The sequence below is a fragment of the Gordonia sp. GN26 genome, from assembly GCF_054823965.1.
In genome coordinates, this window is the sequence record NZ_JSYC01000007.1 from 1 (window position 1) to 57671 (window position 57671).

General features: G+C 68.9%; 56 protein-coding genes (1 of these 56 running past the window's edge). 27 read left to right on the plus strand and 29 right to left on the minus strand.

What is annotated here, in order from left to right:
* The 5 genes from OK17_RS01460 to OK17_RS01480 form a co-directional block, all read right to left on the minus strand.
* Positions 1-798: AMP-binding protein (locus OK17_RS01460; RefSeq protein WP_461416461.1), on the minus strand; the 798-nt coding region annotated here is incomplete at its 3' end.
* Positions 795-1904, minus strand: a complete 1110-nt coding sequence (locus OK17_RS01465; RefSeq protein ID WP_461416462.1) for a CaiB/BaiF CoA transferase family protein — start codon at positions 1902-1904, stop codon at positions 795-797. The genes OK17_RS01460 and OK17_RS01465, both read right to left, overlap by 4 nt.
* On the minus strand, positions 1901-2539 hold the full coding sequence (locus OK17_RS01470; protein WP_461416463.1) for a TetR family transcriptional regulator: 639 nt from the start codon (positions 2537-2539) through the stop codon (positions 1901-1903). The genes OK17_RS01465 and OK17_RS01470 overlap by 4 nt, the downstream gene beginning before the upstream one ends.
* Positions 2520-4127, minus strand: coding sequence for a class I adenylate-forming enzyme family protein (locus tag OK17_RS01475; protein WP_461416603.1), 1608 nt, complete (start codon positions 4125-4127; stop codon positions 2520-2522). The genes OK17_RS01470 and OK17_RS01475 overlap by 20 nt, the downstream gene beginning before the upstream one ends.
* A gap of 11 nt (positions 4128-4138) precedes the next feature.
* The gene (locus tag OK17_RS01480) at positions 4139-4777 is read right to left on the minus strand and encodes a nitroreductase family protein (RefSeq protein WP_461416464.1); all 639 of its coding nucleotides are present in this window, start codon (positions 4775-4777) and stop codon (positions 4139-4141) included.
* A 136-nt stretch (positions 4778-4913) separates the two neighbouring features.
* Here OK17_RS01480 and OK17_RS01485 point away from each other — a divergent pair, with 136 nt between their 5' ends.
* From OK17_RS01485 to OK17_RS01495, 3 genes are read left to right on the plus strand one after another with little or no spacing between them, the layout of a single operon-like run.
* Positions 4914-6875, plus strand: a complete 1962-nt coding sequence (locus OK17_RS01485; protein WP_461416465.1) for a flavin-containing monooxygenase — start codon at positions 4914-4916, stop codon at positions 6873-6875.
* A gap of 37 nt (positions 6876-6912) precedes the next feature.
* A complete protein-coding gene (locus OK17_RS01490; RefSeq protein ID WP_461416466.1) occupies positions 6913-7755 on the plus strand; it encodes a sulfurtransferase in 843 nt (280 codons plus the stop codon).
* The gene (locus OK17_RS01495) at positions 7752-8336 is read left to right on the plus strand and encodes a GNAT family N-acetyltransferase (RefSeq protein WP_232719408.1); all 585 of its coding nucleotides are present in this window, start codon (positions 7752-7754) and stop codon (positions 8334-8336) included. Before OK17_RS01490 ends, OK17_RS01495 begins: the two co-directional genes overlap by 4 nt.
* A 124-nt stretch (positions 8337-8460) precedes the next feature.
* Here OK17_RS01495 and zapE read toward each other — a convergent pair whose 3' ends face one another.
* Positions 8461-9474: a cell division protein ZapE gene (gene zapE, locus OK17_RS01500; protein WP_461416467.1), complete on the minus strand. Its 1014-nt coding sequence runs from the start codon at positions 9472-9474 to the stop codon at positions 8461-8463.
* A 35-nt stretch (positions 9475-9509) separates the two neighbouring features.
* Between zapE and OK17_RS01505 the strand changes: the two genes are divergently transcribed.
* From OK17_RS01505 to msrB, 4 genes are all read left to right on the plus strand, one after another.
* Positions 9510-10328, plus strand: a complete 819-nt coding sequence (locus OK17_RS01505) for a pyrimidine reductase family protein (RefSeq protein ID WP_461416468.1) — start codon at positions 9510-9512, stop codon at positions 10326-10328.
* 59 nt (positions 10329-10387) lie between these two features.
* On the plus strand, positions 10388-11956 hold the full coding sequence (locus OK17_RS01510; RefSeq protein WP_461416469.1) for an alpha/beta hydrolase: 1569 nt from the start codon (positions 10388-10390) through the stop codon (positions 11954-11956).
* A 71-nt stretch (positions 11957-12027) separates the two neighbouring features.
* Positions 12028-13296 carry a glycosyltransferase family 87 protein gene (locus OK17_RS01515; RefSeq protein ID WP_461416470.1) on the plus strand — a complete coding sequence of 423 codons (1269 nt, stop codon included), beginning with the start codon at positions 12028-12030 and terminating at the stop codon, positions 13294-13296.
* 40 nt (positions 13297-13336) lie between these two features.
* Entirely contained in the window at positions 13337-13762 is a 426-nt protein-coding gene (gene msrB, locus OK17_RS01520; protein ID WP_182372123.1) for a peptide-methionine (R)-S-oxide reductase MsrB, read from the plus strand.
* A 37-nt stretch (positions 13763-13799) separates the two neighbouring features.
* Here msrB and OK17_RS01525 read toward each other — a convergent pair whose 3' ends face one another.
* From OK17_RS01525 to hemE, 5 genes are all read right to left on the minus strand, one after another.
* Positions 13800-14270: a hypothetical protein gene (locus OK17_RS01525; protein WP_461416471.1), complete on the minus strand. Its 471-nt coding sequence runs from the start codon at positions 14268-14270 to the stop codon at positions 13800-13802.
* 216 nt (positions 14271-14486) lie between these two features.
* A complete protein-coding gene (locus OK17_RS01530) occupies positions 14487-14798 on the minus strand; it encodes a hypothetical protein (RefSeq protein WP_461416472.1) in 312 nt (103 codons plus the stop codon).
* A 175-nt stretch (positions 14799-14973) separates the two neighbouring features.
* Entirely contained in the window at positions 14974-15669 is a 696-nt protein-coding gene (gene hemQ, locus OK17_RS01535; protein ID WP_461416473.1) for a hydrogen peroxide-dependent heme synthase, read from the minus strand.
* A gap of 38 nt (positions 15670-15707) precedes the next feature.
* Positions 15708-17105: an FAD-dependent oxidoreductase gene (locus OK17_RS01540; protein ID WP_461416474.1), complete on the minus strand. Its 1398-nt coding sequence runs from the start codon at positions 17103-17105 to the stop codon at positions 15708-15710.
* Entirely contained in the window at positions 17105-18166 is a 1062-nt protein-coding gene (hemE, locus tag OK17_RS01545; protein ID WP_461416475.1) for a uroporphyrinogen decarboxylase, read from the minus strand. The genes OK17_RS01540 and hemE overlap by 1 nt, the downstream gene beginning before the upstream one ends.
* A gap of 143 nt (positions 18167-18309) precedes the next feature.
* On the opposite strand from hemE, the gene OK17_RS01550 reads away from it, so the two are divergent.
* From OK17_RS01550 to OK17_RS01560, 3 genes are all read left to right on the plus strand, one after another.
* Positions 18310-18945, plus strand: a complete 636-nt coding sequence (locus OK17_RS01550) for a DUF3000 domain-containing protein (RefSeq protein ID WP_232719418.1) — start codon at positions 18310-18312, stop codon at positions 18943-18945.
* A gap of 5 nt (positions 18946-18950) precedes the next feature.
* A complete protein-coding gene (locus OK17_RS01555; protein WP_461416476.1) occupies positions 18951-20240 on the plus strand; it encodes an HRDC domain-containing protein in 1290 nt (429 codons plus the stop codon).
* 79 nt (positions 20241-20319) lie between these two features.
* Positions 20320-20748, plus strand: coding sequence for a type II toxin-antitoxin system Rv0910 family toxin (locus OK17_RS01560; protein ID WP_461416477.1), 429 nt, complete (start codon positions 20320-20322; stop codon positions 20746-20748).
* Positions 20749-20793: 45 nt separating this feature from the next.
* Here OK17_RS01560 and dxs read toward each other — a convergent pair whose 3' ends face one another.
* From dxs to OK17_RS01575, 3 genes are all read right to left on the minus strand, one after another.
* On the minus strand, positions 20794-22752 hold the full coding sequence (dxs, locus tag OK17_RS01565; RefSeq protein WP_461416478.1) for a 1-deoxy-D-xylulose-5-phosphate synthase: 1959 nt from the start codon (positions 22750-22752) through the stop codon (positions 20794-20796).
* Positions 22753-22896: 144 nt separating this feature from the next.
* Positions 22897-24189 (minus strand): class I SAM-dependent RNA methyltransferase, encoded by a 1293-nt coding sequence (locus tag OK17_RS01570; RefSeq protein ID WP_461416479.1) that lies wholly within the window; start codon positions 24187-24189, stop codon positions 22897-22899.
* The gene (locus OK17_RS01575; RefSeq protein ID WP_232719423.1) at positions 24186-26201 is read right to left on the minus strand and encodes an APC family permease; all 2016 of its coding nucleotides are present in this window, start codon (positions 26199-26201) and stop codon (positions 24186-24188) included. The genes OK17_RS01570 and OK17_RS01575 overlap by 4 nt, the downstream gene beginning before the upstream one ends.
* A 78-nt stretch (positions 26202-26279) precedes the next feature.
* Between OK17_RS01575 and OK17_RS01580 the strand changes: the two genes are divergently transcribed.
* Entirely contained in the window at positions 26280-26945 is a 666-nt protein-coding gene (locus OK17_RS01580) for a potassium channel family protein (RefSeq protein ID WP_461416480.1), read from the plus strand.
* Positions 26946-26994: 49 nt separating this feature from the next.
* Positions 26995-27657, plus strand: a complete 663-nt coding sequence (locus OK17_RS01585; protein ID WP_232719425.1) for a potassium channel family protein — start codon at positions 26995-26997, stop codon at positions 27655-27657.
* A gap of 3 nt (positions 27658-27660) precedes the next feature.
* On the opposite strand, the gene OK17_RS01590 is transcribed toward OK17_RS01585, so the two are convergent.
* On the minus strand, positions 27661-28341 hold the full coding sequence (locus tag OK17_RS01590; protein WP_461416481.1) for a DUF3159 domain-containing protein: 681 nt from the start codon (positions 28339-28341) through the stop codon (positions 27661-27663).
* Complete coding sequence (locus OK17_RS01595) at positions 28338-28715, minus strand: OB-fold nucleic acid binding domain-containing protein (protein ID WP_461416482.1); 378 nt, start codon at positions 28713-28715, stop codon at positions 28338-28340. Before OK17_RS01595 ends, OK17_RS01590 begins: the two co-directional genes overlap by 4 nt.
* Positions 28716-28914: 199 nt before the next feature.
* Here OK17_RS01595 and OK17_RS01600 point away from each other — a divergent pair, with 199 nt between their 5' ends.
* Complete coding sequence (locus OK17_RS01600) at positions 28915-29640, plus strand: alpha/beta hydrolase (protein WP_461416483.1); 726 nt, start codon at positions 28915-28917, stop codon at positions 29638-29640.
* 15 nt (positions 29641-29655) lie between these two features.
* Here OK17_RS01600 and OK17_RS01605 read toward each other — a convergent pair whose 3' ends face one another.
* Together OK17_RS01605 and dut are read right to left on the minus strand one after the other, a co-directional pair.
* Positions 29656-30507: a DUF3710 domain-containing protein gene (locus OK17_RS01605; protein WP_461416484.1), complete on the minus strand. Its 852-nt coding sequence runs from the start codon at positions 30505-30507 to the stop codon at positions 29656-29658.
* Positions 30508-30583: 76 nt separating this feature from the next.
* Entirely contained in the window at positions 30584-31054 is a 471-nt protein-coding gene (gene dut / locus OK17_RS01610; RefSeq protein ID WP_461416485.1) for a dUTP diphosphatase, read from the minus strand.
* A 23-nt stretch (positions 31055-31077) separates the two neighbouring features.
* Between dut and OK17_RS01615 the strand changes: the two genes are divergently transcribed.
* Positions 31078-31632: a DUF3093 domain-containing protein gene (locus tag OK17_RS01615; protein WP_232719431.1), complete on the plus strand. Its 555-nt coding sequence runs from the start codon at positions 31078-31080 to the stop codon at positions 31630-31632.
* A 135-nt stretch (positions 31633-31767) separates the two neighbouring features.
* Here the strand turns inward: OK17_RS01615 and OK17_RS01620 are convergent, their stop codons facing one another.
* Entirely contained in the window at positions 31768-32067 is a 300-nt protein-coding gene (locus tag OK17_RS01620; protein WP_006866420.1) for a DUF4193 domain-containing protein, read from the minus strand.
* A gap of 450 nt (positions 32068-32517) precedes the next feature.
* Between OK17_RS01620 and cei the strand changes: the two genes are divergently transcribed.
* On the plus strand, positions 32518-33210 hold the full coding sequence (gene cei / locus OK17_RS01625) for an envelope integrity protein Cei (RefSeq protein WP_461416486.1): 693 nt from the start codon (positions 32518-32520) through the stop codon (positions 33208-33210).
* 7 nt (positions 33211-33217) lie between these two features.
* Here the strand turns inward: cei and OK17_RS01630 are convergent, their stop codons facing one another.
* Positions 33218-34093 carry an inositol monophosphatase family protein gene (locus OK17_RS01630; protein WP_461416487.1) on the minus strand — a complete coding sequence of 292 codons (876 nt, stop codon included), beginning with the start codon at positions 34091-34093 and terminating at the stop codon, positions 33218-33220.
* 130 nt (positions 34094-34223) lie between these two features.
* On the opposite strand from OK17_RS01630, the gene ppgK reads away from it, so the two are divergent.
* On the plus strand, positions 34224-35012 hold the full coding sequence (ppgK, locus tag OK17_RS01635) for a polyphosphate--glucose phosphotransferase (RefSeq protein ID WP_461416488.1): 789 nt from the start codon (positions 34224-34226) through the stop codon (positions 35010-35012).
* A gap of 118 nt (positions 35013-35130) precedes the next feature.
* Entirely contained in the window at positions 35131-36612 is a 1482-nt protein-coding gene (locus OK17_RS01640) for an RNA polymerase sigma factor (protein WP_308196040.1), read from the plus strand.
* Between the two features lie 31 nt (positions 36613-36643).
* On the opposite strand, the gene OK17_RS01645 is transcribed toward OK17_RS01640, so the two are convergent.
* Complete coding sequence (locus OK17_RS01645; RefSeq protein ID WP_461416489.1) at positions 36644-37006, minus strand: DUF952 domain-containing protein; 363 nt, start codon at positions 37004-37006, stop codon at positions 36644-36646.
* Between the two features lie 321 nt (positions 37007-37327).
* Between OK17_RS01645 and OK17_RS01650 the strand changes: the two genes are divergently transcribed.
* Positions 37328-37537: a DUF7455 domain-containing protein gene (locus OK17_RS01650; RefSeq protein ID WP_005197291.1), complete on the plus strand. Its 210-nt coding sequence runs from the start codon at positions 37328-37330 to the stop codon at positions 37535-37537.
* A gap of 86 nt (positions 37538-37623) precedes the next feature.
* Here the strand turns inward: OK17_RS01650 and OK17_RS01655 are convergent, their stop codons facing one another.
* A complete protein-coding gene (locus OK17_RS01655) occupies positions 37624-39378 on the minus strand; it encodes a DEAD/DEAH box helicase (RefSeq protein WP_232719437.1) in 1755 nt (584 codons plus the stop codon).
* Between the two features lie 268 nt (positions 39379-39646).
* On the opposite strand from OK17_RS01655, the gene OK17_RS01660 reads away from it, so the two are divergent.
* A complete protein-coding gene (locus OK17_RS01660) occupies positions 39647-40930 on the plus strand; it encodes a YihY/virulence factor BrkB family protein (protein ID WP_232719438.1) in 1284 nt (427 codons plus the stop codon).
* A 21-nt stretch (positions 40931-40951) separates the two neighbouring features.
* On the opposite strand, the gene OK17_RS01665 is transcribed toward OK17_RS01660, so the two are convergent.
* A complete protein-coding gene (locus OK17_RS01665; protein WP_232719439.1) occupies positions 40952-41224 on the minus strand; it encodes a DUF3039 domain-containing protein in 273 nt (90 codons plus the stop codon).
* A gap of 111 nt (positions 41225-41335) precedes the next feature.
* Between OK17_RS01665 and OK17_RS01670 the strand changes: the two genes are divergently transcribed.
* Together OK17_RS01670 and OK17_RS01675 are read left to right on the plus strand one after the other, a co-directional pair.
* Positions 41336-41773: a DUF3099 domain-containing protein gene (locus tag OK17_RS01670; RefSeq protein ID WP_232719440.1), complete on the plus strand. Its 438-nt coding sequence runs from the start codon at positions 41336-41338 to the stop codon at positions 41771-41773.
* Between the two features lie 286 nt (positions 41774-42059).
* A complete protein-coding gene (locus OK17_RS01675; protein WP_174310882.1) occupies positions 42060-42998 on the plus strand; it encodes a sigma-70 family RNA polymerase sigma factor in 939 nt (312 codons plus the stop codon).
* 29 nt (positions 42999-43027) lie between these two features.
* On the opposite strand, the gene OK17_RS01680 is transcribed toward OK17_RS01675, so the two are convergent.
* Positions 43028-45865 (minus strand): bifunctional acetate--CoA ligase family protein/GNAT family N-acetyltransferase, encoded by a 2838-nt coding sequence (locus tag OK17_RS01680; RefSeq protein ID WP_461416490.1) that lies wholly within the window; start codon positions 45863-45865, stop codon positions 43028-43030.
* On the minus strand, positions 45858-47114 hold the full coding sequence (locus OK17_RS01685) for an acetoin utilization protein AcuC (RefSeq protein ID WP_461416491.1): 1257 nt from the start codon (positions 47112-47114) through the stop codon (positions 45858-45860). The genes OK17_RS01680 and OK17_RS01685 overlap by 8 nt, the downstream gene beginning before the upstream one ends.
* Before the next feature lie 161 nt (positions 47115-47275).
* On the opposite strand from OK17_RS01685, the gene OK17_RS01690 reads away from it, so the two are divergent.
* Positions 47276-47971, plus strand: a complete 696-nt coding sequence (locus OK17_RS01690; RefSeq protein ID WP_461416492.1) for a metal-dependent transcriptional regulator — start codon at positions 47276-47278, stop codon at positions 47969-47971.
* A 35-nt stretch (positions 47972-48006) separates the two neighbouring features.
* Here the strand turns inward: OK17_RS01690 and OK17_RS01695 are convergent, their stop codons facing one another.
* Together OK17_RS01695 and OK17_RS01700 are read right to left on the minus strand one after the other, a co-directional pair.
* Entirely contained in the window at positions 48007-49095 is a 1089-nt protein-coding gene (locus OK17_RS01695; protein WP_461416493.1) for a DUF4192 domain-containing protein, read from the minus strand.
* Between the two features lie 91 nt (positions 49096-49186).
* Positions 49187-49852: a hypothetical protein gene (locus OK17_RS01700; protein ID WP_461416604.1), complete on the minus strand. Its 666-nt coding sequence runs from the start codon at positions 49850-49852 to the stop codon at positions 49187-49189.
* A 253-nt stretch (positions 49853-50105) separates the two neighbouring features.
* Between OK17_RS01700 and OK17_RS01705 the strand changes: the two genes are divergently transcribed.
* Both OK17_RS01705 and OK17_RS01710 read left to right on the plus strand, forming a co-directional pair.
* Positions 50106-51086, plus strand: coding sequence for a proteasome assembly chaperone family protein (locus OK17_RS01705; protein ID WP_006866435.1), 981 nt, complete (start codon positions 50106-50108; stop codon positions 51084-51086).
* 20 nt (positions 51087-51106) lie between these two features.
* The gene (locus tag OK17_RS01710; protein WP_461416494.1) at positions 51107-53188 is read left to right on the plus strand and encodes a DEAD/DEAH box helicase; all 2082 of its coding nucleotides are present in this window, start codon (positions 51107-51109) and stop codon (positions 53186-53188) included.
* Positions 53189-53192: 4 nt separating this feature from the next.
* Here the strand turns inward: OK17_RS01710 and OK17_RS01715 are convergent, their stop codons facing one another.
* The gene (locus OK17_RS01715; protein ID WP_461416495.1) at positions 53193-54125 is read right to left on the minus strand and encodes a hydrogen peroxide-inducible genes activator; all 933 of its coding nucleotides are present in this window, start codon (positions 54123-54125) and stop codon (positions 53193-53195) included.
* 126 nt (positions 54126-54251) lie between these two features.
* Between OK17_RS01715 and OK17_RS01720 the strand changes: the two genes are divergently transcribed.
* Together OK17_RS01720 and OK17_RS01725 are read left to right on the plus strand one after the other, a co-directional pair.
* Positions 54252-54839, plus strand: coding sequence for a peroxiredoxin (locus tag OK17_RS01720; RefSeq protein WP_238063638.1), 588 nt, complete (start codon positions 54252-54254; stop codon positions 54837-54839).
* Between the two features lie 14 nt (positions 54840-54853).
* Entirely contained in the window at positions 54854-55387 is a 534-nt protein-coding gene (locus OK17_RS01725; protein WP_232719447.1) for an alkyl hydroperoxide reductase, read from the plus strand.
* A 75-nt stretch (positions 55388-55462) separates the two neighbouring features.
* On the opposite strand, the gene OK17_RS01730 is transcribed toward OK17_RS01725, so the two are convergent.
* On the minus strand, positions 55463-56740 hold the full coding sequence (locus tag OK17_RS01730; protein ID WP_461416605.1) for an aminotransferase family protein: 1278 nt from the start codon (positions 56738-56740) through the stop codon (positions 55463-55465).
* A 22-nt stretch (positions 56741-56762) separates the two neighbouring features.
* On the opposite strand from OK17_RS01730, the gene hrpA reads away from it, so the two are divergent.
* Positions 56763-57671, plus strand: partial view of an ATP-dependent RNA helicase HrpA gene (gene hrpA / locus OK17_RS01735; protein WP_461416496.1) — the start only. It continues 3078 nt past the right edge of the window; only the first 909 of its 3987 coding nucleotides appear in the window; the start codon lies at positions 56763-56765; its stop codon lies beyond the right edge, outside the window.

Consider the following 57671-nt stretch of genomic DNA (forward strand, 5'->3'; position numbering starts at 1 on the left):
GTGGTTCTGGATGTTCTCCAGGAACTCCACCAGGTCGAACTTCGGCATCACGACCAGCGACGACCGGTTGAACAGCGCCGCGTTCAGCAACACGGTCATGCCGTAGATGTGGAAGAACGGCAGCACCGCGATCACCACGTCGTCGGCGGTCATGCCCTGCAACGGCTTCAGCTGGGCGACGTTGGCGACCAGATTGCGGTGCGAGAGTGCGACCCCCTTCGGGTTGCCGGTCGTACCCGAGCTGTAAGGCAGGACCGCGACATGGCTGGCCGGATCGAAGGACACCTGCGGCGCGGGCAATCCCGCGCCGAGCACGTCGGCGGCATTCGGGTGACCCGAGGCGTCCTGCCCCTCACCGTCGAGCACGACGAGGCTCGCGTCGTCCAGTCCGACCTCGGCGACGGCGGCCTTCGCCTGGGCGGCCATCGGCGAGATCGTGACCAGCATCGTGGCGCCGGAATCCCGCAACTGCTTGGCGATCTCGGGCGCGGTGAACAGCGCGTTGATCGTCGTCGCGGTGGCTCCGGCACGCAGAATGCCGTGGAAGACCGAGGCGAACGCCGGGATGTTGGGCGAGAGGATGCCGACGACGTCACCCACCCCGATCCCCCGCGACGTCAGCCAGCCGGCGACCGCGTCGATCTGGGCGATCAGCTCTCGATAGGACGTCACCGCACCGGATTTCGGGTCCACCAGGGCGGTGCGTGCGAGCTCGTCGTCGGCGATCGAGCCGAACAGGAACTCGTGGACGCTGACCTCGGGGATCTCGACGTCGGGGAACGGGCTGGGGAAACTCACGACACCTCCACAGGTGAATCGGTCGACCATTGATCGAGAATCTGCGTCAGGTCCACGGTCGAGGATCCTGACGGCGTGGGCAGGACGGTTCGAGAGAACCGTGGGGCGGGTGCGGGCTGTACGGCGCCGTCGACGGTGACGTAGCTGCCGCGTTGCCGCGCAACGGGATCGGCGGCCGCTTCGTCGAAGTCGAGTACCGGGGTGAGACACGCGTCGACGCCGGTGAACTCGTCGGCCCACTCGTCGCGGCTGCGCGTGGCGAACCGGGCGGCGAGGGCGGCGGAGATGACCGGCCAGTGCGCGCGATCCCAGCGGTGGGGAAGGTCGCCGAGTCCGAGGGTCCCGATCAGGTTGCGCCAGAACTTCTCCTCGAGCGCGCCGACGGCGACGAACCGGCCGTCCGCGCACTCGTACGTCGCGTAGAAGGGTGCGGAACCGTCGAGGAGGTTGCCCTCCGACCGGGACACCCAGCGGCCGGCCGCTTTCCACGACCACTGCAGCTGCGCGAGCAGACCGGCGCCGTCGACCATCGCTGCGTCGACGACCTGTCCGCGACCGGTGCGCGACCGGTCGTGGAGCGCGGCCAGCACGCCGACCACGAGCAGCATCGATCCCCCGCCGAAATCGCCGGCCAGGGACAGCGGCGGAACCGGTGGCGCTCCGGCCGGGCCCATCGCCTCGAGCACACCGGTCACGGCCAGATAATTGATGTCGTGGCCGGCAAGCATCGCGCGGTCACCGTCCTGACCCCACCCGGTCATGCGGGCATACACGAGTTGCGGTGCGCCGTCACAGATCTCGGGTCCGAGGCCGAGACGCTCCATCACGCCCGGCCGGAAACCCTCGATGAGGATGTCGGCGCGCCGGATCATCTCGCGGATACGATTCAGGTCGGCGGGGTCCTTGAGGTCGGCGTCGACGCTGCGTCGGGACCGGTAGAGCCCGGCGTCCGCCTCGACGATGCCGTCGGGGCCCGGGGCCTCGGGGCCGGGGCGTCGGATCCGGACGACGTCGGCGCCGAGGTCGGCGAGCATCATCGCGGCGTGCGGTGTCGGACCCAGGCCCGGCATCTCGACCACGCGCACGCCGGCGAGCGGACCGGTCACGAATCCGCCTGGTGGTGGAGGATTCCGCGGATGGTGAAATCGACGTAGTCGTCGACCAATTGGTCGACGTCGTGTTCATCGCGCAGCCACCAGCTGATGCCGTTCATCAGGTCGAGCACCGCGATCGCGGACTGATGCGCGTCGCGCACCTCGAACACGCCCATACGGGCGCCCGCCTCGATCACGTCGCGGATGCGTCGCTGGTAGTACTTGCGATAGTCGGTGACCACCCGGCGATGTTCGGGCGTCAGCGCCGACAGCTCCCGGAGCGCCACGAGGTGTTCCACCCGGTGGCGGGCGAGGCGTCGGACGTGGGCCTCGACCAGGCCGGTGAGCCGCTGAACCGGTCCGCCTTCACCGTCGAGCAGGAGCAGGTCCGCCTGCGGATCCTCGGTCATACGCAACGCGATCGCGTAGAGGATCTCCTCTTTGGAGTGGAAGTGGTTGTAGAGACTCGCACCTCGCATGCCGACGGCCTCGGCGATGTCGCGCATGCCGGCGTTGGCGTAGCCGTGTTCGGCGAAGTAGCGTGCCGCGGCCTCGGCGATCTCGTCGCGGCGGGTGCGCGGACGCGTCCCCTCCACCGCTCGACTCGAGGCGTCCGCGACGGGGTCGTCAGCCCTGACCGGTTCCATAGGACCTCCTCAACTCCCGCTTCAGCAACTTGCCCTGGGCGTCGGTGGGCAACTCATCGACGAGGTGCACCGCCTTGGGCACTTTGTACGACGCCAGATCGGTGCGGCAGTGCTCGCGAATGTCCTCCGCGGACAACGAACTAGCCGCACGCAGCACGACGAAACCGGTGACCGCCTCGGACCAGTACGGATCGGGCAGGCCCACGACCGCGGCCCGCTCGACGTCGGGGTGCGCCTGCAGCACTCGCTCGACCTCCTGGGAGGCGACGTTGTATCCACCGGTCTTGATCATGTCCTTGCGCCGGTCGCGGAAGAACATGTTGCCCTCGTCGTCGATGCGCACGATGTCGCCGGTGTGCACCCAGCCACCCTCGAGGACCTGGGCGGTCTTCTCCGGGTCCTTGAAGTAACCGAGCATGACCGACGGTGTGCGACAGAGGAGTTCGCCTTCCTCGGCCTCGTTGCCGTCGGCGTCGACGACGCGGACCTCGAGGTGGCCGACCGGCTTGCCGATCCAGGTCGGGTCCTGATTGGGGACGTCCTCGAGGCGCTTGAACCATCCGACCGAGCCGAGCTGGGTGAGCTCGGACTGGCCCCAGTAGGTGCCCCACACCGAATCCGGTGTGGCGGTGGCCCAGGCGTCGACGGCGTGCGGGGACACCTGACCGCCGTAGGTGAGGCAGCGACGCACGGTGCCGACGGTGTCGGGCCCGAAGTCGGGGTGATTGGCCAGGGCGATGAAGAACGTCGGGGTCTGGGCGAGCACCGAGATCTTCTCGTCGCGGATCATCCGCAACGACGTCGCCGGGTCGACCGCCGCCGGCAGCACGAGCGTGGCGCCGAGCAGGGTCAGCGAGGTCAGTGATCCGATACCCGCGATCGTGTGGAACGGCATGACGTACAGCCAGACGTCGTCGTTCAGACACCGCAGACCCCAGGTGTACGCGGGTGCGGTGGAGATCAGGTAGTTGCGGTGCGCGATCTCGACGCCCTTGGGGGTCGACTCGGTGCCGCTGGTGTACACGATCATCGCCAGGTCGTGTTCGTCGACGTCGGAGTCGGGTTCGGCGTCGTCGGCCCGTCCGACCAGCTCGTCGAAGGAGTTCCACGAGTCCGATGCGGGCTCCCCGACGACGAGCACCGAGATGCCGAGACTGTCGGCGATCGGGCCTGCCAGGGGTGCCAGGTCGCGTTCGACGACGAGGACCGCGGGCTCGAGATGACCGAGCTGCTGGGCGACCTCCTTCTCGCGGAACAGAGGGCTGACCCCGGAGTACGCAGCGCCGACCTTCAATGCGCCGTAGTACGACGCCACGGTCTCGACGCGATTGCGGCTCATCACCGCGACCCGGTCGCCGCGCCGGACGCCGAGGTCGACGAGCACGTGCGCGACCCGGTTGGCCATGCGGTTGAGGTCGCCGTAACTGGTCGACGTGCGGCCGCCGGCGGCGTCGTAGGCGATGATCGCGGGCTTGTTGCCCTGCGACCGCGAGAGCCTGCGCAGCTGGTCACCGATCGTCGCGCGCCCCAACGGCGACGTCTGGTTCTCCGTGAGTCTGCGGTCGGTGAGATGTCCTTCTGCGGTCATGGCGGGGGCGCTCACGCGAACATCCGATTGTCGAAGCGGTCGAGGAAGGCGATCTCCTCGACGGGGCTGCGGGTGAGCTTGCGCGGGAAGCCGTTCTGCGGGTAGCCGACCGCGATGTGTGCCGCGGTGATGAATCCGTCGGGGATGCCGAGCAGGTCCTTGACCTCGTTCTCCGCTGCGCACAACAGAGTCGTGAGTGCGGTGGCGACACCCTGCTGACGCAGTGCGAGGGTCAGGTTCTGCACGCTCGGGTAGATCGACGCGCCGCCGACGACGCTGAGTCGGCCGAGTTCGTGATCGGTGGGATGCAGTCCCTCCGCGTCGGCGCACACCACCACGAGCGCGGGCACCTCGGCGAGGTGGTGAGCAAAGTAGTTGGCGCTCTCGATGGTCTTCGGGACGGCGCCCACCTTCTTGGAACCCTCGAGGATCGAGTTGTAGTACGGCTCCCAGAAGGGCAGGTAGAGGTCGGCGAGCGCCTTCTTGGTGACGTCGTCACGGACGACGACCCAGCGGACCGGCTGCCGGTTCCCGCCCTGCGGACCGAAGCGCGCGTCGTCGAACGCCCGGTAGAACACCTCGTCCTCGACGGGCTTGTCGCTGAAGTAGCGGCACGTGCCGGTAGTGCGCATTGCCTCGCTGAGTTCCATGTCAACCTCCGTGATCACTAACCGTTGTTAGTATGACTGGGGACACAGTTCCACACGAGATCGCGGCCGTCAAGCATCACAAATCGACACTTTCCCAGTGTTGACGAACTGGGACTAACAGTGGTTAGTTGCAACCATGACTTCAGTTTCCCTGCGCCCGGAGACGCGTCCGGCCCCCTCGGAGATCCGGACCGCGGTCGACGCGGGCAACATCCCGACGCTGCTCGCCGTGCTGGTGGAGATGACCGGCGATCGCCGCTGGCTGGCCGATCGCTACCGTCCGACCCGTAGCCGCGGCATGGACGACAACTCGACCGGTGGCCTGCCCGAGGACGTGCAGGCCGAGATCCGCGACGCGGTCGTCGATGCCCTCGAAGACTGGTACGAGCAGGGGTCACCGGCACGGGTGCCGGCCGACGAGGATCTCGTCGCCACACTGATGTCCTTCACCGCCGGCGAACCGGTGGCACCGGAGTTCGCGCCGATGATGAGCGAGATCGTGCGCGGTGACCTGCGCGACTCCCACCTGCCGGAACTGCCCGACGACCTCGGTTCGACGATGAACGCCCTGGTCATCGGCGCCGGCGTGGCCGGGATGCTGATCTCCACGCAGCTCGCCGAGGCCGGCATCGAGCACACCGTGCTGGAGAAGAACGACGAGGTCGGCGGCTCCTGGTACGAGAACCAGTACCCGGGCGCCGGCGTCGACACCCCGAGCTACCTGTACTCGATCTCCTCCTTCGACCATGACTGGTCCACCCACTTCGGCAAGCGCGACGAGGTCCAGGGCTACCTGCAGGCCTTCGCCGACCGTCACGCGGTGCGCGACCGCGTCCGGTTCAGCACCGAGGTCCTCTCGGCCGCCTACGATTCCGACGCCCAACAGTGGGTGGTGCGGGTCCGCGACCGGGACGGGAACGAGAGCACCCTCACCTCGCGCATCCTCATCAGCGCGGTCGGCATCCTCAACCGGCCCAAACTCCCCCAACTCGCCGGCATGGACACCTTCACCGGCCGGATGTTCCACTCCGCCCACTGGCCCACCGAACTCGACGAGCCCGGCGCCCTGGCCGGCAAGCGCGTCGCCATCGTCGGCTCCGGCGCGTCGGCGATGCAGATCGGGCCGGCCATCGTCGACAAGGTCGGGTCGCTGACGGTCTTCCAGCGGTCGCCGCAGTGGATCGCCCCCAACGACGACTACTTCGCGCCGGTCGGCGACAACGTGCACTGGCTGATGAACAACCTGCCCGGGTACCGGGAGTGGTACCGCGCACGGCTGTCCTGGATCTTCAACGACAAGGTCCACTCGACTCTGCACGTCGACCCCGAATGGCCCGAACCCACCGCGTCGATCAACGCCGCGAACCACGGCCACCGCGAGTTCTACCTGCGGTACATGCGTGCCGAGCTCGGCGACCGCGACGATCTCGTCGAGCTGTCGACGCCGGACTATCCGCCCTTCGGCAAGCGAATGCTGTTGGACAACGGCTGGTTCCGCATGTTGCGGCAGCCGAACGTGGAGCTGGTGGGCCACGGCGTGGACTCCGTCACCGAGTCCGGGCTCGTCGACTCCACCGGCCGGGCACACGACTTCGACATCATCGTCTTCGCGACCGGCTTCCACAGCGACCGCTACCTGTACCCGATGGACGTCGTCGGCCGCAGCGGCAAGACGACGGTCGAGGCCTGGGGCGATCACGACGCGTACGCCTACCTCGGCATCACCGCGCCGGACTTCCCCAACCTGTTCATCCTCACCGGTCCCAACACCGCGCTCGGACACGGGGGCAGCTTCATCAGCATCCTCGAATACCAGGTGCGCTACGTCTGCGACGCCATCCGCGCCATGATCGAGCGCCGCCTCGGCGCTCTCGAGGTGCGTCGTGACGTCACCGATGAGTACAACGACGCCGTCGACCGCGCGCACGCACGCATGGTGTGGACGCATCCCGCGATGACCAACTGGTATCGCAACCCCGACGGGCGGGTCGTGGCCGTGCTGCCGTGGCGGATCGTCGACTACTGGGCGAAGACCCGACACGTCGATCTCGCCGACTTCCACACCGAACCCATCACGGCGGAACCGCTCGATCCCTGAGAACCGGCGTGGCGGCTGCCGGACTACCGTGTCAGGCATGACCTCCGCACCTCTGATCACCCCGAACGAACTGCAGAAGCGCCTCGGTGAGGGGCGCCTGCGCATCGTCGACGCGACGGTTCACCTGAGCTTCGACGCCGACGGTGCGCACGTCGCCTCCGGTCGTGACACCTACCTCCAGGGTCACCTGCCGGGCGCGGTGTTCCTCGACCAGATCACCGAGTTGTCCGATCCGAACGGCGAGGCCCCGTTCGCGGCGGCGTCGTCGGAGAAGTTCGCCGCGGCGGTCGGCGCGGGCGGGATCGGCGACGACTCGACCGTCGTCGTCTACGACACGGTCAACGGCATCTGGGCAACCCGCCTGTGGTGGCAGTTCGGCCTCGAGGGTTTCGACGACGTCGTCGTCCTCGACGGCGGGTACGGCGCCTGGGTGGCGGCGGGGCTCCCGACGGAGACCGGTGAATCGACCTATCCGGCATCGACTTTCACCGCGCAGCGCCGACCGGAACGGATCTTCTCGACCGACGAGGTGGTCGCGGCCACCGCGGATTCGTCGGTGCTGCTGGTCAACGCTCTCGACCGGGAGTCGTTCGCCGGCGGACACATCCCGAGCAGCGTCAATGTCCCGTTCGGCGAACTCGTCGACGAGTCCGGGTCACTGAAGCCGCTCGAGGAACTGCGCGGACTGTTCGCCGACGCGGGCGCCCTCGACCCGTCGGTACGACCGGTCACCTACTGCGGTGGCGGGATCGCCGCCACGGCAGCGGCATTCGCTCTGAAGGCACTCGGCCGCGATGACGTCGCGGTGTACGACGGGTCGATGAACGCCTGGACCGCGGACCCGGATCGTCCACTGTCGTCGGCCGATTCGCGGTCGTGACGTCGACTCGTCCCGCGGTGAGCGTCGAGCTCGTCACCGATCCCGAGCGGGCGGCATCGGTGGCCGAGGTCGCCGGCGCGACCTTTCCCCTGGCGTGCCCGCCGCATGCCGCCACCGAGGACATCGCGCAGTTCATCGCGACCAACCTCGGTGAAAGGAACTTCCGCTGGTACATCGCCGACCCGGACGCCGACGTGCTCGTCGCCCGGGACGGCGCCGGCGGTCCGATCATCGGGTACGCGCTGGTGCTGCACGGCGATCCAACGAACCCCGTTGTCGCCGAACTCGTCCCGGAGCGACCGGCGAGCGAGGTGTCGAAGATGTACGTACTCCCCGACCATCATTCGCGTCCCGGTCTCAGCCCGTCTCGCGCTCTGATGGACGCGGCGCTCGATCGTGCCCGCGACCGTGGCAGCGTCGTCGTCTGGCTGGGCGTGAACCAGCTCAACGAACGGGCCCAGAAGTTCTACGCCAAAACCGGTTTCACGCGCGCCGGCGTGCGGACCTTCGACCTCGGCGGGAGTGTCGAACACGATTACGTGTTCACGCAGAAGCTGGAAAGCAGCTACCGTCGGCGCTGAAATCCGCCCCCGAAAAACGCCCCTGCGATCCGCCCTCCACAGCTGGGCCAATGACACTATGTCGGTGGCCCCGCTCCATCGGGTGGTTTCCAGGGGCGCTTTTCAGCGCAGGCCGCAGAAACCCTCAGGCAGCCGATTCGGCGAATCGCGACAGGGCCAGCAGACGCGAGGTCGCGCGCAGGTACTTCTTGCGGTAGCCACCCGCGAGCATCTCGTCGGTGAAGATCTCGTCGAGCTTGGCGCCGGAGACCGTCACCGGGACGTGTGCGTCGTAGAGCCGGTCGGCGAGCACCACGAGGCGCAGGGCCACCGACTGGTCCTTGGCGGGGTGGACGCCGGTGATGCACACCAGCGAGACGCCGTCGACGAGGTCCTTGTACTTCGACGGATGCAGCGTGCTCAGGTGATCGCACAGCGCGTCGAACTCATCGAGGGTCGCGCCCTCGGTGGAGTCGGCGATGTCGACGAGCTCGGACTCGGTGCGCGGGTCCGGGGCCGGCGGCAGGTCGCGGTGACGGTAGTCGGGGCCGTCGACGCGGATCGTCTCGAACACCGCCGAGAGCTTGCGGATCTCGCGCAGGAAGTCCTGGGCCGCGAACCGGCCCTCGCCGAGCTGGCCGGGCAGGGTGTTCGAGGTGGCGACCACCGACACACCCTTCGCCGTCAGCTCGGTGAGCAGGCGCGACACGAGCATCGTGTCGCCGGGATCGTCGAGTTCGAACTCGTCGATGCAGAGGACGGTGTGCTTCGAGAGGCGCTCGACGGCATTGACGAAGCCCAGCGCGCCGACCACGTGGGTGACCTCGACGAAGGTCGCGAATGACTTCGGCTCGGGCATGGAGTGGTAGATCGAGGCCAGGAGGTGGGTCTTGCCGACACCGAACCCGCCGTCGAGGTACAGGCCGATCCCCTGCGAGGGCGCCTTGCGGGAGAACAGGCCCTTCTTCCCGGAGCGGGCCTTGGAGGCCCGGGCGACGAAGTCGCGTGCCTTGGCGACCGCCTCGGCCTGCGACGGCTCCTTCGGATCGGGGATGTAGGAATCGAAGCTCACGTCGTCGAAGGTCGACGGAGGCACCATCTCATCGATGAGTGCGTCCGGCGAGGTCGCAGGGTTGCGATCGCAAAGTCGGGCCGCCATGTGTGGAGAGTAGCGATCTCCGGAAGTATGGATGCATGTTCCACCTGCAGAAAGCGACCCAGGTCACATCCGCGGAGTCCGGCGAGAAGGGGAACGAGACACTGCTCGGCCTGGCCGAGCACTACCGCTATCCACCGCGGCCGTCAGAGGGGCCCGGCGCCGCGGCCCCCTTCGTCCGGGCCAACATGATCGCCTCGATCGATGGCGCGGCCACCCACGACGGGAAGTCGGGCGGACTCGGCGGCGACGGGGACAAGACCGTCTTCCGGGTCCTGCGCGGACTCGCCGACGTCATCCTCGTCGGCGCCGGGACGGCGACGACCGAGGGGTATCGCCAGCCGCGACCCGACTCCGCGTTCGCCGACCTCCGGGAAGCGAACGGACAGGCGCCCGCGCCCGCGCTCGCCTTGGTGTCGCGGTCGCTCTCGATCCCGCCGGACTACCCGCCGCTGAGCGACCCCGACACCGTCGTGCTCACCTGCGCGTCGGCCCCCGCGGAGCGCCGCACCGCGCTCGTCGACGCCGGCGCCACCCTGATCGACTGCGGCGAGGACGCCGTCGACACCTCGGCGCTGATCGAGACCTGCGGCGAGCGAGGTTGGCCGCGGGTGCTCTGCGAGGGCGGCCCGAGGCTGCTCGGCTCGATCATCGCCGCCGACCTGCTCGATGAACTGTGCCTGACGACCAGCCCCCATCTGGCCGGTGGGGATGCCGGCCGCATCGCCGTGCAGGCCGGCGACGGTAAGGACGGGACCGCCGCACTCAAGGGGATGTCACCGGCCGCGATCATCACCGACGACGACGGTTACGTCTTCACGCGCTGGCTGCGTCACGGCCGATCGTCCATCCACTGACCGATCCGAACGGATCACCGCACGGCCGTCACCGGGCATCGTTGACTACGCTCGCGGACATGCGAAGAGCGCACGCCGTCACGGCAGTCCTGGGTGTGATCGTCGCGATCGGAGTGTCGTCGTGCGCCGTGGGCCCCGACCGCGGCCCCGAACTCATCCCCGGTGGCGGCGGCGGTCAGGGTCCGGCGCCCTCGTCGTCCGCGCCTCCCCCGGCGCCGGCGCTCGCCGCGCCGAAGGCCGACCTCGACTGGTCGGACTGCGCGGCAGGGACCGCCGGACGCTACGGCATCGCCCGCCCGGCCGGGGTGACCGTCGAGTGCGCGGAGTTCGACTCCCCCGTCGACCGGAACAAGCCCGACGGTGAGGTCGTACGCATCGCGGCTACGCGGGCCCGCACCGCCGCGACGCCCGCCGACGCCCCGCCGCTCGTCCTCACCTCGGGATCGGATCTCCCGTCGTCCCGCACGCTGATGGTGATGTCGTCCGGGCCTGGCCGGGCCTTCCTCGACGCCCACCCGGTGGTGGCCGTCGACCATCGCGGCATCCCCCAGAGCGGGGACCTCGACTGCATGACCCGGCTCGAGCGGAGCACGATCGCCGACAACGGACTCACCGCACGCGGGACCAGCACGCAGGCGCGCATCTCCCGGCTCGCCTCGGCTGCATCGTCGGCCTCGGACGGTTGCACCGAGACGCTCACGCCGTACCAGCTCAACTTCGGGGCGCAGTTCGCCGCCGCGGACCTCGAGACCCTCCGGCAGCGCTGGGGCGTCGAACACCTGGGTCTCATCGGTGTCGGTGAGGGCTCCGACGTCGTCCTGGCGTACTCCTCCCTCTACGGCGGCCGCGCGGGACGCATCATCCTCGACACCCCGACGCCGTTCGGCGCGAACGCCCGCGATCGGGCGCACCTTCGCGCTCAGGGTGTCCAGACCGCGCTGCAGGGATTCGCGCAGCGATGCTCGACGCTCGACGGGTGCACCCTCGGCACCAACGGGGTACGGGTGATGACCGGCCTCCTCACCAAGGCCGAAGACGGGCGTCTCGACGGACTGTCGGACACCACCGCTCTCAACGCCATCACGACGACACTCGCGCTCGCCTCCGATCGCCCCGAGTCGCTGCTCGATCTGTCCCGCGCCATCACCGCCGCCGACCGCGGCGACACCGGTGCGCTCGTCCGGCTCGCCGACCGGGCCGCGGCCCTGCGGACGACCGACGGCGCCCTGGTGTCGCGATGCAACGACGTCACCGGCCCGGTGGGCCAGAACGAGATCCCCGGGCTCGTCGAGGCCTGGACCAAGCAGAGTCCCCTGACCGGCTCCGACAGCGCCCTGTCACTCGTGCGTTGCAACGGCTGGGCCTCGGGCAGCGCGGTTCGCCCGCCGTCGTCCCTGCCCGCCGACCCGCTGGTCCTCAACGGCACCCGGGACCCGGTGAACGGCGGCGACGGCGCGAACACCCTCGTCCCGCTGTTCATGAACGCCGGGGCCGAGCCCGTCACCGTCAGCTGGGACGGGCTGGGCTTCTCGGTCCTGGGTCGCAGCGCCTGCGCTGCCCAGGTGGCGGCCGAATACGTGAAGAAGACACCCCTCGGCGGGCCGACCCAGCGCGGCTGCCCCGCCTGAGCCGAGGCGGATCGGTGCTGGCCCGGAGGGTTCTGCGGAGCGTCGGAGGCCACCCGTAGTACGGTGCGCGGGTGGCGAATCTCGACAGGTATCTCTATCCCCAGATGAGTGCGCAGCGGATCATCCCGATGATCCTGTGGCCGATCAGCCTGTTCATGGTCGTGCACCGCTCGTTGTTCCTGGGTGTCAACGGCGACCGCACCGACGACTTCAAGCCGGTGTACGCCGCCGCCTACAACTTCCTGAACAACCTGCCGGTCTACGGCGAGAACTACGGCACGGTCGACCCGCATTACCTGTACCCGCCGTCGGGCACGCTGCTGATGGCACCGGTCGCGGTCATCGACTACGAACGCGCGCGGTGGGCGTTCATCGCGGTCAGCGTCGTGGTCCTGCTCGTCTGCGCCTACCTGCTGACCCGGATGTTCGGGTACGCCCTGAACTCGTGGGTCATGCCGACGGTGCTGTTCGTCTTCTTCTTCACCGAGACCGTCTCGCACACACTGATCTTCACCAACTTCAACTCGTTCGTGCTGCTGGGCATGATCGCCTTCCTGATGCTGATGCGGTCGCGGCACGACTGGTGGGCGGGCGTCCCGATGGGCCTGACGCTGTCGGTGAAGCCCGTTCTGGCGCCGCTGATGCTGCTGCCGCTGCTCAACCGGCAGTGGCGCGTGTTCGCCTTCGCCATCGTGGTCCCGCTCGTGCTGACCGCGATCGCCTGGCCGATGTCGGTGGACGCCGACGCCTTCATCAGCCGGACGGTCCCCTACCTGGGCGAGGCCCGCGACTACTACAACAGCTCGATCGCGGGCAACGGCGCATACTTCGGCGTCGCGCCGTGGCTGGTGCTGCTGCTGCGCGTCGCCTTCGTGCTGATGGCCGCGTTCTCGCTGTGGTTCCTGTACCGCTACTACCGCAAGACCAACGAGCTCCTCTGGCTCGCGACGTCGTCGGGTGTGCTACTGGGCACCACCTTCCTCGTCGGCTCACTGGGCCAGGGCTACTACTCGATGCTGCTCTTCCCACTGCTGATGACGGTGCTCCTACCCGGATCGGCGATGCGCAACTGGCCGGCCTGGCTCGGCGTATACGGCTGCATGACCTTCGACAGCTTCTACTCGCAACGCTGGACAGCCTTCGGCTGGATGGTCGAGTACAACAAGGTGACCTGGGGATGGTCGCTGCTGATGATCGCCGTGTTCTGCTCGCTGCTGTTCCGCTGGCTCGACATGCGGTCCGACGGCGTCGCCGGCGAGGACGTGGTGATGCGATCGGAGCATGACGCTCCCCCGACGCCGGCGGCGAAGTCCGACGACGAGCTGTCGCTGTCGAAGTAGCGACGCCGGCGAGACCCCGGACCGCGCTAACGTGGAACCCATGACCGACAGCAAGCCCGACACCGAGAACCTCGCGAACCTCACCGACGAGGAGTGGAAGCAGCGGCTCACCCCGGCCGAGTACCGGGTACTGCGCCAGGCCGGCACCGAAGCACCCTTCACCGGTGAGTACACCGACACCAAGACGGTCGGCGTCTACCGCTGCCGGGCGTGCGACACGGAATTGTTCCGCAGCGAGCAGAAGTTCGAATCGCATTGCGGCTGGCCGTCATTCTTCTCCCCGCTCGCCGGAGACAAGATCATCGAGGTCGAGGACAACTCACTCGGCATGAAGCGGGTCGAGGTGCTCTGCGCGAACTGCAAGAGCCACCTGGGCCATGTGTTCGCCGGTGAGGGCTACGACACCCCCACCGACCTGCGCTACTGCATCAACTCGATCAGCCTGAAGCTCGAGCCGGCCGAATGATGCAGTAGCACAAGGGGGCCGAAGGGAGGGATCAGGACTAGCCGTTCTGTTCCTTCTCCTCCTTCTCCTTCTGTTCCTGCTCTTCCTTTTCCTTCTGCTCGCGCTCTTCCTTCTCCTTCTGTTCCCGCTCCTTCTGCTCCCGCTCCTCCTTCTCCTTCTGCGCCTTCTCTTCCTTCTCCTTGTCCGGGTCCTTCTCCTCGGGCTGCGGGACCTCGATCTGGTTCTCGTCCACCGGCCCGTCGGTCGGCTCCTCTTCCGGCGCCGCGACAGCCGGGGTCGTGTCGAGCAGCGTGTGCTCGAACGAAGCGGGGTCGGAGGCGCCGTCGTTGCCGCCGCCTCCGTACTCACCGGGCGCCGTGGAGATGACGTCGGGAGCGCACGGGGCGAGCTTCCCGTTGGGTAGAAGCATCTGGCACGGTTGGGCGTTCGCGGTCGCGACGCCACCGGCGAGGGCGGCCGAGAAGACCAACGCTGCGAGGAGGCGGGCCGCGGGGACGATATGGGTCATCGGGGGTTCCTTCACGTCGAGTAGAACGTCGTTGCATCCCTTGTGAGACAAAGCTCACATTCCATGTCATAACAGAGTCGGCAGGCGAATTGTCCGTTTTTCGTCTGTTGGAGTGACATGGGTCGAATGACCAAGTCGCTTGTGCCACAACGAAATAAAGAAAAGAGGCACCCGCGGTGTCCGCGGGTGCCTCTACCGGAGACGGTCGTTCAGACGTCACTTCACGGCCGGCGGCTCACTCTCGACGGGCTCCTCCTCCGCGGGCTCCTCTGCGGGTTCCTCCTCTGCGGCCGGCGGAGTCGTCTCCACCAGCGTGTGCTCGAACGACGCCGGCTCGGATGCCGGGTCGTTGCCGCCGCCCGGGTCGTCGGGAGAGTGCGAGACCACCCCCGGCGCGCACGGGGCGAACTGCCCGTTGCCGATGTCGATCAGACAGGGCTTGGCATCGGCAATCGCGACGCCTCCGGCCAGTGCTGCCGAGAACAGGAAGGCCGCGAGTACGCGTGCGGCAGGGACGATACGGAGCATCGTGAGGGTTCCTCCACGTCGAGTCAGGATGTTGCGTCGCCTCAAGTGAGACGAAGCTCACGTTCCGCCCTGACGTGCTGCTACGCAGCGAATCGGCCCGGTTTTCATCCGATGGACCGAACAGGACAGGGGCACCCGCGATGGCCGCGGATGCCCCTGGAGGGATGTTCTGGGATCAGGGAAGCGCGTCGATGAGCGCCGGGACCTCGACGCGCGGTCCGGTGAAGAACGGTGTCTCCTCGCGGACGTGCATCCGCGCCTCGGTGGCACGCAGATCGCGCATCAGGTCGACGATGCGATGTAGCTCCGGTGCCTCGAAGGCCAGCAGCCACTCGTAGTCACCGAGGGCGAACGACGACACCGTGTTGGCGCGGACATCCTTGTACTCGCGGGCGGCCTTGCCGTGGTCGGCGAGCATCTTGCGACGCTCTTCGTCGGGCAGCAGGTACCACTCATAAGACCGCACGAACGGGTACACGCAGATGTAGTTGCCCGCTTCCTCGCCGGCGAGGAACGCCGGGATGTGGCTCTTGTTGAACTCTGCGGGCCGGTGCAGCGCCACATTGCTCCACACCGGATTGCAGGCGCGGCCGAGGACGGTCTCGCGACGGAACTTCGCGTAGGCGGCCTGGATGGACTCGACGTCGGCGGCATGCCACCAGATCATGAAATCGGCGTCTGCGCGGAGACCCGAGACGTCGTACACGCCGCGGACCACGACGCCGGTGTCCTCGAGGGACTTGAAGAAGTCTGCGGCATCCGACTTGGCCTCGTCCCGGTCGGTGCCGAGCTCGCCGGGGCGGACGGCGAACACCGAGAACATCAGGTAGCGGATCGTGGAGTTGAGTTCTGCGTAATCCAAGCGGGCCATGACTGACATGTTGCCACCGCCTCCGGTGGCACGAACAGTCAGGTCAGGTCGGTCAGCAGAGCCGATACGGCGCGTCCGGCCTGGCCGATGCAGGCCGGGACACCGACCCCCGCATACGACGACCCGGCGAGTGCGAGCCGACGAGGCCGGGACGCGGCCACCTGCGCCATCGTGGCGAGATGTCCGGAGCCGTAGACCGGCAGCCCGTTGGTCCAGCGCTGCACGTAGGTGTCCACGACGTTAGGCGACGCGGGTGCCACGCCGGCGGCCCGGCACACCTCGTCGAGATCCTCCAGCGCCTCCCGGGTCAGCCGGTCATCGACGCCGGGTTCGAAGTCCGCGTCGGGAACCGGTGCGCCGAACCGGCCGAACGACGCACGCACCGAGACCGGCGCGTCGTCGTGCGAGAGATGTCCCCACTTCTGCGAGCTGAGCGTGAATGCCTTGGCGCGCAGGTTCTCCCCCGTCCCGACGAGCACGCCGGAGTGGTCGGGCACCCGGGTTCCGGGGGCCAACGCGATCGACACCACCACCGACGACGCGCCGCGGACCGTGCGCAGCGGGGCGGCGAAATCGGGCTGCGACGCGCGCAAGAGGTCCCCGGCCTGCCAAGCCGGGATGGCCAAGATGACGCCGTCGTAGTCGCGGGCATCGCCGGCGACGTCCAGCGACCAGCCGCCTGCGGTCGGCGCCAGACCGCGGACATACGCGCCGAGCTCGGGTTCGACGGCGGCAGCGGACCGGAGTGCGTCGAGCAGCACCCGGTAGCCACCGACGAGGGTGCCGAACACAGGTCCCGTGCCGGTGGCGTCGGCGACCAGTCCGGAAACGGCCGCGGTCAGGTTGGGAGCACCGGAATCGAGTCGTGCCGCGAGCGCGGGGAGCGCCTCACGCAGCCCGATGTCGCCGGCGAGGCTCGAGTAGACACCGCCAAGCATGGGGTCGACGCTGCGGGCGACCACCGACGCGCCGAAACGGTCGGCGACGAGGTCCCCGACCGTCGGGTCCGCGGACGGGTCCCAATGCCAGGGACGCTGCGTCTCGGTGCGGAGACGTTCCAGGTCGGCGGGGTCGACGACCTCGGCGACCGCCTCGGGGGTCGCGGGGATACCCATGAGCGCCGGGGCCGGCAGTGGGTGCAGGCCGCCTCCGGACCACACGGACGGGCGTCGGCCGGTCGGTGACACGACCCGGTCCCCCAGGCCGAGCTCGTTGACCAGGCCCAGCGCTTCGGGTCGTCGGACGATGAACGCCTCGGCCCCCACGTCGACGGACTGGCCGCCGACCGTCGCGGTGTGCAGGACACCCCCGAGCCGTTCGCCGGCTTCGAGCACGTCGATCTGCGCGTCGGCGCCGAGCGCGCCACGCAGCCGGTACGCGGCTGTCAGGCCGGAGACACCTCCGCCGACGACCGCGATCCGGAGCCGAGGTGCCATCAGAGGCTGTGGATGAGCTCGACGGCGCGGGTGAGGACGTCCGGGTCGGTGCCCGGCAGGACCCCGTGACCGAGGTTGAAGATGTGGCCGATGGCGCCGGCCGCGATCGCCCGGTCGCCGTCGGCGACCACGCGGCGGATCTCGGTGTCGACGACCTCGGGTCCCGCGAAGAGCAGGGTCGGGTCGAGGTTGCCCTGGACGGCCTTGCCCGGTCCGACGCGGCGGACGGCCTCGTCGAGCGGCACCCGCCAGTCGACGCCGATGACGTCGGCCCCGACATGGGCCATGGGTGCCAGCAGTTCACCGGTGCCCACGCCGAAGTGGATGCGCGGGACGCCGTACCCGGCGACCTCGGCGAGGACGCGGGCGCTGTGCGGTGCCACGAAACGCTGGTAGTCGGCAGCGGAGAGCATGCCGGCCCAGGAGTCGAACAGCTGGACGGCGTCGACACCGGCATCGAGCTGGACCTTCAGGAAGGCGATGGTGATGTCGGCCAGGCGGGCCATCAGCTCGGCCCAGGTCTCCGGGTCGCCGTGCATCATCGCCTTGGTGCGTTCGTAGTTGCGGCTCGGCCCGCCCTCGATGAGGTACGACGCGAGGGTGAACGGCGCGCCGGCGAAACCGATCAGCGCGGTGTCGCCGAGTTCGGCGAGCAGCAGTTCGATGGCGTGGGAGATCGCGCCGACCGAGGCGGGTTCGAGGCGCGGGATGCGGGAGACGGCGTCGGCCGACCGCACGGGTTCGGCGATCACCGGACCGGTGCCTGCGACGATGTCGAGGTCGATACCCGCGGCCTTGAGCGGGACGACGATGTCGGAGAACAGGATCGCGGCGTCGACGTCGTGCCGGCGCACCGGCTGCATGGTGATCTCACACACCAGTTCGGCGTCGAAGCAGGATTCGAGCATGCCGTGGTTCGCACGGATCGCGCGGTACTCGGGCAGCGAACGGCCCGCCTGCCGCATGAACCACACCGGACGGCGTGACGGGGTCCCACCCGTGGCCGCGGCGACGAGCGGCAGGTGCGACCGATGGACCCGGGTACCAGTTACGTTCGACATCACCGCTTACTCTGCCATGTTCGGCGATCTGACCTGCCCCGGCCTGCCCGGTTCGACACTTCCGGGTCTGCGTCCCCATTTCTGGGGCCGGTGACTCGGCGCGCCTCCGCCGCTGCCAGGCACGACACACCTACGGTCGAACGGTGACTTCCTCGGGAGCTCCGGACGAGCCTGCTGATTTCCGCGCGGCGGTGGAGTCGCTGCATGCTGCCCGCGTCCGCCGTGAGATCGAGGTCGGACCCATCCGCCCGCCGCAGCGGCTCGCGCCGTACAGCTATGCGGTCGGCGCCGAGGTGCGCCCGCCGGACGACCCCGACGTCGTCCCCACCGATTCTCAGGGCACCGCGTTCGGACGACTCATCCTGCTGTACGACCCGGCCGGCCAGGACGCCTGGAACGGGACGATCCGCCTCGTCGCCTACCTGCAGGCCGAGGTCGAGGCCGCCCTGGCGATGGATCCACTGCTGCCCGAGGTCGCGTGGAGCTGGCTGTCCGACGCCCTCGGCGTGCCGGTCGGCGAGAGCAGCACCCCCGCCTCCCCCAACGGCACCGCACACCGCATCGAGGTGACCGCACTGGGCGGTACCGTCACGTCGACGACGTCGGTGCGCTACGGCGACATCGCCGGACCCCCGCGCGCCCACCAGCTCGAGGTCCGGGCGTCGTGGACCGCACTGACCGCCGAGGGCCTCAACGGCCATCTCGAGGCGTTCTGTGAGGTGCTGGCGTCGGCTGCCGGTCTCCCGCCGGCAGGCGTGACCCAACTCGGCCCGACGTGAGCACCGTGGACACACCACCCGAGAACACGTCCGAGAACAACGCCCCCGAGGACGAGGCCCCCGAGGTCGAGCCGCTGCTGACCCCCGCCGGGGGTGTCCCGCCGGTGTTGTCGACCGCTGCGGAGTTCGCCGACGCCGCGCAGGCGCTCGCGGCCGGCGAGGGCCCCATCGCCGTCGACACCGAGCGCGCCTCGGGCTACCGCTACTCCCAGCGTGCCTACCTGATCCAGATCAAACGACGCGGCTCCGGCAGCTTTCTGCTCGACCCGATCGCCGATCCCGAGGCGCTCGCTCCCGTGATCGACGCACTGCGCGGGCCCGAATGGGTGCTGCACGCCGCCGACCAGGATCTCCCCTGCCTGCGCGAACTCGGCTTCGAATGCGTCGAGTTGTACGACACCGAGCTCGCCGGGCGCCTGCTCGGCCTGGCGAAGGTGAACCTCGCCGCGATGGTCGCCCAGTTCCTCGGCCTCGGCCTACTCAAGGGTCACGGCGCGGCGGACTGGTCACGGCGGCCGCTCCCCGACGACTGGCTGAACTACGCCGCGCTCGACGTCGAGGTGCTCGTCGAACTCCGGGACGCGATGGACGCGGCACTGGCCGAGTCCGGCAAGGACGGCTGGGCCCGCGAGGAGTTCGCCTACGTCCTGTCGCGCCCGCCGGCCCCGCCGCGCACCGACCGCTGGCGCAAGACCTCCAACATCCACACCGTGAAGTCCGCTCGTGCCCTGGCCGCCGTCCGCGAATTGTGGACGGCGCGTGAGGAACTGGCGGAACGCCGGGATGTCGCCCCGGGCCGTGTACTGCCCGACACCGCGATCGTCAACGCCGCGACCGTCGACCCGAAATCGAACAACGAACTGACCCGCCTGCCGATCTTCGGCGGTCCCCGCCAGCGTCGGCAGGCCGGCATCTGGCTGAGCGCTCTGCAGCGGGCCCGCGAGCTCCCCGACAGCGAACTGCCGGCACGCAAGACCAACGGCCCCGGATTACCCCCGGTGAGCCGTTGGGAACAGCGCAACCCGGAGGCCGCGGCGCGGATGCAGAAGGTCCGCCCCGCGCTCAAAGAGGTCGCCGAGAGCCACAACCTCCCCGTGGAGAACCTCCTCGCCCCGGACGTCGTCCGCCAGCTGTGCTGGGATGGGCTGGCCGAACCGGTGACCGCCGAGGCCGTGGACGCCCACCTCACCGCCGCCGGGGCCCGTCCGTGGCAGCGGCGGCTCACCGTGGACGCGTTGACCGAGGCGCTGGGCGAGGTCGGGACCGAGACGACCGACACCACACCGTCGGACTAGCCCCGCTCCGAGTTGGGTAAGAGACCTTCCGACAGGCACGACCTCGCAACAGGCACGACCACACGGAATGGAGCACTCAGTGGCCACAGTCTCCGTCGGCATCGACTCGGACCTCGACCCGGGCGCGGCCTGGGCACTCGCCAGCAACCTCTCGCGATTCGACGAGTGGATGACGATCTTCGGCGGGTGGAATTCCCCGGTCCCCGACACGATCACCGAGGGGACGAAGGTCTCGTCGTTGATCAAGGTGAAGGGGTTCCGCAACGTCATCCACTGGACCGTCACCGATTACGACGAGCCGCGGATGATCGCACTGTCCGGCACGGGCCGCGGAGGGATCAACATCGACCTCGCGATGAAGGTCGACGAGATCGTCGACGGCTCGCACTTCGATCTGTCCGCCGACATCTCCGGCGGCCTGCTCAACGGACCCGTCGGGCGCCTCGTCGCCAAGGTCCTGGAATCCGACGTGCACAAGTCGATCTCGAACCTGGCGAACCTGCGCTGAGCTCGAACGGGTCGGCGCCTACCATCGGGCGCCGACCCTCCGGCGTCAGTCCTCGGCGCGACTCTGCGCGGGATCCGCGGGATTCTCGATGTGGCGTTCCAGTGCCGGACCGGCCTGCATCCCCGACACCGTCGCGGTGATCGAACGGGCGAGATCCTGCGCGGTCAGGCCGAGGTCGCCGAGAATCTCTCCGCGCGAGGCATGTTCGATGAACGCCTGCGGAATTCCCTTGATCTGCACCGGGACCGGTACCTCGGCCGCCGAGAGCGCCCCGGCGACAGCCGATCCCACGCCGCCGCTGACGCAGCCGTCCTCGAGGGTGACGACCAGGCGGTGACGACGCGCGACCTCGACCACCGAGGTCGGCACCGGCAGCACCCAGCGCGGGTCGACGACGGTGGCGTCGATGCCCTGCTGCGCGAGGCGTTCGGCGGTGTCGACTGCGAGGCTGCAGAAGGCGCCGACCGCGACGATGAGCACGTCACCGGACACCGGGCCGAGGTCGCGATCGCCGCGGTGCAGCACGTCGACCCCGTCGTCGAGTCGTTCGACCGCACGGATGTCCTCGGGCACAGCACCTTTGGAGAAACGCAGGGCGGTCGGACCGTCGTCGATGCCGAGCGCCTCGTCGAACTCCTCGCGCAACCGGACCGCGTCGCGCGGCGCGGCGACCCGGAGACCGGGGACCATCGCCATGAGCGACAGGTCCCACATGCCGTGGTGACTGGGGCCGTCGGGGCCGGTGATGCCAGACCGGTCCAGGACGAGGGTCACCGGCTGCTTCAGCAGTGCGACGTCCATCAGGAGCTGGTCGAAGGCGCGGTTGAGGAACGTCGAGTAGATGGCGACGACCGGGTGCAGGCCGCCGAGTGCGAGGCCGGCCGCCGAGGTCATCGCATGCTGTTCGGCGATGCCGACGTCGAACATGCGGTCCGGGTAGCGCTCGCCGAACGGCGTGAGTCCCGTGGGGCCGGGCATGGCCGCGGTGATCGCGACGACATCCGGGCGGTTGGCGCCGGCGTCGAGCAGCGCAGCCGAGAAGACCTTGGTCCAGTCCTGCGGTGCGACGCTGGTGGGCCGCCCGGTCACGGGGTCGATGATGCCGGTGGCGTGCATCAGGTCCGCGACGTGATTCTCGGCGTGGGCGTACCCCATGCCCTTGCGCGTGACGGTGTGCACGATGACCGGTCCGCCGAAGTCGCGGGCGTGCCGCAGGGCCGACTCGACGGCGTTGATGTCGTGGCCGTCGACGGGGCCGACGTATTTGAGCCCGAGGTCGGTGAACATCGCCTGGGGTGCCAGCAGATCCTTGAGACCGCTCTTCATGCCGTGCAGGACCGCGTAGGCGGGTTCGCCGACCACGGGCATCTGCTTGACGACGCGCCGGCTCTCGTCGAGGAACTTCTCGTAGCCGGGCTGCAGACGCAGACCGGACAGGTGGCTGGCGAGGCCGCCGATGGTCGGGGCGTACGACCGGCCGTTGTCGTTGACGACGATGACCACGGGCCGGTTGCAGGCGGCGATGTTGTTGATCGCCTCCCAGCACATGCCGCCGGTGAGGGCGCCGTCGCCGACCACCGCGACCACGGTGCGGTCCTTCTGGCCGGTCAGCTCGAAGGACTTGGCCAGTCCGTCGGCGTAGGACAGGGCCGCCGAGGCGTGCGAGGACTCGACCCAGTCGTGTTCGGATTCGGCGCGCTCCTGGTAGCCGGTGAGGCCGCCGCGCTGGCGCAGGTGGTCGAAGCCGCCTTTGCGGCCGGTCACGATCTTGTGGACATAGCACTGGTGGCCGGTGTCGAAGAGGATCGGATCGTGGGGCGAGTCGAATACACGGTGGATTCCGAGGGTCAGTTCGACCACACCGAGATTGGGGCCGAGATGACCGCCGGTCGCCGCCACCTTCTCGATCAGGAACGTCCGGATCTCGGAGGCGAGCGTCTCCATCTCGGCTTCCGACAGAGACCGCAGATCGGCCGGCGAGTTGATCCGGTCGAGCACAACCATCGTTTCCTCCATCACGTGACGCCCCGGGGAACCCGGTTCACATTTCCGGGAGAAAACCCCCGGCTCATAACCCGTCAGTCTACGGAAGCATTCGGTACGACCATGCCCGGCGGATGGCCGACGACCTCACTCGGCGGGTGTGGTTCAGGCCGGAACGAGGCACGCGATGGCCTCGACATGGTGCGTGAGCGGGAAAGCGTCGAAGCCACGCACCTGGGCCACGCGATATCCGGCGCGGGTGAAGAGACCGAGATCACGTGCGAAACGGGCGGCATCACAGCCGACGTGCACCACCGCGGCCGGTTTCGCGGCGGCGATCGCGTCGATGACCCGCTCGCCGGCGCCGGTGCGCGGCGGATCGAGGACGACGACGTCGGGCGCCTCTCCGAGGTCGTGCACGCGGGCGGCCACCTCTCCCTGATGGGTGACCACGCGATCGCCGTCGGCGTCGAAGGTGCGCGTCGCGGCCGCCAGCGCGCCCGCGTCGGAGTCGACGATGTGAACCTCCTCGAGGCCCGTCCCGTAGTGGTCGAGCAGTGCGCCGGCGAACACCCCGGCGCCGCCGTAGAGGTCCCACGCGACCCGCGGACCGGCTCCGAGGTGGTCGCCGACGAAGCCCACGACGGTGTCGGCGTAGGTCTGCGGCGCGGCGCGGTGCGCCTGCCAGAACCCGGTCACCGGGATGTCCCACGACCGGTTCCCGACGCGATGGACCGCGGACTCGGCCCCCTCGACGACCACCTGTGCGCGGGGTCGGGAGCGGCGTCGGCGGTTCTTCTGTGCCTGGCGGCGGGCATCGCCGTGCCGGACCTCGGCAACGGGTGCGAGCTCGGTGATGTGGCGGGCGCCGTCGGAGTCGAGGACCACGGCCAGTTCGGCGTGCGGGGTGAAGCTGCGGCCGACGAGGTCGTCGACCATCCCCGGCGCCGGCTGCACGCAGATGTCGTGGATCACCGCGGAACCGCGGAAGGCGTGCTGCCCGGCGCGCCCTCGTCCGTCGACGGCCAGCCGGGTCCGGATGCGCCAGCCCGTGTCGGCGCCGGGCAGGCGGTCGACCCCGCGCGTCGCGAGGTCGGTGCCGGCGATCGTCTCCTCGTCGAGGTGGCCGACCCGGCTCAGGACATCGAGCAGCACGGCCTTCTTCAGTTCGCGCGCGGGGACTGGCTCGATGTGCCCTAGGTCGCAGCATCCCGCTCCCCCGGCCGCCGCCGGGCACACCACCGGAACCCGGTGCGGGGACTCGTCGAGGATCTCGACGGCGTCGGCACGCCAGTACGAGTCGTGGCGGTCGTCGGTGATCTCGGCGACCACGCGCTCGCCGGGAATCGCACCGCGCACGAACAGGACCCGGCCGTCGGCACGTCCGACCGCCTCCCCACCGTTGGCGGGACGATCGACGGTGACCTCGACGCGCCGCGTCGTTGCCGGGGGTGTCACAGTGTGCGCTCCGATTCGCCCAGGGCGCGGCGGGTCTCGCCCGGCGCCCAGTACCTCTTGGTCTCCTTGCGGCGGTCCGACGACGTGAGCTGCCAGGGCACCGAGGTCACCATCACCCCGGGCTCGAACAGCAGACGTCCCTTGAGCCGCAGCGCGGACTGGTTGTGCAGGATCTGCTCCCACCAGTGTCCGACGACGTATTCGGGGATGAACACCGTCACCACGTCGCGCGGGGACTCCCGGCGGACACGTCGCACGTATTCGATGACCGGGCGGGTGATCTCGCGGTACGGGGAGGCGATGACCTTGAGCGGGATCGTGATGTCGCTGGCCTCCCACTGGGACACCAGCTTCCGGGTGTCGCGGTCGTCGACGTTGACGGTGATCGCCTCGAGGACGTCCGGTCTCGTCGCCCGCGCATAGCGCAGGGCACGACGCGAGGCCATGTGCAGACTCGACACCAGCACGATCGAATGGGTCCGGCTCGGGAGCACCCCCTCGTCGTCGGCCTCGGCCTCGTCGAGTTCGCGCTGCACCGAGGCGTAGTGGTGATGGATCAGCTTCATCACCACGAAGAGCGCGACCATCGCCAGCACCGCGATCCACGCTCCCGCGGTGAACTTCGTGATCAGCACCACCACCAGGACCGTCGCGGTCATGACCAGCCCGACCGAGTTCACCACCCGCGACTGCATCATCCGGCGGCGTGCGCTGGGGTCGGACTCGGTGCGCAGCAGGCGCGTCCAGTGCCGCACCATGCCGGTCTGGCTCAGGGTGAATGAGACGAACACGCCGACGATGTAGAGCTGGATGAGCGAGGTGACCTGGGCGTCGAATGCGACGACGAAGATGATGGCCGCGGCCGCCAGGAACAGGATGCCGTTGGAGAACGCGAGTCGGTCGCCACGTGTGTGCAACTGCCGCGGCAGGTAGCGATCCTGCGCCAGCACCGATCCCAGCACCGGGAAACCGTTGAACGCGGTGTTGGCGGCCAGCAACAGGATCAGCGCGGTCACGATCGCGACGAAGAAGAAACCGGCCGGGAACGCGTCGAAGACCGCGTGGGCGAGCTGCGCGATCATCGCCTTCTGCTGGTAGCCCTCGGGGGCGCCGACGAGGTCCGTCGCCGGGTTCATCACGTACTTGGCGCCGATCTCCTGCGCGAGCAGAACGATGCCCAGGAGCAGGGTGATCGAGAACGCGCCGAGCATCAGCAGGGTGGTCGCGGCGTTGCGTGACTTGGGTTTCCGGAACGCGGGAACACCGTTGCTGATGGCCTCGACCCCGGTCAGCGCCGCGCAGCCCGAGGAGAACGAGCGGGCGACGAGGAAGACCAGCGCCAGGCCGGTGAGGTTGTCCTGTTCGGCGGCGATACCGAAGTCGGCGGTCTCCGAGCGGATCTCCTCGCCGAACACGAAGATCTCGGTGAACCCCCACACGAGCATGCCCAGCACACCGACGATGAAGGCGTAGGTCGGGATAGCCAGCAGCGCACCGGATTCCTTGATACCGCGCAGGTTCACCGCGGCGATGAGCACGATGGCGCCGACGCAGAACCAGACCTTGTGTTCGCTGACGAACGGGACGGCCGAACCGATGTTCTCCGCCGCCGAGGTCACCGACACCGCGACCGTCAGCACGTAGTCGACGAGGAGCGCGCTGCCGACCGTCAGGCCGGCGTTGGGTCCCAGGTTGACCGTGGCGACCTCGTAATCGCCACCACCCGACGGATATGCGTGCACGTTCTGCCGATAGCTCGCGACCACCACCGCGAGGACCACCGCGACGGCGACGGCGACCCACGGGGTGAAGGCGAGCGCGGTGATACCGGCCACCGACAGGACCAGGAAGATCTCCTGGGGCGCATACGCCACCGAGCTCATGGCGTCGGAGGCGAAGACCGGGAGGGCGATCCGTTTGGGGAGCAGAGTGTGGCCCAGCTTGTCGCTGCGGAAGGGCCTGCCGAGCAGGAGGCGCTTCGTCGCAACGGACACCTTGGAGACGGTGGACACCAGGCAACCCTAGAGCGTCCGCGTCGTGGCGGGTAGGTTCGACTCGCGGCACGCAGGTCGCGTCAGGAGAGGAATGTCGTGCAGGTAGTCATCATGGGTTGCGGGCGGGTCGGATCGTCGCTCGCGATGGCGATGCAGAAACGCGGACACGACGTCGCGATCATCGACCGGGACCCGTCCGCGTTCGCCCGGCTGTCCGCCGACTTCGCGGGCCGCACGATCACCGGTGTGGGCTTCGACCGGGACATCCTCGTCAAGTCCGGGATCGAGCACGCCGACGCCTTCGCCGCGGTCTCGTCCGGCGACAACTCCAACATCATCGCCGCCCGTGTCGCCCGGGAGACCTTCGACGTCGAGCGCGTCGTCGCCCGCATCTACGACGCCAAGCGCGCCGAGGTGTACGAGCGGCTGGGTATCCCGACCGTCGCCACCGTGCCGTGGACGACGGAACGTTTCGTCTCCGCGCTCGGCGAGACCGCGACCACGGAGTGGCGTGACCCGTCGGGCACCCTCGCGGTCGCCGAGATCGACGTCGACGAGTCGTGGATCGGGGTGTCGGTCGGCAAGTTCCAGGAACAGACCGGGGCGCGGGTCGCATTCCTCAACCGGGTCGGGCGGCCGGTCCTGCCGGAGGCCAAGACCGTTCTCCAGCAGGACGACGTGATCTACGGTGCGGTGCTGCTCGACAACCTGGTCAACGCCCGCCGCGCCGCCGCGGAACCGTTCACCCAGGCCGAGTCCTGAACACCCCGAAGCCGCACGCCCAGAGCCCCGAACACCGAGGAGTCATCCTGTGAAGGTCGCCATCGCCGGAGCCGGCGCGGTCGGGCGCTCGATCGCCCGCGAACTCCTGGTCAACTCGCACGACGTCACACTCTTCGAGCGCAAGGCCGACCACATCGATCCCGACTCGGTGACGGGCGCGAAATGGATCCTCGCCGATGCCTGCGAACTCGCGAAACTCGAAGACGCACAGTTGCAGACCTTCGACGTGATGGTCGCGGCGACCGGCGACGACAAGGCCAACCTGGTCGTGAGCCTGTTGGCCAAGACCGAGTTCGCGATCAACCGCGTCGTCGCGCGGGTCAACGACCCCCGTAACGAATGGCTCTTCGGCGAGGACTGGGGCGTCGATGTCGCGGTGTCGACGCCGCGTCTGCTGGCCTCCCTCGTCGAGGAGGCGGTGTCGGTGGGTGACCTGGTCCGCCTCATGACCTTTCGTCAGGGGCAGGCGAACCTGGTAGAGCTCACCCTGCCGTCGAACACACCGATGGCAGGCAAGCCGGTACGCAAGCTCGAACTGCCGCGCGACGTGGCCCTGGTCACGATCCTGCGGGGCGGGCGTGTCATCGTGCCGCAGAGCGACGACCCGATCGAGGGCGGCGACGAGCTGATCTTCATCGCCCCGTCGGAGGCCGAACCGGCCCTCTACGACGCCATGAAGATCACCCGCTGAGAATCAGGCGCCGACGGCCTCTTCCTCACGCACCGCGCGGCGGACGAGCAGGACCGTGGCGAGCACGGCCAGGGCGGTCAGCGGCCAGCCCATCGCGATCCGTGTGAAGGCGAGCCAGCCGGTGGCACCGAGGTCGTAGAGCTCCGACTGGGCGAGATACCGCGCCGCGAACACCAGGGCCCACAGGGCGGTGGCGATGTCGTAGGCGCGCAACGTCCGACGGTGTTTACGCCAGGCGGTCCCCTGCCCGTTCACGAGGTGCCAGGCGACGCCGATCAGCGGCCAGCGCACGACGATGGAGATCACGAACGCGATGGCGTAGGCGAGGGTGGTCCAGATGCCGAAGAGGAAGTATCCCTTGGCGTCCCCCACCCGGTTGGCGATGAAGACGCAGATGGCCACGCCGAGAAGGCCGGAGATCGCCGGGGTGAGTCCCTCGCGGCGGACGAGCCGAACAACGAAGACGAGGGCCGCGGCGGTGAGCGCGGCGATGATGGCGGCCGTGAGGCCGAAGAACGAGTTGACCGGCACGAACACGACGACCGGGACCGTCGAGTAGATCAGACCGGACACGCCGCCGATCTGGTCCAGCACGGTGGGGGTCGGCTCGGGGCCAGGGCTCTGTTCGACGTCCTGGTCGGCCGACTCGTCGTCCGACCTTCCGGTGTCACTCGTGGGTGTCACTCGTCGTCGCTGCCCTGCAGCTCGTAATAGGGGTTGAAGATCACCTTGTGACCGTCCTGTAGGGCGAGTCGGCCCCGCACGGTCACCTTCCGGCCGGGTTCGATACCGGCGATGCGATTGCGGCCCAGCCACTTCAACATGACGATGTCGGAGCCGTCGAAGAACTCTGCCTTGACCCCGGCCTTGGCCGAGCGTGAACAGGTCTCCACCGCACGCAACTCGCCGTGCATGGTGACCTCCTCGCCGCGGGTGCATTCCGACGCGCGTTGTGCGCCCGTCGCCTTCGACTCCTCGGCGATTCGTTCCGCGTCGACATCCCCGAGATCTTCGGTGAGTCGGCGGGTCAGTCGCTTGAGATAACCAGCTGTGGGCATCCCAACCTCCCAATGGATTTCAGCCGGGCACCGGGGCTTCCGCCGCAGCGTCCGGGGCCACCGAACGAATGATCGGTGGCTGTCCGCCAGCGTAGACCCGGCACCCGCCGGTGACAACGTGGATGACCGGGGCGCACCCGCGGTCCCGGGACACCCTAAGGGATGATCTCTGGGTGCCCCGCATCCGGATGAACAATTGATGCCCGTCGTGGACAGTCCGCAAACACGAACGGCCACCGCGCTGGTGGTGATTCCCGGGACCGGCTCGGATGCCGACCACGTCACACGTGCCTTCGGTCACGCGGCCGCCACGCTCGGTGTGGAGCTGGTGGCGCTCGAGCCGACGTCGGAGCTGGTCGACGGACACCGTCGGGGTCTCGAGCGCGCTGCGGCCGAACACGACCGGGTTCTGGTCGGCGGAGTGTCGATCGGCGCCGCGATCGCCCTCGAGTGGGCCCTCGCCGACAGTCGCGGACGCTGTGCAGGGGTGTTCGCGGCGCTGCCGGCCTGGAGCGGCGACGCCGACTCCGCGCTCGCCGCGGCCAGCGCGCGGGCCACTGCCGACGCGATGGAACAGAACGGCCTGGAGACGACGGTCGCCGAGATGGCGGCGAGCAGTCCGGACTGGCTGGCCGAAGAACTCTCCCGATCCTGGCGCAGGCTGTATCCCGAGGTCATCGGCCAGCTGCGCGACGCGGCACGCTACTGCGCCCCGACACCTGCCCAGATCGCCGGGCTCACGGTGCCGCTGGCCCTCGTCGCGGCGCCCGACGACCCGATCCACCCCATCGCCGTTGCCGGCGCATGGCAGGAAGCGGCTCCGCTGTCGGCGCTGGTCGAGGTCACCCTCGAAGGATGGGGCCGTGACCCCGGTTTGCTCGGCGAGAGCTGCGTCGACGCGTACACACGCCTGTCGCGGCGGTAAGGCGCCGTCACCGGGTCAGCGACGACGGAAGAAGCGCTGCATCGCCGAGCCCGACGACGGCGGCAGCGGCGCGTCGTCCTCGGGGGCCGGGTCGGCGGCGACCGACGTGTCGTGTTCGCCCGGCCCGCCCTCGGCCGGAGCCTCGGTGTAGGAGTTCTCGCCGTAGACGGTGGCGTGTGCCACCTGGTCCAGCGCTCCCCCGGCGACCCCTTCCGGATCGTCGGCGGTCGGGACCTCGGGGGTGGGCGCCTCGGCCGGTGCCCCTGCCTCCCCCTCGGCGAAGATCTGCTGCTGCGCGGCGGCGACCTGATCGGCGAGCACCGGCGGCAGCACGATCGGGAGGGGTTCGCGCGGCGGGTGCGGCTCGGATCCGCGACGTACGACGGTCTCGGCCAGCACGGCCCGACTCAGGCGTGCGAGGTCCTCGGCGCTCTCCGACGGTCCACTCCCGACACAGCGCACCAGCCAGCGGGGGCCGTCGACGCCGATGAAGCGGTGGGTACCGCCTTCGACCTCGGCCACGACCTCGCGGCCCCAGTGGCCGTCCTCGATGCTGGTCGAGGCGCCACCGTCGCGCAGTGACTCGGCCAGTTCGCGGACCACCTCACGCCACATCCCCGGCGATTTGGGTGCCGCGAAGGCACTCACCGAGATCCGGCCGATCGGGGTGACCAGGTAGACGTTCTGGGGCTGGTGGGTCTCCGACATCTCGACGGTCACCTGCCCGCCCTCGACCACCGGCACGAGCACCGAGCCGAGGTCGAGGTGGGAGTTCTCCAGCTCGCTGATCTCCGTCGCGAGGGCGTCGATGTCGTAGGGGCCCAGTGCTTGTCCGACCCGCAGTTCGTCCGAACCGTTATTCGTCATCGCCTACTCCTCGTTGATCCGCATTCGTGTTGAAGATTAATCGACGCGGGGGCAGACGACGCCCGGCGTGTCGTGCTCAGCCCAGGATCGCGTGGCCGCCGCTGGACCCGTATCCGCCGTCGCCGCGGCTGGTGTCGTCGAGCTCGTCGACCTCGACGAAGTCGGGCAGTTCGACGCGCTGCACGATCAGCTGTGCGATCCGGTCGCCGCGCGAGATGGTGATGGACTGTTCGGGATCGAGATTGATCAGGCAGACCTTGATCTCCCCGCGATATCCCGCGTCGACCGTGCCGGGCGTGTTGACGATGGACAGTCCGGCGCGGGCGGCCAGCCCGGAGCGCGGATGGATCAGGCCCACGGTGCCGAACGGCAGCGCGATGGCGATCCCGGTGCCGACCAGCTGACGGCGTCCCGCGGGCAGTTCCAGGTCGATCGTCGAGCACAGGTCCACACCCGCATCCCCGGGATGAGCTCGGGTGGGCAACGGCAGATCGGGATCGAGTCGACGTACCGCGATGGGCGGCAGAGGGGGGAGATCTGGGGTCACGCACGCAGACTACGCTGGTCAACGTGACCGCACCTCAATCGCCTGACAACACCGGCGGCACGTCGGGGACTCCGGCGACGCGCCGCGACTCCGGATCCGCGGACCTCTTCGACGAGCGTCTGCACGTGCCGTGGTGGTGGTGGCCGGCCGCCGCCGTCCTGACCGGCGTGGTGGGCTACGAGATCCAGTTGTCCGCCCACGGCAGCCGGTGGAGCGTGATCGGTTACGTCGTCACCGCGATCCTCTGCGTGCTGGTGCTGTGGTCGATGAGCCGCACCCGAGTCCGGGTGACCGCCGACCGCGAACTGCAGGCGCATCGCGCGCTGCTGCCCCGGTCCGTCGTCGCCCGCGGCGCGTCGATCCCGGCGACGGCCAAGAGCGCCGCGCTCGGCCGGCAACTCGACCCCGCCGCGTACCTGGTGCACCGCTTCTGGGTGAAGACCATGGTCCTCATCGTCCTCGACGATCCCGACGACCCGACCCCCTACTGGCTGGTGTCCACCCGACGACCGGGCGAGCTGCTGGCGGCCCTCGACATCCCGGATGCCGCAGCGGACCGCCCGGCGGCGACCGCCTGACGGCACCGGGGGCACCAACGGAGACAGACGAAGGGGCCGCGCCTGATGGCGCGGCCCCTTCTTCGTCACGCCCTGCCCGTCGGTTACCCGTGCGTCAGGGATTCGTCGTGCGCATCCGCGGGTGACCCGCAGACCTCATGCGCAGTCGACGCAGATCAGCGAGTTGCCGTTCTCCTCGGCCAACCGGCTGCGGTGGTAGACGAGAAAGCAGCTGGTACAAGTGAATTCGTCGGCCTGCTTCGGGATGACCCGGACCGACAGTTCTTCACCGGAGAGGTCGGCACCGGGCAGTTCGAAGGACTCCGCGGTCTCGGTCTCGTCGACGTCGACGGCTGCGGACTGCGCCTCGCTCCGACGGGCCTTCAGCTCCTCGAGCGAGTCTTCGTTGAGGTCCTCGGCCTCGGTGCGTCGTGGCGCGTCGTAATCAGTAGCCATTGTGTGCCTTACTTGTTGAGAGTGTGAGGGGGCGCTCTCGGTTCCGGCTTGTGGCCGTCACCCAGGGGTGGTGCGCACGACTCCGCCGGGATTGTCTAGCCGGTGGGGTCACTACAACACCGGCTCGAGCACAATTCGTTCCCGAGAATCCGTCGTATTGCGTGACTTCGGTCACGGTTCGATTTCGGCTGCACCCCGAGTCTGGAAGCGCGGGCGCCCGAAGAATAGACCACGTCCAGTCAATCGTCAATGTGGCAACGCGAACTTGTCCGAAATCTGGCGTTTGACGCAGGTCGGGCCCGTCGGCGTGGTCACGACACGGCACCGGCGGCGAGGCTCGCGCCCGCGACGCGGTCGACCCTCTAGAGTGTTGCGGAGATCGCGCGGGGCGTCGTTCCCGGTGAAGTCACAACCGCTCGCGAAGTTCGCCCAGTGAGGAGTCGTTCCACGGTGGTCTCGAAGATTACGACCGGCTACCCGACCGACGAACAGGGCCGCCCGTACCCGCGCCGCCGGTATGCCCCGGCGATCATCACGGTGGTGGTCCTCATGGTCCTCGGCGTGATCGTCTGGGCGGTCGTGCTCGGCAGCGACGACAGCGAATCGGTCCCCACCGCCTGCAATCAACCGTCCCCGGCGACCGCCACCGAGGCCGGCGCACCGGAGCCGGCGGAGCCGCCGGCCCTCTCCCCGGTCCCCCGCGACGAGATGCTGGAGGTCGCGCCCGCCGCGCTGTCGACCTTCCAGGTCCGTGTCCTCAACGCATCCGAGGAACGGGGCGCGGCCCGGTCGGTGTCCGAGGACCTCGCCACACAGGGCTTCACCCCGGCCACCGACACCCCGTTCGCCGATGATCCCGTCTACGTCAACCGGGATCTCGACTGCGTCGCGCAGATCCGGTTCGGTCCCGCGGGCCGTGCCTCCGCCGCAGCCGCCTGGCTGGTGTTCCCGTGCGCGCAGCTCGTCGACGACGGACGCCGGGGCACCGCGGTCGACGTCGCACTCGGCACCTACCACTCGGGTGGTGAGCTCTCCCAGGACGCACAGGCGGCACTCGAGGCGCTGCGATCGGCCGATCCCACGAACCCCGAGACCGGCGCCGATCCCGCACTGGTGAAGGCGGTCCACTCGGCGCCGTGCTGAGTGCCTTCTAGACCAGCGGTTCCCGCGCCCCCAGCCCGTCGAGCAGTCCCAGGAACTCGTCGGCGATACCCGGCGCGACGGCCACCGTGATGTGCCCCTCGTCCGCCCGCGAGTCCGGCGGCGGGGTCACCACGACCGCACCCGCCTCGGCGGCGATGAGTCCGCCCGCAGCCCAGTCCCAGGGACTCAGGCCGTGTTCGTAATGGGCGTCGACCGCACCGGAGGCCACCATGCACAGGTCGAGGGCCGCGGCACCGATCCGTCGGATGTCGCGCACCTTCGGGAGCAGCTCCGCGACGATCCGACCCTGTGCTCGCCGACGGTCGGCGGCGTAACCGAAACCCGTTGCCACGAGCGCGAGTTCCGCGCGGTCGACGGGATTGCAGCGCAGCGGCACACGCGGTCCGTCACCGTCGGCGACCCAGGCACCGCCGCCCTGGGTGGCCCCGTAGACGACCTCACGCGCCACGTCGACGACGACGCCCGCCACCGAGCGGCCGTCGACCTGCGCCGCCAGCGACACGGCGTAGGCGGGGACGCCGTACATGAAATTGACCGTGCCGTCGATGGGGTCGACCACCCAGCGCACGCCGGACGGGACGGCACGACTCCCGCCGTGCTCCTCCCCCAGGACCTCGTCGGCGGGCCGTGCCTCGTGCAGCAGCTGACGGATGAGGCGTTCGGTCTCGGTGTCGGCGACGGTGACCGGATCGGTTTCCGTCGACTTGGTCGAGACGGGATTGACCGTCGAATCCGTCGGCTGCGTTGTCGCACCGAACAATTCGGGGCGGCGGCGTCGCACGTGCGCGGCCGCCTCCTGCGCCACGTCCACCGCGATGGCGGCCAGTTCGTCCACCGGAATTGTCTGATCCACGTGTTCCATGTCAGCACATCGGCGACCGCGACCGCTCACCGGTGAGGTGAAGCAACGCATCTGGAGGGATGCCGCGCGGGCGGCGGCGGGCGCCGATAGCCTGATGTCGATCACCGCCGGCCCGGAAGGGGACTCCGCCATGACCGACACGCCCGCCACCGACAGCTCACCGACCCCGACGAATCTGGGATTCGGCGTCGACGTCGGCGGCTCCGGGATCAAGGGCGGCATCGTCGATCTCGACACCGGCGAACTCGTCGGCGATCGATTCAAGGTGCTCACACCGCAGCCCGCCACCCCGGAGGCGGTCGCGGCCGCCGTCGCCGAGGTCGTCGCCCACTTCGACTGGGCGGGTCCGGTCGGCATCACCCTCCCGGGTGTGGTCACCGACGGCATCATGCGGACCGCGGCGAACATCGACAAGGCGTGGATCGGCACCGACGTCTACGAGCTGTTCAGCCGCCACCTGGGAGGTCGCGCGGTCTCGGTGCTCAACGACGCCGACGCGGCCGGGATGGCCGAGGACGCCTACGGCGCGGGCAAGGGCGTGGACGGCGTGGTGATGTTGCTGACATTCGGCACCGGCATCGGCTCGGCGATCCTCATCAACGGCATCCTCGTGCCCAACACCGAGCTGGGTCACATGCAGGTCGGCAAGAAGGAGGCCGAGCATCAGGCGTCCTCGCGGGTCAAGGAGGAGAAGGACTGGTCCTACGAGAAATGGACCGAGAAGGTCTCCGACGTCCTCAAGGCCTACGAGGCGCTGTTCTGGCCCAAGCTGTTCATCGCCGGCGGCGGCATCAGCCGCAAGGCCGACAAGTGGATTCCGCTGCTCACCAACAAGACCCCGGTCGTGCCCGCCACGCTGCAGAACACCGCCGGTATCGTCGGCGCGGCGATGGCGGTCTCACAAGGCATCAAAACCTAGGCCGCGCCTGGATTGACCAGGGCTTTGTCACATCGGGCGAGCCGATGTCGTTACAATGGTCGTCACCGGTCATCTGAACCGATAAACCAAGCCCTTGTCCACGGCGGCTCGTGCTGCCGTGTCACGTCTCACGAGACCCGACAAAGACTCCGCAGAAGAGAAGTTCGAAAGGTTGTACGTGGCAGCCATCAAGACCCGCCAGGGGGACGCCGAGGCCGACGAAACCCAGTCGACCAGCGCCTCGACCGAAACCCCGGCCAAGCGGACCGCCAAGAAGGCTGCGAAGAAGACCGCGGCCAAGAAAGCGCCCGCCAAGAAGGCAGCAGCGAAGAAGGCCACCAAGAAGGCAGCCCCCAAGAAGGCAGCCAAGAAGGCCACCTCCGCCGAGGGTGTCGGCGACACCGACGCCGAGCCCGAGGACCCGAACTCGATCGACGACATCGACGTCGCCGACGGCGAACTCGAGGACGTGGAGATCGACGACATCGAGGTCGACGACGAGGACGAGGACTCCGACGACGAGGACGACTCCGAGGAAGCCGAAGCGACTCCTACCGGCGCCAAGACCGCGGCCAAGGAATCGACCAAGACCGACGCCGCCGCCAAGTCCGGCGACTTCGTCTGGGACGAAGAAGAGTCCGAGGCACTCCGCCAGGCCCGCAAGGACGCCGAGCTCACCGCTTCGGCCGACAGCGTCCGCGCCTACCTCAAGCAGATCGGCAAGGTCGCCCTCCTCAATGCCGAGGAAGAGGTCGAGCTCGCCAAGCGCATCGAGGCCGGCCTCTTCGCCACCGAGCGTCTTCGTCGCATGATGGCCTCCGGCGAGAAGATCAGCACCGCGCAGAAGCGCGACCTGAATTGGATCTCCCGCGACGGCAACCGTGCGAAGAACCATCTGCTCGAGGCCAACCTCCGTCTGGTCGTCTCGCTCGCCAAGCGCTACACCGGCCGCGGCATGGCGTTCCTGGATCTCATCCAGGAGGGCAACCTCGGTCTGATCCGCGCGGTCGAGAAGTTCGACTACACAAAGGGTTACAAGTTCTCGACCTACGCCACGTGGTGGATTCGCCAGGCGATCACCCGCGCGATGGCCGACCAGGCCCGCACCATCCGTATCCCGGTGCACATGGTCGAGGTCATCAACAAGCTGGGCCGTATCCAGCGTGAGCTCCTCCAGGACCTCGGCCGCGAGCCGACTCCCGAGGAACTCGCCAAGGAGATGGACATCACCCCCGAGAAGGTGCTGGAGATCCAGCAGTACGCCCGGGAGCCCATCTCACTCGACCAGACCATCGGCGACGAGGGCGACAGCCAGCTCGGCGACTTCATCGAGGACTCCGAAGCAGTCGTCGCGGTCGACGCGGTGAGCTTCACCCTCCTGCAGGATCAGCTGCAGTCGGTCCTCGAGACGCTGTCCGAGCGCGAGGCGGGCGTCGTCCGTCTGCGGTTCGGTCTCACCGACGGCCAGCCCCGCACGCTCGACGAGATCGGTCAGGTCTACGGCGTCACGCGAGAGCGCATCCGCCAGATCGAGTCCAAGACGATGTCGAAGCTGCGCCACCCGTCGCGGTCGCAGGTTCTCCGGGATTACCTGGACTAGTCACACGCACTCCCCTTCGCCCCCGTTGCCGTCACCCGGCAACGGGGGCGAAGGCGTTGTCAGGGCCTGGTCGTAGCTCCTGGATGTCGACGACCGCGTCGACGGGCAGCGGCCCGTACAGGTGCGGGAAGAGCATCGAATCCGGGTCGGTCGGCACTCCCGGCTCCCAGCGCACCTCGGCACCGAGACGCGCCGGGTCCAGGACGAGGAGCAGGATGTCGTGACGGCCGGCGAACAGTCGGTTGGCCGGCAGGTGGACCTGCTGCGGGGTCGACAGATGCACGAACCCGACCTCGTCGAGCGACGGCGGCCGGATGTGTGTCCCATGGCGCGCCTCGGCCCAGTCCGAGGCCGGGATGAGATGGGTCAGAACGGGAGATCCGGGTGCCGCCATTCGCACATCAAGCCCGACGCACCCGAGCTCCGTCAAGTGTTGTCCACGCCACGGGTTCTCGGGCGGCCCGGTCGCGGTGTGATCGGTACCGTGGAGTCAGACGCGTCCGCTGATCAGCCGCCGACCCCGGATGGCTGATTTCGGGAGACGTTGTCGGATTGTTGCCCGAGGTAAACGGTGAGTGACGACACACCGATAGCACCTGCCGGAACAATACGAAGCCGCCGAGCGTCTGACAGAGTGAGGTTGACGCATCGCCCGGATGTGTCGGCTCGAAGGGAAGGCGTCCGGACACCGGCGCCGGACCGGGACGGAGGAACTATGACTGACATCGCCACCACCACAGCCCCGATCTACCTACCGCTCACCGCCGCCGATCGTTGTGATCGTTGCGGTGCCGCAGCCAAGGTACGAGCCGTCCTGCCCAAGGGCGGCGAGCTTCTCTTCTGCCGTCATCACTTCAACGAGCACGAAGCCCGACTGGTGGAGCTCAGCGCCACCGTGGTCGAGGCCGAGGGCGAGCTGGTCTGACACTCGTCATGGCCTGACGGGCGAGCCACAGACGACGAAGAACCCGGCCGGATCATCCGGCCGGGTTCTCTCGTGTCCGGGTCCGGTCAGCGCCACGTCCGCAGCGCGGCGATGCGTTCCTTCAGCTGCTCGGCGGTGGCCATCGCCGTCGGCGGACCACCCAGCCGGGTGCGGAGCTCGTTGTGCACCATGCCGTGGGGCTTTCCGGTGCGGTGGTGGTGCATGGCGACCAGGGTGTTGAGTTCCTTGCGCAGCGCGTGGAGGTTCTCCCCCGTGGTGCCCGGCGCACGACCGGGATCCGGTGTCTCGGGTTTGGACTCGGCCGCCGGGGTGGACCGGGCGACGACCTGCTCGGCCTGGCGCTTCTGCAGCAGCGCTCGCACCTGATCGGCGTCGAGCAGCCCCGGCAGGCCGAGATAGTCGGACTCCTCGTCGCTGCCGGCGAAGGTGGCGGTGCCGAACGACGCGCCGTCGAAGATGACCTGGTCGAGTTCGGCGTCGGCGTGCAGCGACTGGAATGCCGGCTCGTCCTCCCCCGGCTCGTCCTTCTGCTTGTTCGCGTCGATGAGCAGCTGGTCGTCGAGACCGTCGCTCTCGCGATGCGGCTTGCCGAGGACGTGGTCGCGCTGGGCCTCCATCTGACTGGCGAGGTCGAGGAGCACGGGGACCGACGGCAGGAACACGCTGGCGGTCTCGCCGGGGCGCCGCGATCGCACGAAGCGACCGATCGCCTGCGCGAAGAACAGCGGGGTCGACGAGCTGGTGGCGTAGACGCCGACCGCGAGCCGCGGCACGTCGACGCCCTCGGACACCATGCGCACCGCGATCATCCACTCGTCTTTCGACGCGGAGAACTCGGCGATCCGTGAGGAGGACTTGGGGTCGTCGGAGAGGACGAGGGTCGGCTGCTTGCCGGTGATGGCGGTGAGCAGTTCGGCGTAGTCGCGGGCGGTCGACTGGTCGGTCGCGATGACCAGGCCACCGGCATCGGGCATCCCGCTGGCACGCAGCTGACCGAGTCGGGTGTGCGCGGCGGTGAGGACCGCCGGAATCCAGTCGCCGTGCGGGTCGAGGGCGGTGCGCCAGGCGCGAGCGGTGTGTTCGGCCGACAGCGGCTCGCCGAGTCGCGCGGTGAACTCCTCGCCGGCGCTGGTCCGCCAGCTCGCCTCACCGGAGTACGCCAGGAACACGACCGGGCGGACGACGCCGTCCTTGAGGGCGTCGGCGTAGCCGTAGGTGTGGTCGGCCTTGGATCGCTGGTGTCCGCCGGCCTCGGCCTCGTAGACGACGAACGGGATCGGCGAGTCGTCGGAGCGGAAGGGCGTACCGGTGAGCAGCAGGCGGCGTTCGGCATCGTCGAAGGCCTCGCGGATCGCGTCACCCCACGACTTGGCGTCACCGCCGTGGTGGATCTCGTCGAGGATCACGAGGGTGCGCCGGTTCTCGGTGCGGACGCGGTGCTTGGTCGGGTGCGCGGCGACCTGCGCATAGGTGAGGACGACGCCGTTGTAGTCCGAGCTCGTCTGACCGGTCGAGTTGGAGAAGTGCGAGTCCAGGGCGATGCCCACGCGTGCGGCGGCCTCGGCCCACTGGTGCTTGAGGTGTTCGGTGGGCGCCACGACGGTGATCTGTTCGACGGTGCGGTCGTCGAGCAGTTCGCGGGCGACACGCAGGCCGAACGTCGTCTTGCCTGCGCCGGGCGTCGCGACCGCGAGGAAGTCCTTCGGCTTGCGCGTGAGGTACTTGGTCAGCGCGCGTCGCTGCCACGCACGGAGCGATCCGAGGTTGGGAGCGGCGGTTCCCGCGTTGGTGGTGCTGGTGGAGGGTTCGGCGGACGTCACGTGTGTGTTGCTCCTGACGGCGTACGGATTCCCTACCGGGCATGAAATGACCCCTCGCGTTGGGAGGACCCGCGCCGAAGGGGACCCGGCAATCGTACCGCCGGGCCGCCCCCGCACCCACATCGCGACACCCCCTCGTCGCGGCGCGCCGACACCGGCGCGGACATCGCCGCGTGGTCACTCCGAACGACGCGCCTGGTGACCCGGGTACCCTTTGCGGCCTTCGATCGGGGATATTGAACTCATCACAACGCGAAAGAGGAACCCGGTGCCACTGACCGACGACGCGACGTCGCCGGTGGTTGCCGTGCGCCCGAATCCGTCGAGCGCGGTGACCGCTCCGCTCGACACCTCGACCCGGACTCCGCGCCGGCCGGCCCCGCTCGCCGGCGACACCGACGTTCCCGGTGTCACCGCCCCCGCCTCGCGTGACGTCGCGGTCGCGCCCGCATCGGCACGGAAGGCGACGGACGCGCAGAAGCCCGAGGGCGTCGACGAGCCCGTCCCGGCGAACGGCGCAAAGGAAGCATCCGGCTCGGACGACGCCGAGAACGAACCCGGTCCCCCGGTACTGCCCAACATGCACCGGGTGGTGTGGCGGACGATCGTGAAGTCCTGGGACGACGGGATCATCGGCTGGGCGGCCCAGGCCGCGTTCTGGCAGGCGCTGTCACTGCCCCCGTTGCTGCTCGGACTGCTCGGTTCGGTCGGTTACGTCGCGGGCTGGTTCGGACCCGGCACCGTCGACATCGTCTACGACCGCATCATCGAGTTCGCGCAGCGCACCTTCACCGAGACGGTGGTCGACGACCTGATCACCCCGACCGTGGACAGCGTCCTGGGACGGGGCCGCATCGGACTCATGTCGGTCGGCTTCATCCTGTCGCTGTGGGCCGGCTCGTCGGCGATGTCGTGTTTCATCGCCTCCATCGCCAAGGCGCACGATCAGCACGAGGTGCGGAATCCGGTGTGGCAGCGGTTCTTCGCGCTGTTCCTCTACGTCGGCTTCTTGTTCGTCGCGGTGTTCCTGCTGCCGCTGGTCGCACTCGGACCGAACTACCTGCGGGCCATCGTCCCGGAGTCGTGGGGGTCGTTCGTGACCACACTCATCGACTACGGCTACTTCCCGTTCGTCGCCGTGCTGCTGCTGTTCGTGCTCACCACGCTCTACCACCTGGCGCTGCCCAATCCGCTGCCGTGGCACCGGCTCATCGGCGGCGCGATCGTCGCGGGCGTGTTCTTCTGGGTCGCGAGCTACGTGCTGCGCATCTACCTGACCAAGATCACCGAGGCAGGTGTGTCCTACGGGGCGCTGGCGACGCCGATCGCCTTCCTGCTGTTCACCTTCTCGCTCGGCTTCGGCATCGTCATCGGGGCCGAGTTCAACGCCGCGGTGCAACAGTTCTGGCCGGCCAAGGCGTCCACGACGACCCAGGTCCGGCACTGGGTCAACTCACAGACCTCCGACCTCACCGGTCAGCTCAAGACGATTCCCGACCGGTTGTCGTCGGGACCGATCCGACGCCCCACGCGCGACCGCGGAGGCGACTGACCGGTCCCGACGGACCTCGCGCTACTTGCGCAGCTTGGCGTAGATCTTCTTGCACTTGGGGCACACCGGCGAACCCGGCTTGGCCGCGCGGGTCACCGGGAAGGTCTCGCCGCAGAGCGCGACCACGTGGCTGCCCATCACGGCACTCTCCGCGATCTTGTTCTTCTTCACGTAGTGGAAGAACTTGGGCCGGTCGTCGTCACTGCTGTCGGTGGCGTCGGCGTCGGACCTCTCATCGGTCTCGGTGTCGGTCCACTCGTCGAGATCGGGGCGTTCGATGGTTTCAGTTGCCATTGCTCTATTGTGCGTCACCGGGGAACCGCGAGCACAGGTGCCCGGAATCCATCAGTGCAATGAGCAACCGAAAGTGGGACAGTGGAGAGGGTGTTCGAACAAAGGGATTCCATGGGCGCGACCGGCAATGAGCCGCACGACCCCCACGAGGAGTCGAGACGATTCGGTAGGTCGGCGCATCCGGCCGTGTCCGCCGAGACCTTCCTGATCACCGACGCCCAGGACTCGCTCGAGGCGCAGCAGAAGGCCCGCGTCCGCAAGTACCTGATCATGATGGCGTTCCGCGTCCCTGCGCTGATCGTGGCCGGCATCGCCTACTCGATCACCGGCTCCGGACTCCTCGCCCTGGCCATCGTCGCCATCTCCATCCCGCTGCCGTGGATGGCCGTGTTGATCGCCAACGACCGTCCACCCCGCAAGCGTGGTGAGGTCCCGCACTACAAGTACGGTGCCGACGATCACGTCGTCGGCCCGCCCGCCCTCTCGCGCACCGAACAGCAGCTCCCCCACCGCACCGTCGACGGGCATGTCGTAGACCCCGACGACTGACCCATCGCCGAACCCGACGACCGCCGCCGCGGCCGCCGCGGGTTCCCCCGCGTTCGACATCTCAGCAACTTCTCAGCCACTCCTGCGAATCGGCGAAAGTCTTCGCAGGTCACCAAGCCTCCTTCGGGTTTGCGCCGAATGACTTTCGGGAACTATCGCCAACATCTGGACGTTGGACCCAGTGAACGCATTCAAGTCAGGAGGCCGCATGTCACGCTCGACAGTTGCACGTTCGACCCCGACCACAGGTTTCGCCGATCCCGCTGCCCCGGGCACCCGCCCGGCGATGACGGAGCAGGATCTCGACGCCCAGTCGCCCGCCGCGGACCTCGTCCGCGTCTACCTCAACGGGATCGGACGCACCGCTCTCCTCAACGCAGAGCAGGAGGTCGAACTCGCCAAGCAGATCGAGGCCGGCCTCTACGCCAAGCACGTCCTGGCCACCAAGAAGCGCCTCTCGGCCACCAAGAAGCGTGACCTGGCGACCATCGTCCGCGAGGGTGAGGCCGCACGCGCCCACCTGCTCGAGGCGAACCTCCGCCTCGTCGTCTCGCTGGCCAAGCGCTACACCGGCCGCGGCATGCCGCTCCTGGACCTCATCCAGGAGGGCAATCTGGGTCTGATCCGCGCCATGGAGAAGTTCGACTACGCCAAGGGCTTCAAGTTCTCGACGTACGCCACCTGGTGGATTCGTCAGGCCATCACCCGCGGCATGGCCGATCAGAGCCGCACGATCCGGCTCCCCGTCCACCTCGTCGAGCAGGTGAACAAGCTCGCCCGCATCAAGCGTGAGCTCCACCAGCAGCTCGGTCGTGAGGCCACCGACGAGGAACTGGCCAACGAGTCCGGCATCCCGGCCGAGAAGATCGCCGATCTGCTCGACCACAGCCGCGACCCGGTGAGCCTCGACATGCCGGTCGGCAGCGACGAAGAGGCACCGCTCGGCGACTTCATCGAGGACGCCGAGGCCACCTCCGCCGAGAACGCCGTCATCGCCGGTCTGCTGCACTCCGACATCCGCGCGGTTCTCGCGACTCTCGACGAGCGCGAGCAGCAGGTCATCCGGATGCGCTACGGCCTCGACGACGGCCAGCCGCGCACCCTCGACCAGATCGGCCGCATGTTCGGACTGTCGCGCGAGCGCGTGCGTCAGATCGAGCGCGAGGTCATGGGCAAGCTGCGCGCAGGCGATCGTGCCGAGCGCCTGCGCGCCTACGCCAGCTGACGTTCCCGCTCTCCTGGCTCAACCGTCTCCTAGCTCAATCGTCTCGGTCCGGTGTCCCGCCTGTCGGGCACCGGGCCGACTCGTATCTGGGCGTTGAGCACCGCGGCGCCGTCGACCGACACCAGGATCGGATCGCAGAGCACCTCGCGCACCTCCGGGATGTCGTCGACGAGCGTGGAGATCCGTAGCAACAGGTCGACGAGCGCCTCCTTGTCGGCCGGTTCCTCACCCCGATAACCGGAGAGAAGCGGCGCCGAGCGCGGCTCGTCGATCAGCTCACGGGCGTCGAGTTCGGTGAGCGGGACCGCCCGGTAGCCGTGGTCGCCGAGCAGGTCGAAGGTCCGCCCCGACAACCCGAACGAGATCACCGACCCGAACGACTGGTCGTCGCGGACGCGGATGACCGTGCCCACACCCTTCGGTGCCATCTTCTGCACGTGCAGGACGTGGTCGCCGGTGAGTTCGCTCAATTCGGCGAAGGCGTTCACAACCGCCGTCGCGTCGGGCAGGTCGAGCCGGGCGCCCTCACGGTCGAGTCGACCCCGCCACTTGGGCGAGGTGGCCTTCACCGCGACCGGGAAGCCGAGTTCGCGCGCCGCCGCCGACGCCTCGTGCATCGTCCTGACCTCGCGGAACGGGACCACCGAGATGCCGTACCAGCGCAGCAGTTTCGCCGAGTCGACCTGGCCGAGGAGCCGGTCCGACGACCGGCCGTTCGAGTCCATCGCCTCGCGTACGTACATGCGGGCCGCCTCGGGGTCGGTGCCCTCGGCGCGGTGGACCACCGACTCCGGCCGCAACCTCCACTTCGCGTACTGCCAGGCACGGGCCAGCGACGCCGCGGCGCGCTCCGGGCTGGCGTACGACGGGATGGACCCGCGTTCGGGCATCCCGTTCGGGCCGGGCCTCGTGAGCCCCTGCGGGATGCCGTCGACGGCGAGGAACGTCGTGACGATCGGCTTCTCGCCGTCCGCACCCGGGGTGTTGGCCGCGGCCATGAGCGCGCGGGCGTGCCAGTCGGCATCCACGGCCACCGGCGGCACGAAGACGACGATGATCGCGTCCACGCCGGGGTCGGTCATCGCCGCGGAGACGGCATCCTCGAACAGTTCCTCCGACGCTCCCGCGCCGAGGTCGATGTTGTCGACCACCTCGAGGCCGCCGGTGCGTGCCTGGTCGGCGGCGAGGCTGCCCAGCACCGACGAGTTGCCGATGATCCGCACGCGCGGTCCACGTGGAAGCGGCTGGTAGGCGAACAGCGCCGCGCAGTCGAACAGTTCGGGGATCGTCTCGACCTGGATGACACCGGCCTGTTCGAGCATCATGCGCGCGATCTGGTCGTCGAAGTTGGCCGTCGACCGGGCCGCCCGGACGGGGCTCATGGCCCCGGCGCCCGACTTCACCGCGACGATCGGCTTGGCCCGCGACACCCGCCGCGAGATGCGGGAGAACTTGCGCGGGTTACCGAAACTCTCGAGGTAGAGCAGGATCACGTCGGTCGAGGCGTCGCTGTCCCAGTACTGCAGCAGGTCGTTGCCCGAGACGTCGGCGCGGTTGCCCGCGGAGACGAAGGTCGACAACCCGATCTGTCGCCGCGCCGCGGTGTCGAGGATCGCGATGCCCAGCGCACCGGACTGGCAGAAGAACCCCACGCGGCCGGCCGCGGGGATCCGCGGCGCGAGTGTCGCGTTGAGCGCGATCCCGGCATCGTTGTTGGCCACGCCCAGCGCGTTCGGGCCGACGAGCCGCATGCCGTGCTCCCGGACCTGTGCGACGAGGCGACGCTCGTTCTCCAGGCCCTCCTCCTCGCCGGAGTCACCGAAACCGGCCGACACGATGACCAGCGTCCGCACACCCTTCACCAGACAGTCGTCGAGGACGTCGTCGACCCGGGACGCCGGGACCGCGACCACCGCGAGGTCCACCGGGTCCGGGATGTCACGGACGGTCTCGTAGGCGCGGATGCCGCGGACCGACGGCGGCCGTTCACGGGTCCGCTTCCGACTCGAGGTCGTCGGGCGGCCGAGCCGCTGCGCGTCGCGACCGGGCTCCTCCTCGACGCGGGCCGGCCCGTTCACCGGGAAGACCGGACCGGTGAACCCGCCGGCGATGATGTTGGCCAGCAGCGCATTGCCGACCTTGTTCGGATCTGTCGAGGCGCCGATGACCGCGACCGAAGTGGGGCGCAGCAGATTCGCGACGCTGCGGGCCTCCGACGCGTTCTCGCGGGCGTTGCGCACCGACAGGAGCGCCTCGGTCGGGTCGATGAGGAACTCGACGTGCACCGTCGAGCCGTCGAAGCTGCGGGCGAGCTGGTAGCCCGCGTCGCGGAACACGGCGACCATGTTCGGGTTCTCGCTGAGCACCTCGGCCTCGAAGCGGGTGAAGCCGTTCTCGGCCGCGGCGCCGGCGAGGTGTTCGAGCAGGATCGGTCCGAGACCGCGTCCCTGGTGTTCGTCGGCGACGACGAACGCGACCTCGGCCGATTCCGGCTTACCGTCGAAGGCGAGTCCCTCGTAGATGCCGACGGCGATGATCTCGCCGCCGAGCACCGCCACGATCGCCACGCGCTGTTGATGGTCGACGGTCGTCATCCGCGCGACCTCGCGGGGCGGCAGTGTCGGCGTCGGGCCGAAGTACCGCATGTAGCGGGTGCGTTCGGAGAGCTTGGAATGGAAGGCGACGATCCGTTCGGCGTCGTCGGGGACGATCGGACGCAGGTGCACGACCCCGCCGTCGGAGGCCAGCACGTCGGCGATCCAGTGTCGCGGATAATCCCACGCGCCACGGGGTTCGGGCTGATCGGCCAGTGTTTGCGGCGCGGTTTGGGTTTGCTCTGGGGTGGACGACACGTCCTGATCAGTCACGGGGATCCTCCGGGTCGAGACCGTGCAGAGGGTACACCGCGCGGCGCGTCGCGAGGATCGCGCGATCGGTCTGTCGCTGTGCTGTTGCACTCACCCCTTCGAACGGCTCCTGACCTGCATCGCCGTCCCACGGCTGATAGTCGACGTCGCCGCCGTCGCCCATCACCCCGACCGGTGGCCGCGCATAGTCGGAGTGCACCTGGGTGGATATCTGTTCGGCTGTGGCACACCAGGATTCGTCGATGGTCGTGGTGGGGTCGATCTCCCGGTCGAGGGCCACGCCGAGCAGATGGGTCCAGCTGCGGGGCACCACGTTGACGACGCCGTAACCACCGCCGCCGACCGCGATCCACCGTCCCTCGCAGTACTTGTCGGCAAGATCACGCATCGCGATCATCGCCGCACGCTGACCCTCGACGGTCAGCGACAGATCCGTCAGCGGGTCGGCGCGGTGACTGTCGGCGCCGCACTGGCTGACGATGATCTGTGGTTTGAACTCGGCGACGAGCGACGGCACGACAGCGTGGAACGCCCGCAGCCACAGGCGATCCTCGGTGTTGGGCATCAGCGCGAGGTTGACCGCACTCCCCTGCGCGTCGCCGTCGCCGACCTCGGTCGGCCAGCCCGTCCCCGGCCACAGCGTCGCGGGATGCTGGTGCAGCGAGACCGTCATCACGCGCGGGTCCGCCGCGAACTCCACCTGGACGCCGTCGCCGTGGTGGGCGTCGACGTCGATGTAGGCGATCCGGTCGAAGCCCTTGTCCAGCAGATAGCGGATCGCGATAGCGCAGTCGTTGTAGATGCAGAACCCGGCCGCCCGGGCCTTCATCGCGTGGTGCATGCCGCCGCCGATGTTGACCGCACGGGTCGCGGCACCGGACGCCACGGTCTGCGCGGCGGCCAGTGTGCCGCCGACGAGGAGGCGGGCGGCCTCGTGCATCCCGGCGAACACGGGGTTGTCGGCGTCGCCCAGTCCGAACAGTCGCTCGAGCAGCGGTCCCGACAGCGACGCGGTCCCGGAACCCACCGCGCGGACGGCGTCGATGTAGTCGCGGGTGTGCACCACGGTGAGGGCGTCGTCGTCGATGGCCTGCGGCGGTACGGTCTCGACGTCGTCGAGCACCCCCAGGCTCTGGGCGAGGGTCATCGTGAGCGCGAGCCTCACGGGATTCATCGGGTGGGTGTGGGCCCACCGGTAGGACAGGAAGTCCTCGCTCCAGATGACGGCCGTCGTGGAAGTGTCGGTCACAGGTTCAGGCTAGTGGTTCAGCTCGCGGGCGGGTGCACGATGTCGGTTCGGCCACATATGGGTACGGTCGGGGTCGTCGCCGGGGTGCGCCGGGCGCGTGAGAGGGCTGTCACCGTGGGCGAACAGGGTAATCTTGGCGGGGACGAAAGGGATTGGGCACAGTGAACGATCTGGTTGACACCACCGAGATGTATCTGCGGACGATCTACGACCTCGAGGAAGAGGGGATCGTGCCGCTGCGGGCGCGCATCGCCGAGCGCCTCGACCAAAGCGGCCCGACCGTCTCCCAGACCGTCGCCCGTATGGAGCGCGACGGACTCCTGCGCGTCGCCGGTGACCGCCACCTCGAACTGACCGAGCGCGGCCGTTCGCTGGCCGTCGCGGTCATGCGCAAGCACCGCCTGGCCGAGCGACTCCTGGTCGACGTCATCGGCATGCCCTGGGATCAGGTCCACGAGGAGGCCTGCCGCTGGGAGCACGTGATGAGCGAGAACGTCGAGCGCCGTCTGCTCGCCGTGCTCGAGTACCCGACCACCTCCCCCTACGGCAACCCGATCCCGGGCCTGGATCTGCTCGGTGTCGAGGTGTCCTCGGCCGATGACGGCGCCACCCGGATCGCGGATCTGCCCGCGGGCGACACCGTGGCGGTCATCGTGCGGCGGCTGTCCGAGCACGCACAGTCCGATGTGGGTCTCATCTCGCATCTGCGGGAGGCCGGTGTGGTTCCGAACGCCCGCGTGACGGTGACCAACGTCGCCGGCACCATCACGATCAACACGCCCGGACACGAGGGCCTCGAACTCTCCGCCGACATGGCGCATTCGGTCTTCGTCGAGAAGGTCGTCGAAAAAGTCTGACGCAGTAGAGGTCTGACCCAGGGGTTTTGCAGAGATCACCCGGCCGCGCGCCGGGTGATCTCTGGCATCTGGACCCCGAGTTCGCGGGCGGTGCCGTAGGAGCCGTCGATCATCTCCCACAGCATCGTCGGCCGGACGCCGGCCCGCAGGGCGGTGTCGAGGAGGCGGGCCAGCTTCGCGTCCGGGTCGGATTCGAGGGCGACGTCGAGGGCGACCCCGGCGTACGCCCCCTCCCCGCCGATGTAGTGCAGGTGCGCGAGCAGGGTCGCGGCGGCGGCCCGTCCCGGTCCGGAGAGGCGCCGCGTCAGTTCTCGCCAGACCGACTCGGCGTCGTCCCGTAGGTCGGTGACGGCGAGCGCGAGTGCGGCGTCGCGGACCCGGGGGCGTCGGACGGCCTGTTCCAGCACGGCGACCTCCGCACAGTCCAGCGGTGCCCCGCCGTCGGCGACCACCCCTGTCAGCAGGTTCAGCAGCACCGCGTCGGACATCGCCGGGACCTCGACACGGCCGGCCTCGCAGTACGAGCAGCGTCGTGCGGCGCAGCACTCGCCGGGAAGGGGTTCGAGCATGGCCCGCATCTCCGACCGGCGCGGCAGGATGCGCCGACCCGATTTCACCGCCTCGGCGATGGCGGTCGGGCAGGTCTGCGGATCGTCGAGGACGCCCTCACGGTCGTCGAGGACGTCGACCGACCACGCCTGTCCGTCGGGACACCAGATCACCGACCACGCCGCACCGGGATCGAATGCGGACAGGGCGAATCCGGTGGCGACGCCCCCGATCGCGTCGAAGTGGCGGTCGGCGATCGCGAACACCCGTCGATAGCGAGGATCGTCGGCCGCATAGCGGTCGTCGGCGATGATCGCCACGACCTCGTCGGCGCCGTAGGAATGGGTGATCGCCCCGAGTCCCGCGAGCACGGTGGACAGCTCGGAGGTCGGTTCGCCGGTGTCGTCGAGGGCGAGATCGTGGCGCATGGTGGCCGAGATCCCCCGGTCGGGTGCGAAGGCGACCACGATGATCGAACGCTCCGGGACGAAGCCGAGCAACGCCGGGATCGCCGTCAGCAGCGTCGTCGGATCGATGGGGTCACGGACGGGTGGGGAGGACGCGAAGGCGGGCATTCACGAAGCATCGGCCGCGGAATGCCATCCGGACGGCGCGCGGGACGACCTGTGGACAACCGCCGCCGCCCGTCCACAGGCCGGGATCGTGTCAACCGAAAGCGGCCGACACCGCCTTGGTGAACAGCTCGTCGAGCGCCGCCGAATCCTCGGCGGGCACCGGACCGGCTGCGGGCCACCGATATTCGGCGTAGACGCGCACCCCGTCGCGCTGGCCGATCAGGGCGAGCGAGCTGATGGTGACCGGTGCGGTGCCACCGCCGGTGACGATGGTCCGACGGATGGTCGCGGTGTCGACGCCGTCGCGCGCGGGCGGGGCGGGCAGGACCTCGGTGGTGACCGTCGACGACGCCCCGAACGTGGTCGTCGTCAGTTCCGGACACTTCTCGGCACGCTGCACGACGTCGGCGAGCGGGGTGTCGGCATGCGCGACGACGGTGGTCAGGGTCGAGCGTTCCGCGGTGCCCGGGCCGAGGAAGGCGACGGCGCCGTCGGCGGAGACCGGGGCGGGTGCGCACTCGGGTGGCGAGACCTCGGTGTTCTCCTTCTGCCCCGGTGCCGGGCCGCCGGTCACGTCGGCCAGGGCGTTTCCCACCGCCTGGGGCGGGATCGGGCTCGCCGGGCCGCCCGGGAAATCCGACGCCGCCACCGACCGCGACGAGAGGTCGGGATTCGCCGGCTCGGCGTCTCCCACGATCGAACACGCCGAGAACACACCACCGGCGAGAACGGCGCAGGCAGCGGCCAGTACGAGCACGGGCAGACGGCGTCCGGAGGACGTAGGTGGTGCAGCGGTTGCCGGGGTCACAGCGATCTACTGTGCCACCGCAGGCGTCCGCTCACGCAGGTGACACACCCGGGGAGGGAATCCCTGGCGCGACGATGTCGTTACATATTCGGTGTTCCGCCGGACGCCGGTGCTCAACCGCGACGAAGGTGCGAGACAATGAGACATATGACGAGAATCCGGCCGTGCTGTGCCACGGCCGCCACGTACAAGGAGGGATGACGTGGACGAGCAACCCGCGCGGAACGACGCGCTGTACGAACTCGCCTTTCCCGCTCCGCAGGTCACCCGCGCCGACGGCACGGGCCCGGTTCTGATCCATGCCCTCGAAGGGTTCGCCGACGCCGGCCACGCCGTCGCGCTCGCGGCCGCCCATCTCCGGGACAGCCTGGAGTCGGAACTGGTCGCGACGTTCTCGTCCGACGAGCTGATGGACTACCGTTCCCGCCGGCCGACGATCTCGTTCAGCGGTGAGACCTTCACCGAGGTCGAGATGCCGGCCCTGACCCTGCACGCGATCCGCGACAACTCGGGCAAGGGCTTCCTGCTGCTGGCCGGTGCCGAACCGGATCTGCGGTGGGAGCAGTTCGTCGACGCGGTGCGCCGCCTCTCGGATCGGCTGGGCGTCACCGACGTCATCGGGCTCAACGCGATCCCGATGGCCGTGCCGCACACCCGGCCGCCGTCGATCACCGCGCACGGCAGCGACCCCGACGCGCTCGGCGACCTCCCCCGCTGGGGTTCGGCGATGAAGCTGCCCGCGAGCGCCTCGATGCTGCTGGAACTACGGATGGGTGAGCACGACTACCGGGCCTCCGGCCTGTCGGTCCATGTGCCGCACTACCTGGCGCAGACCAACTATCCGGCGGCCTCCGCGCGGCTGCTGTCCGCGGTCGCCGAGCTGGCCGGTCTCGACCTGCCGCTCGCGGCACTCGAGAGCGCCGCGGAGAAGGTGCGCGCCCAGGTCGACACCGAGGTCGAGGGCAACTCCGAGATCGAGTCGGTCGTCGCCGCACTGGAGACCCAGTACGACACCTTCACCCAGGCCGCCGAGGAGCGCGCGTCGCTGCTCGCCGCCGAGGAGTCGCTGCCCAGCGGCGACGAACTGGGCGCCGAGCTCGAGCGCTTCCTCGCCGAGCAGGCAGCCGAGCAGACCTCTAAGGACGACGAGCCCGGAGACGAGGGACCGCAATCGTCGATCTGACCGCGAGCCCGACGGCCCTGGTGCCCGTCGACGACGAGGACCAGGCGCTCGACACCTACACACAGTGGTGGACCGAACGTGGCCTCGACCTCTACGAACACCAGGAAGAGGCCCTGCTCGAGCTACTCGCCGGCAGCCACGTCATCCTGGCTACCCCGACCGGTTCGGGGAAGTCGCTCGTGGCCGCCGGCGCACTGTATTTCGCGCGCTGCCGGGGCGAGCGGGCCTTCTACACCGCGCCGATCAAGGCGCTCGTCAGCGAGAAGTTCTTCGAACTGTGCGGCATGTTCGGCGCCGATCAGGTCGGCCTGCTGACCGGTGACGCGTCGGTCAACCCGGATGCGCCGATCGTCTGCGCCACCGCCGAGATCGTCGCGAATCTCGCCCTCGCGGCGGGCGGCGACAGCGATATCGGGACGCTGGTCGCCGACGAGTTCCACTACTACGGCGAACCCGACCGCGGCTGGGCGTGGCAGGTCCCTCTCATCGAGTTGCCGTCCACGCAGTTCCTGCTGATGTCGGCGACGCTCGGCGACGTCTCGTTCTTCGTCGACGACCTCGCGCGACGCACCGGGCGGGACACGGTCGAGGTCACCGGCGCCCAACGGCCCGTGCCGCTCGTCCACGACTACGCGATGACCCCGATCCACGAGACGATCGCCGACCTCGTCGACCGTGGTCGCGCGCCGATCTACGTCGTGCACTTCACCCAGGCCGCCGCGGTCGAGCGCGCCCAGGCACTGCTGAGCGTGAAGATCTGCGACAAGGAGGAGAAGGCCGCGATCGCCGAGGCGATCGGCGACTTCCGCTTCTCCACCGGCTTCGGCAACACCCTGTCGAAGCTCTTGCGTTCGGGCATCGGTGTCCATCACGCCGGGATGCTCCCCCGCTACCGTCGCCTCGTCGAACGTCTTGCGCAGCAGGGACTCCTGAAGGTGATCGCCGGTACCGACACCCTCGGTGTCGGCATCAACGTGCCGATCCGCACGGTGCTGTTCGCCGGGTTGAGCAAGTACGACGGCCGCCGCGTCCGGCGCCTGCGGGCGCGTGAGTTCCACCAGATCGCGGGCCGCGCCGGCCGGGCCGGCTTCGACACCGTCGGCTATGTGGTCGCCCAGGCGCCCGAGCACGACGTGGAGAACGCCCGCGCCGTCGCCAAGGCCGGCGACGACCCGAAGAAGCTGCGGAAGCTGGTGCGCCGCAAGCCTCCCGAAGGTTTCGTGTCGTGGGGCGAGAAGACCTTCACCCAGCTGATCGACGCGCCCGACGAGCCACTGCGGTCACATTTCCAGATGACCACAGCGATGCTGCTCGAGGTGCTCGGCCGTCCGGGCGACTGTTTCGCCGCCATCCGGCATCTGCTCGAGGACAACCACGAGCCGCGCGATCGGCAGCTACGCCACATCAAGCACACGATCGAGCTCTATCGGGGCCTTCGCGACGCCGGGATCGTCGTGCAGCTCGACGAACCCGACGAGGCCGGTCGGCACATCGCCCTCAGTGTGGACATGCCGGAGAACTTCGCGCTGACCAACCCGCTGTCGGCGTTCGCGATGGCCACGTTCGAGATCCTCGACCCCGAATCCTCCACGTACGCCCTCGATGTCATCTCGATTCTCGAGTCGACCCTCGAGAACCCGCGACCGTTGCTGCTCGCTCAGCGCAAGGTTGCCCGGGACGCGGCGATCGCCGAGATGAAGGCCGACGGCATCGAGTACGAGGAACGGATGACGCGGCTGGAGGACATCACCTGGCCGCAGCCGCTGTTCGAGGAGATCTTCGGTGCGTTCGAGATCTACCGGCGCGGCCACCCCTGGGTGGCGTCGTTCCCACCGAATCCGAAGTCGGTGCTCCGCGAGATGCTCGAGAAGGCGATGACCTTCACCGAGCTGATCTCCGCCTACGGTCTCGCCCGCAGCGAGGGCGTGGTGCTGCGCTACCTGTCCGACTGCTATCGGGTTCTGCGCCAGGGCGTCCCGACCAGCGCGGTGACGCCGGAGATCGAGCAGATCGTGGCCGATCTCGGCACCATGGTCCGCGAGGTCGACTCGAGCCTCGTCGACGAGTGGGAGGCGCTCGCCGTCCAGGCCGCGGAGGCCTGAACCCTCACACCGGCGTGACGGCGCCGGTGTCGGCGACGATCTCCGAGATGATCGTCGCGAGCTGCCGATACGCGTCGTCGTGGCGCGCGGACCGGCGGAAGACGACCCCGATCTGACGCCCAGGTCGGGGCGAGGCGAACGTGGCGATCGCCAGGTCTCCCGAAGCCGTCTCCGAGGCGACCGCGGTCTGCGGGATGAGGGTCACCCCGAGCCCGCCGACGACGCAGTGCACGGCCGTCGTCAGCGACGCCGCGCGTGTCTGCCCCAGGTCGGGTCGGACCCCGGCGAGAGCACACACCTCGAGTGCCTGATCCCGCAGGCAGTGCCCCTCGTCAAGAAGCAGCAGCGGCAGGTCGGCCAATGCACTCGGGTCCACCCGCCGCTTGCCGGCGAGCGCGTGCCCGGCCGGTAGGGCGAGGACGAAATCCTCACGGTAGAGCGGGACCTCGGCGATACCCGGCACGTCGAGCGGCAACGCCAGGAGTGCCACGTCGAGGGTGCCGCCCCGCAGCTGCTCGACGAGCCGCCCGGTCTGTTCCTCGACGACACGGGGGCGCAGGTCCGGAAGCTTCTCGGCGAGTCCGCGCAGCACCGCGGGCAGCACGTAGGGCGCGACCGTCGGGATGACCCCCAGGCGGATCGCGCCGTGCAGCGGCTGGCCGGCCCCCGCGGCCGCGGCGGTGAACTCGTCGACGGCGTCGACGGCTGCCATCGCTCGCGGCAGCAGTTCCTCGCCGTCCTGGGTCAGCAGGACCCGACGGGTCGTCCGCTCGACGAGTGTCACGCCGAGACCCGTCTCGAGCGCCGAAAGGGCCTGGGACAGCGACGGCTGACTCACTCCCAGGTCCGCCGCGGCGGTCCCGAAGTGCCTGCGCTGGGCGAGCGCCACGAACGCGCGCAGGCCGGCGATGGTGGGCTGATAAGTTTTATCGGGCATGGTTATCAGTGTAGTGCTACTAATCACGTTTCGCTTTTGCCGATTTTCCGGCACGATAGTACTCGTACGTCGCGAAAGTCTTTCGCGCGCAATTTCGGTACACCCCCTCAGCTGAAGGAGCGATACATGGCCCTGCTCACCATCGGTGACCAGTTCCCCGCCTACAACCTCACCGCCGTGATCGGTGGCGACCTCAGCAAGGTCAACGCCCAGCAGCCCGACGACTACTTCACCACCGTCACCTCCGACGACCACCCCGGTCAGTGGCGCGTCGTCTTCTTCTGGCCGAAGGACTTCACCTTCGTGTGCCCGACGGAGATCGCCGCATTCGGCAAGCTGAACGACGAGTTCGCCGATCGTGACACCCAGGTGCTCGGCGCCTCGGTCGACAACGAGTTCGTCCACTTCCAGTGGCGTGCACAGCACGAGGACCTGAAGACCCTGCCGTTCCCGATGATGAGTGACCTCAAGCGCGAGCTGGCCACCGCCGCAGGCGTTCTCAACGCCGACGGTGTCGCCGACCGCGCCACCTTCATCGTCGACCCGAACAACGAGATCCAGTTCGTGTCGGTCACCGCCGGCTCCGTGGGCCGCAACGTCGACGAGGTCCTGCGCGTCCTCGACGCCCTGCAGTCCGACGAACTGTGCGCCTGCAACTGGAAGAAGGGCGACCCGACGATCAACGCCGGCGAGCTCATGACCTCTGGCGTCTAGAGAAGGAGATCACGATGAGCATCGACAACCTCAAGGAAGCCCTTCCGGAGTACGCGAAGGACCTCAAGCTCAATCTCGGTTCGATCAGCCGCACCACCGCGCTGAACGAGGAGCAGCTGTGGGGCACCCTGCTGTCGACCGCGGCCGCCACCAAGAGTGCCAAGGTGCTCTCCGAGATCGCCGACGAGGCCGCTGACAACCTGTCGGCCGAGGCCTACAACGCCGCACTCGGTGCCGCGTCGATCATGGGTATGAACAACGTGTTCTACCGCGGTCGCGGTTTCCTCGACGGCAAGTACGACGACCTGCGCCCCGGCCTGCGGATGAACATCATCGGCAACCCCGGTGTCGACAAGGCCGCGTTCGAGCTGTGGTCGTTCGCCGTGTCCTCGATCAACGGCTGTGGCCACTGCGTCGCCGCCCACGAGAACACCCTGCGTGAGGCCGGCGTCGACCGCGAGGCCATCCTCGAGGCCCTCAAGGTCGCCTCGATCGTGGCCGGCGTGGCCCAGGCCATCGCCACCACCGAGGTGCTCGCGAACGCCTGATCGGGCAACACATACGACGAAGCCCGGCTGCCTTTCGGTAGCCGGGCTTCGTCGTGTTCGACAGTGTTCGGCCCGTCAGCTCAGCGCGGCGCGGATGCGGTCGGCCATCTCGCCGACCTCGTCGGTCGACATGACGAACGAGGGCGAGATCTGCAGCGCACCCTGCCCGGCGGCGCGGGTGCTGACCCCGTGCTCCCGCAGCTTCAGGACTGCGGCCGGGGCGGTGGCCGGGTCGGCGAGCTGGACCGCGGTGACCGCACCGAGGCCGGTGCGCACCTCTGCGACCGTGTCGAGGTCGGCCAGCGGGGCCAGCGCCGTCGCGAGGTCGCCCTCGAGGCGCGACGCCTCGGCGAGCAGGTTCTCCCGGCGGATGATCTCCAGGTTGGCCAGAGCGGCGGCGGCTGCTGCCGCGTGACCGCCGTAGGTGTAGCCGTGACGCCACCAGACGCCACCGGCGAAGAACGGCTCGGCGACGCGCGGGGCGATGAACACCGCACCCATCGGCACGTAGCCGGAAGTGAGGCCCTTCGCGGTGGTGATCATGTCCGGCTGCAGGTCGAAGCGCGCCGACGCGAACCACGAGTCGCCACCGATACGACCGAAGCCGGTGACGACCTCGTCGACGACGAACAGGATGTCGTGGTCGCGGCAGATCGCGCGGACCTCGTCGAGGTACCCGGCCGGCGGCAGGTAGATGCCACCGGCGCCGATGATCGGCTCGCAGAAGAACGCGGCGATGTTCTCCGCGCCGACCCGCTCGATCAGACCGAGCAGGCTCTTCGCGTCGTCCCAGTCGACGTTCTGCACGTCGTGCATGAGCTCGCCGTAGCCGTCGTGGTTGAGCGGGATGCCCGCCAGCGACGTACCCGCGGCATGCATGCCGTGGTAGGCCTTGGTCCGGCTGACGACGACGCGCTTGGCGGGTTTGCCCTGCTCCACCCAGTAGCGGCGGGCCAGCTTGACCGCGGTGTCGACCGAGTCGCTGCCGCCCGAGGTGAAGAAGATCTTCGACCCGGGCACCGGCGCGATCGCGGCCAGCTCGTCGGCGAGCTGCAGCGTGACGTCGCTCGCGATGTCACCGAAGTTCGAGTAGTGCGCGATCGTGCCCAGCTGACGCGACACCGCGTCGGCGATCTCGGTGCGGCCGTGGCCCACGTTGGTGAACCAGAGACCGGCGGTCGCGTCGATGTATTCCTTGCCGTCGCGGTCCCAGATACGGGTCCCCTCGCCCTTGGTCACGACGAAGGGTCCACTCGCGGTCACCGCACCCATGTCGGCGAAGCCGTGCCACAGAGCACCAGAAGTTTCAGACATGCCCACCATGATGCCGGGCGAGGTGAGCGCTCCCCGCATCGACCCATATCCTGGAGTCATCATGTCGGTCGAGTCCCCAGATCCAGCCCCGCGAGATCCTCAGCCCGGCATCTCCCGTACCGAACTGCTGCGTTCGCTCGACGAGGTCGCGATCCTCGACGCCCACCGTCTGCGCCGCCGCATCGACAAACTGGGCCGCACCCCCGACCCGCGCAAATGGCAACAAGTCGTCGCCGACGTCGATAAGGCCCGGAGCCGCCTCGACCGTCGCCGGGCCACCGTGCCGGTGCTGCGCTTCCCCGACGAACTCCCCGTCTCGGCCGCCCGCGAGGAGATCGCCGACGCGATCCGGGACCACCAGGTCGTGGTGGTCGCCGGTGAGACCGGTTCCGGCAAGACCACGCAGCTGCCGAAGATCTGCCTCGAACTCGGCCGCGGTATCCGCGGCACGATCGGCCACACCCAGCCGCGGCGCATCGCAGCCAGCTCGGTGGCCAAGCGCATCGCCGACGAGACCGAGACCGAACTCGGTGACGCGGTCGGTTATTCGGTCCGGTTCACCGACCGTTCGGGCGCGGACACGCTGATCCGCGTGATGACCGACGGCATCCTGCTCCGCGAGATCGCCACCGATCCGATGCTGCGCCGCTACGACACCCTCATCATCGACGAGGCCCACGAGCGCAGCCTCAACATCGATTTCATCCTCGGCTATCTGCGACGGCTGCTGCCGCAGCGACCGGACCTGAAGGTGATCATCACCTCGGCGACGATTGAACCCGCCCGTTTCGCACGGCATTTCAGCACTCCGGAGACATCGGTCCCGGTGATCGAGGTGTCGGGTCGTACCTACCCCGTCGAGATCCGTTACCGGCCGCTGAGTCTGCAGGAACGCCCGGACAGCGGTGACGACACCGGTGGCGGCGAGCACGCCGACCTCGACCAGATCCAGGGCATCGACGCCGCGATC

Excerpts from the sequence above, each read along its gene's own strand:
- OK17_RS01470 (WP_461416463.1), bottom strand. The coding sequence starts at position 2,539 with ATGGAACCGGTCAGGGCTGACGACCCCGTCGCGGACGCCTCGAGTCGA.
- OK17_RS01475 (WP_461416603.1), bottom strand. The coding sequence starts at position 4,127 with ATGACCGCAGAAGGACATCTCACCGACCGCAGACTCACGGAGAACCAG.
- OK17_RS01480 (WP_461416464.1), bottom strand. The coding sequence starts at position 4,777 with ATGGAACTCAGCGAGGCAATGCGCACTACCGGCACGTGCCGCTACTTC.
- OK17_RS01485 (WP_461416465.1), top strand. The coding sequence starts at position 4,914 with ATGACTTCAGTTTCCCTGCGCCCGGAGACGCGTCCGGCCCCCTCGGAG.
- OK17_RS01490 (WP_461416466.1), top strand. The coding sequence starts at position 6,913 with ATGACCTCCGCACCTCTGATCACCCCGAACGAACTGCAGAAGCGCCTC.
- zapE (WP_461416467.1), bottom strand. The coding sequence starts at position 9,474 with ATGGCGGCCCGACTTTGCGATCGCAACCCTGCGACCTCGCCGGACGCA.
- OK17_RS01505 (WP_461416468.1), top strand. The coding sequence starts at position 9,510 with ATGTTCCACCTGCAGAAAGCGACCCAGGTCACATCCGCGGAGTCCGGC.
- OK17_RS01510 (WP_461416469.1), top strand. The coding sequence starts at position 10,388 with ATGCGAAGAGCGCACGCCGTCACGGCAGTCCTGGGTGTGATCGTCGCG.
- msrB (WP_182372123.1), top strand. The coding sequence starts at position 13,337 with ATGACCGACAGCAAGCCCGACACCGAGAACCTCGCGAACCTCACCGAC.
- OK17_RS01525 (WP_461416471.1), bottom strand. The coding sequence starts at position 14,270 with ATGACCCATATCGTCCCCGCGGCCCGCCTCCTCGCAGCGTTGGTCTTC.
- OK17_RS01530 (WP_461416472.1), bottom strand. The coding sequence starts at position 14,798 with ATGCTCCGTATCGTCCCTGCCGCACGCGTACTCGCGGCCTTCCTGTTC.
- hemQ (WP_461416473.1), bottom strand. The coding sequence starts at position 15,669 with ATGGCCCGCTTGGATTACGCAGAACTCAACTCCACGATCCGCTACCTG.
- OK17_RS01540 (WP_461416474.1), bottom strand. The coding sequence starts at position 17,105 with ATGGCACCTCGGCTCCGGATCGCGGTCGTCGGCGGAGGTGTCTCCGGC.
- hemE (WP_461416475.1), bottom strand. The coding sequence starts at position 18,166 with ATGTCGAACGTAACTGGTACCCGGGTCCATCGGTCGCACCTGCCGCTC.
- dxs (WP_461416478.1), bottom strand. The coding sequence starts at position 22,752 with ATGGTTGTGCTCGACCGGATCAACTCGCCGGCCGATCTGCGGTCTCTG.
- OK17_RS01595 (WP_461416482.1), bottom strand. The coding sequence starts at position 28,715 with ATGCCCACAGCTGGTTATCTCAAGCGACTGACCCGCCGACTCACCGAA.
- OK17_RS01600 (WP_461416483.1), top strand. The coding sequence starts at position 28,915 with ATGCCCGTCGTGGACAGTCCGCAAACACGAACGGCCACCGCGCTGGTG.
- OK17_RS01605 (WP_461416484.1), bottom strand. The coding sequence starts at position 30,507 with ATGACGAATAACGGTTCGGACGAACTGCGGGTCGGACAAGCACTGGGC.
- OK17_RS01620 (WP_006866420.1), bottom strand. The coding sequence starts at position 32,067 with ATGGCTACTGATTACGACGCGCCACGACGCACCGAGGCCGAGGACCTC.
- OK17_RS01630 (WP_461416487.1), bottom strand. The coding sequence starts at position 34,093 with ATGGAACACGTGGATCAGACAATTCCGGTGGACGAACTGGCCGCCATC.
- ppgK (WP_461416488.1), top strand. The coding sequence starts at position 34,224 with ATGACCGACACGCCCGCCACCGACAGCTCACCGACCCCGACGAATCTG.
- OK17_RS01645 (WP_461416489.1), bottom strand. The coding sequence starts at position 37,006 with ATGGCGGCACCCGGATCTCCCGTTCTGACCCATCTCATCCCGGCCTCG.
- OK17_RS01650 (WP_005197291.1), top strand. The coding sequence starts at position 37,328 with ATGACTGACATCGCCACCACCACAGCCCCGATCTACCTACCGCTCACC.
- OK17_RS01665 (WP_232719439.1), bottom strand. The coding sequence starts at position 41,224 with ATGGCAACTGAAACCATCGAACGCCCCGATCTCGACGAGTGGACCGAC.
- OK17_RS01670 (WP_232719440.1), top strand. The coding sequence starts at position 41,336 with ATGGGCGCGACCGGCAATGAGCCGCACGACCCCCACGAGGAGTCGAGA.
- OK17_RS01675 (WP_174310882.1), top strand. The coding sequence starts at position 42,060 with ATGACGGAGCAGGATCTCGACGCCCAGTCGCCCGCCGCGGACCTCGTC.
- OK17_RS01695 (WP_461416493.1), bottom strand. The coding sequence starts at position 49,095 with ATGCCCGCCTTCGCGTCCTCCCCACCCGTCCGTGACCCCATCGATCCG.
- OK17_RS01715 (WP_461416495.1), bottom strand. The coding sequence starts at position 54,125 with ATGCCCGATAAAACTTATCAGCCCACCATCGCCGGCCTGCGCGCGTTC.
- OK17_RS01720 (WP_238063638.1), top strand. The coding sequence starts at position 54,252 with ATGGCCCTGCTCACCATCGGTGACCAGTTCCCCGCCTACAACCTCACC.
- OK17_RS01725 (WP_232719447.1), top strand. The coding sequence starts at position 54,854 with ATGAGCATCGACAACCTCAAGGAAGCCCTTCCGGAGTACGCGAAGGAC.
- OK17_RS01730 (WP_461416605.1), bottom strand. The coding sequence starts at position 56,740 with ATGCGGGGAGCGCTCACCTCGCCCGGCATCATGGTGGGCATGTCTGAA.